Source organism: Streptosporangium sp. NPDC005286 (genome assembly GCF_040607515.1).
In the GTDB taxonomy this organism is placed as follows: Bacteria; Actinomycetota; Actinomycetes; order Streptosporangiales; family Streptosporangiaceae; genus Streptosporangium.
In genome coordinates this window covers 57,081-113,851 of record NZ_JBEXGU010000006.1, presented here as the reverse complement: position 1 = coordinate 113,851, position 56,771 = coordinate 57,081, and the positions used below count along the sequence as shown (strand labels likewise).

General features: G+C 71.0%; 53 protein-coding genes, 1 pseudogene and 2 riboswitches (2 of these 56 cut by a window edge). Of the genes and pseudogenes, 26 read left to right on the top strand and 28 right to left on the bottom strand.

Going from position 1 to position 56,771, the window contains the following annotated elements:
- On the bottom strand, window positions 1-1,050 hold the 5' portion of the coding sequence (locus ABZU75_RS04410) for an SPFH domain-containing protein (protein WP_355549392.1). The gene continues 516 nt to the left of window position 1, outside the view; the window shows 1,050 of its 1,566 coding nt (coding positions 1-1,050); its start codon is at window positions 1,048-1,050; the stop codon falls past the left edge of the window.
- 199 nt (window positions 1,051-1,249) lie between these two features.
- Here ABZU75_RS04410 and uvrB point away from each other — a divergent pair, with 199 nt between their 5' ends.
- Window positions 1,250-3,361, top strand: a complete 2,112-nt coding sequence (gene uvrB, locus ABZU75_RS04405; protein ID WP_355549389.1) for an excinuclease ABC subunit UvrB — start codon at window positions 1,250-1,252, stop codon at window positions 3,359-3,361.
- A gap of 131 nt (window positions 3,362-3,492) precedes the next feature.
- On the opposite strand, the gene ABZU75_RS04400 is transcribed toward uvrB, so the two are convergent.
- The 5 genes from ABZU75_RS04400 to ABZU75_RS04380 form a co-directional block, all read right to left on the bottom strand.
- Window positions 3,493-4,074 carry a Uma2 family endonuclease gene (locus ABZU75_RS04400; RefSeq protein ID WP_355549387.1) on the bottom strand — a complete coding sequence of 194 codons (582 nt, stop codon included), beginning with the start codon at window positions 4,072-4,074 and terminating at the stop codon, window positions 3,493-3,495.
- A gap of 113 nt (window positions 4,075-4,187) precedes the next feature.
- Window positions 4,188-4,802 (bottom strand): hypothetical protein, encoded by a 615-nt coding sequence (locus ABZU75_RS04395; RefSeq protein ID WP_355549385.1) that lies wholly within the window; start codon window positions 4,800-4,802, stop codon window positions 4,188-4,190.
- Window positions 4,803-4,854: 52 nt separating this feature from the next.
- Window positions 4,855-5,454 (bottom strand): DUF4126 domain-containing protein, encoded by a 600-nt coding sequence (locus ABZU75_RS04390; RefSeq protein ID WP_355549383.1) that lies wholly within the window; start codon window positions 5,452-5,454, stop codon window positions 4,855-4,857.
- Between the two features lie 276 nt (window positions 5,455-5,730).
- A complete protein-coding gene (locus ABZU75_RS04385) occupies window positions 5,731-6,864 on the bottom strand; it encodes a nitronate monooxygenase (RefSeq protein ID WP_355549381.1) in 1,134 nt (377 codons plus the stop codon).
- Window positions 6,865-6,956: 92 nt separating this feature from the next.
- Complete coding sequence (locus ABZU75_RS04380; RefSeq protein WP_355549379.1) at window positions 6,957-7,718, bottom strand: acyltransferase; 762 nt, start codon at window positions 7,716-7,718, stop codon at window positions 6,957-6,959.
- Between the two features lie 156 nt (window positions 7,719-7,874).
- Here ABZU75_RS04380 and ABZU75_RS04375 point away from each other — a divergent pair, with 156 nt between their 5' ends.
- The 6 genes from ABZU75_RS04375 (at window position 7,875) to scpB (ending at window position 13,601) form a co-directional block, all read left to right on the top strand.
- On the top strand, window positions 7,875-9,545 hold the full coding sequence (locus tag ABZU75_RS04375; protein WP_355549377.1) for a CTP synthase: 1,671 nt from the start codon (window positions 7,875-7,877) through the stop codon (window positions 9,543-9,545).
- Window positions 9,542-10,189: an NUDIX hydrolase gene (locus tag ABZU75_RS04370; RefSeq protein ID WP_350964022.1), complete on the top strand. Its 648-nt coding sequence runs from the start codon at window positions 9,542-9,544 to the stop codon at window positions 10,187-10,189. Before ABZU75_RS04375 ends, ABZU75_RS04370 begins: the two co-directional genes overlap by 4 nt.
- Before the next feature lie 12 nt (window positions 10,190-10,201).
- Window positions 10,202-11,128 (top strand): tyrosine recombinase, encoded by a 927-nt coding sequence (locus tag ABZU75_RS04365; protein WP_350922892.1) that lies wholly within the window; start codon window positions 10,202-10,204, stop codon window positions 11,126-11,128.
- A 99-nt stretch (window positions 11,129-11,227) separates the two neighbouring features.
- The gene (locus ABZU75_RS04360; RefSeq protein ID WP_326638505.1) at window positions 11,228-12,175 is read left to right on the top strand and encodes a ParA family protein; all 948 of its coding nucleotides are present in this window, start codon (window positions 11,228-11,230) and stop codon (window positions 12,173-12,175) included.
- Between the two features lie 30 nt (window positions 12,176-12,205).
- Window positions 12,206-13,030 carry a segregation/condensation protein A gene (locus ABZU75_RS04355; RefSeq protein WP_350964019.1) on the top strand — a complete coding sequence of 275 codons (825 nt, stop codon included), beginning with the start codon at window positions 12,206-12,208 and terminating at the stop codon, window positions 13,028-13,030.
- Window positions 13,023-13,601: an SMC-Scp complex subunit ScpB gene (gene scpB / locus ABZU75_RS04350; protein WP_355549373.1), complete on the top strand. Its 579-nt coding sequence runs from the start codon at window positions 13,023-13,025 to the stop codon at window positions 13,599-13,601. Before ABZU75_RS04355 ends, scpB begins: the two co-directional genes overlap by 8 nt.
- A 131-nt stretch (window positions 13,602-13,732) precedes the next feature.
- On the opposite strand, the gene ABZU75_RS04345 is transcribed toward scpB, so the two are convergent.
- Window positions 13,733-15,067 carry a hypothetical protein gene (locus tag ABZU75_RS04345; protein WP_355549371.1) on the bottom strand — a complete coding sequence of 445 codons (1,335 nt, stop codon included), beginning with the start codon at window positions 15,065-15,067 and terminating at the stop codon, window positions 13,733-13,735.
- Between ABZU75_RS04345 and ABZU75_RS04340 the strand changes: the two genes are divergently transcribed.
- The 8 genes from ABZU75_RS04340 (at window position 14,981) to ABZU75_RS04305 (ending at window position 21,673) form a co-directional block, all read left to right on the top strand.
- Window positions 14,981-15,637, top strand: coding sequence for a pseudouridine synthase (locus tag ABZU75_RS04340; RefSeq protein ID WP_355549369.1), 657 nt, complete (start codon window positions 14,981-14,983; stop codon window positions 15,635-15,637). The genes ABZU75_RS04345 and ABZU75_RS04340 overlap by 87 nt on opposite strands.
- A gap of 83 nt (window positions 15,638-15,720) precedes the next feature.
- Window positions 15,721-16,080 (top strand): chorismate mutase, encoded by a 360-nt coding sequence (aroH, locus tag ABZU75_RS04335; RefSeq protein WP_355549367.1) that lies wholly within the window; start codon window positions 15,721-15,723, stop codon window positions 16,078-16,080.
- A gap of 34 nt (window positions 16,081-16,114) precedes the next feature.
- Entirely contained in the window at window positions 16,115-17,188 is a 1,074-nt protein-coding gene (locus ABZU75_RS04330; protein ID WP_355549365.1) for a prephenate dehydrogenase, read from the top strand.
- Window positions 17,189-17,348: 160 nt separating this feature from the next.
- The gene (cmk, locus tag ABZU75_RS04325; protein ID WP_355549363.1) at window positions 17,349-18,005 is read left to right on the top strand and encodes a (d)CMP kinase; all 657 of its coding nucleotides are present in this window, start codon (window positions 17,349-17,351) and stop codon (window positions 18,003-18,005) included.
- Entirely contained in the window at window positions 18,002-19,432 is a 1,431-nt protein-coding gene (der, locus tag ABZU75_RS04320; protein ID WP_350922619.1) for a ribosome biogenesis GTPase Der, read from the top strand. The genes cmk and der overlap by 4 nt, the downstream gene beginning before the upstream one ends.
- 328 nt (window positions 19,433-19,760) lie before the next feature.
- Entirely contained in the window at window positions 19,761-20,303 is a 543-nt protein-coding gene (locus tag ABZU75_RS04315; RefSeq protein ID WP_355549360.1) for an RICIN domain-containing protein, read from the top strand.
- Between the two features lie 140 nt (window positions 20,304-20,443).
- Entirely contained in the window at window positions 20,444-20,983 is a 540-nt protein-coding gene (locus tag ABZU75_RS04310; RefSeq protein WP_355549358.1) for an RICIN domain-containing protein, read from the top strand.
- A gap of 141 nt (window positions 20,984-21,124) precedes the next feature.
- On the top strand, window positions 21,125-21,673 hold the full coding sequence (locus ABZU75_RS04305; RefSeq protein WP_355549356.1) for an RICIN domain-containing protein: 549 nt from the start codon (window positions 21,125-21,127) through the stop codon (window positions 21,671-21,673).
- Between the two features lie 21 nt (window positions 21,674-21,694).
- Here ABZU75_RS04305 and ABZU75_RS04300 read toward each other — a convergent pair whose 3' ends face one another.
- Entirely contained in the window at window positions 21,695-22,096 is a 402-nt protein-coding gene (locus ABZU75_RS04300; protein ID WP_355549354.1) for a DUF397 domain-containing protein, read from the bottom strand.
- A 165-nt stretch (window positions 22,097-22,261) separates the two neighbouring features.
- Between ABZU75_RS04300 and ABZU75_RS04295 the strand changes: the two genes are divergently transcribed.
- A complete protein-coding gene (locus ABZU75_RS04295) occupies window positions 22,262-22,744 on the top strand; it encodes an ATP-binding protein (protein WP_355549352.1) in 483 nt (160 codons plus the stop codon).
- A gap of 64 nt (window positions 22,745-22,808) precedes the next feature.
- On the opposite strand, the gene ABZU75_RS04290 is transcribed toward ABZU75_RS04295, so the two are convergent.
- Together ABZU75_RS04290 and ABZU75_RS04285 are read right to left on the bottom strand one after the other, a co-directional pair.
- Window positions 22,809-24,803 (bottom strand): multicopper oxidase family protein, encoded by a 1,995-nt coding sequence (locus ABZU75_RS04290; protein WP_355549350.1) that lies wholly within the window; start codon window positions 24,801-24,803, stop codon window positions 22,809-22,811.
- A gap of 119 nt (window positions 24,804-24,922) precedes the next feature.
- Window positions 24,923-25,390: a hypothetical protein gene (locus ABZU75_RS04285; protein ID WP_355549348.1), complete on the bottom strand. Its 468-nt coding sequence runs from the start codon at window positions 25,388-25,390 to the stop codon at window positions 24,923-24,925.
- A 284-nt stretch (window positions 25,391-25,674) separates the two neighbouring features.
- Here ABZU75_RS04285 and chrA point away from each other — a divergent pair, with 284 nt between their 5' ends.
- The 7 genes from chrA (at window position 25,675) to ABZU75_RS04250 (ending at window position 33,057) form a co-directional block, all read left to right on the top strand.
- Window positions 25,675-26,856, top strand: a complete 1,182-nt coding sequence (gene chrA, locus ABZU75_RS04280; protein WP_355549346.1) for a chromate efflux transporter — start codon at window positions 25,675-25,677, stop codon at window positions 26,854-26,856.
- Between the two features lie 66 nt (window positions 26,857-26,922).
- The gene (gene cobF, locus ABZU75_RS04275; protein WP_355549344.1) at window positions 26,923-27,687 is read left to right on the top strand and encodes a precorrin-6A synthase (deacetylating); all 765 of its coding nucleotides are present in this window, start codon (window positions 26,923-26,925) and stop codon (window positions 27,685-27,687) included.
- Window positions 27,688-27,894: 207 nt separating this feature from the next.
- A riboswitch (cobalamin riboswitch) is annotated at window positions 27,895-28,027 on the top strand.
- Window positions 28,028-28,057: 30 nt separating this feature from the next.
- Entirely contained in the window at window positions 28,058-28,246 is a 189-nt protein-coding gene (locus tag ABZU75_RS04270) for a CbtB domain-containing protein (RefSeq protein WP_326830249.1), read from the top strand.
- 10 nt (window positions 28,247-28,256) lie between these two features.
- Entirely contained in the window at window positions 28,257-28,982 is a 726-nt protein-coding gene (locus ABZU75_RS04265) for a CbtA family protein (protein WP_355549341.1), read from the top strand.
- A 49-nt stretch (window positions 28,983-29,031) separates the two neighbouring features.
- Window positions 29,032-31,113: a magnesium chelatase subunit D family protein gene (locus ABZU75_RS04260; RefSeq protein ID WP_355549339.1), complete on the top strand. Its 2,082-nt coding sequence runs from the start codon at window positions 29,032-29,034 to the stop codon at window positions 31,111-31,113.
- Window position 31,114: 1 nt separating this feature from the next.
- The gene (gene cobO / locus ABZU75_RS04255) at window positions 31,115-31,717 is read left to right on the top strand and encodes a cob(I)yrinic acid a,c-diamide adenosyltransferase (RefSeq protein ID WP_355549337.1); all 603 of its coding nucleotides are present in this window, start codon (window positions 31,115-31,117) and stop codon (window positions 31,715-31,717) included.
- Window positions 31,711-33,057, top strand: coding sequence for a cobyrinate a,c-diamide synthase (locus tag ABZU75_RS04250; protein WP_355549335.1), 1,347 nt, complete (start codon window positions 31,711-31,713; stop codon window positions 33,055-33,057). The genes cobO and ABZU75_RS04250 overlap by 7 nt, the downstream gene beginning before the upstream one ends.
- 183 nt (window positions 33,058-33,240) lie before the next feature.
- On the opposite strand, the gene cobN is transcribed toward ABZU75_RS04250, so the two are convergent.
- Window positions 33,241-36,897 (bottom strand): cobaltochelatase subunit CobN, encoded by a 3,657-nt coding sequence (gene cobN, locus ABZU75_RS04245; RefSeq protein ID WP_355549333.1) that lies wholly within the window; start codon window positions 36,895-36,897, stop codon window positions 33,241-33,243.
- Window positions 36,898-36,928: 31 nt separating this feature from the next.
- Window positions 36,929-37,133, bottom strand: a riboswitch (cobalamin riboswitch).
- 15 nt (window positions 37,134-37,148) lie between these two features.
- Here cobN and ABZU75_RS04240 point away from each other — a divergent pair.
- The 3 genes from ABZU75_RS04240 to ABZU75_RS04230 all read left to right on the top strand — a co-directional run bounded on the left by ABZU75_RS04240 (window position 37,149) and on the right by ABZU75_RS04230 (window position 40,811).
- Entirely contained in the window at window positions 37,149-38,567 is a 1,419-nt protein-coding gene (locus ABZU75_RS04240) for a precorrin-3B synthase (protein WP_355549331.1), read from the top strand.
- The gene (locus ABZU75_RS04235; protein WP_355549329.1) at window positions 38,564-39,190 is read left to right on the top strand and encodes a precorrin-8X methylmutase; all 627 of its coding nucleotides are present in this window, start codon (window positions 38,564-38,566) and stop codon (window positions 39,188-39,190) included. Before ABZU75_RS04240 ends, ABZU75_RS04235 begins: the two co-directional genes overlap by 4 nt.
- A 97-nt stretch (window positions 39,191-39,287) precedes the next feature.
- Window positions 39,288-40,811, top strand: coding sequence for a precorrin-2 C(20)-methyltransferase (locus tag ABZU75_RS04230; RefSeq protein ID WP_355549327.1), 1,524 nt, complete (start codon window positions 39,288-39,290; stop codon window positions 40,809-40,811).
- Here the strand turns inward: ABZU75_RS04230 and ABZU75_RS04225 are convergent.
- From ABZU75_RS04225 to ABZU75_RS04145, 17 genes and pseudogenes are all read right to left on the bottom strand, one after another.
- Complete coding sequence (locus ABZU75_RS04225) at window positions 40,799-41,539, bottom strand: cobalt-precorrin-6A reductase (RefSeq protein ID WP_355549325.1); 741 nt, start codon at window positions 41,537-41,539, stop codon at window positions 40,799-40,801. The two genes, ABZU75_RS04230 and ABZU75_RS04225, sit on opposite strands and share 13 nt — an antisense overlap.
- 14 nt (window positions 41,540-41,553) lie before the next feature.
- The gene (cobM, locus tag ABZU75_RS04220; protein WP_355549323.1) at window positions 41,554-42,303 is read right to left on the bottom strand and encodes a precorrin-4 C(11)-methyltransferase; all 750 of its coding nucleotides are present in this window, start codon (window positions 42,301-42,303) and stop codon (window positions 41,554-41,556) included.
- Window positions 42,300-42,869, bottom strand: a pseudogene (cbiT, locus tag ABZU75_RS04215) (precorrin-6Y C5,15-methyltransferase (decarboxylating) subunit CbiT); the annotation flags it as partial. The gene cobM and the pseudogene cbiT, both read right to left, overlap by 4 nt.
- Window positions 42,870-42,885: 16 nt before the next feature.
- Window positions 42,886-43,302 carry a pyridoxamine 5'-phosphate oxidase family protein gene (locus ABZU75_RS04210; protein WP_350922577.1) on the bottom strand — a complete coding sequence of 139 codons (417 nt, stop codon included), beginning with the start codon at window positions 43,300-43,302 and terminating at the stop codon, window positions 42,886-42,888.
- Between the two features lie 210 nt (window positions 43,303-43,512).
- Window positions 43,513-45,069 carry an MFS transporter gene (locus tag ABZU75_RS04205; protein WP_355549320.1) on the bottom strand — a complete coding sequence of 519 codons (1,557 nt, stop codon included), beginning with the start codon at window positions 45,067-45,069 and terminating at the stop codon, window positions 43,513-43,515.
- Window positions 45,069-45,749, bottom strand: a complete 681-nt coding sequence (locus ABZU75_RS04200) for an LppX_LprAFG lipoprotein (protein WP_350922572.1) — start codon at window positions 45,747-45,749, stop codon at window positions 45,069-45,071. Before ABZU75_RS04200 ends, ABZU75_RS04205 begins: the two co-directional genes overlap by 1 nt.
- A 59-nt stretch (window positions 45,750-45,808) precedes the next feature.
- Window positions 45,809-46,273, bottom strand: a complete 465-nt coding sequence (locus ABZU75_RS04195; RefSeq protein WP_355549417.1) for a MarR family transcriptional regulator — start codon at window positions 46,271-46,273, stop codon at window positions 45,809-45,811.
- A gap of 175 nt (window positions 46,274-46,448) precedes the next feature.
- Window positions 46,449-47,204 (bottom strand): hypothetical protein, encoded by a 756-nt coding sequence (locus ABZU75_RS04190; protein ID WP_355549317.1) that lies wholly within the window; start codon window positions 47,202-47,204, stop codon window positions 46,449-46,451.
- 4 nt (window positions 47,205-47,208) lie between these two features.
- The gene (locus ABZU75_RS04185) at window positions 47,209-48,555 is read right to left on the bottom strand and encodes an MCE family protein (RefSeq protein WP_355549315.1); all 1,347 of its coding nucleotides are present in this window, start codon (window positions 48,553-48,555) and stop codon (window positions 47,209-47,211) included.
- Window positions 48,552-49,658 carry an MCE family protein gene (locus ABZU75_RS04180; protein WP_355549313.1) on the bottom strand — a complete coding sequence of 369 codons (1,107 nt, stop codon included), beginning with the start codon at window positions 49,656-49,658 and terminating at the stop codon, window positions 48,552-48,554. Before ABZU75_RS04180 ends, ABZU75_RS04185 begins: the two co-directional genes overlap by 4 nt.
- Window positions 49,658-50,761 (bottom strand): MCE family protein, encoded by a 1,104-nt coding sequence (locus ABZU75_RS04175; protein ID WP_355549311.1) that lies wholly within the window; start codon window positions 50,759-50,761, stop codon window positions 49,658-49,660. Before ABZU75_RS04175 ends, ABZU75_RS04180 begins: the two co-directional genes overlap by 1 nt.
- A complete protein-coding gene (locus tag ABZU75_RS04170; protein WP_355549309.1) occupies window positions 50,758-51,783 on the bottom strand; it encodes an MlaD family protein in 1,026 nt (341 codons plus the stop codon). Before ABZU75_RS04170 ends, ABZU75_RS04175 begins: the two co-directional genes overlap by 4 nt.
- Entirely contained in the window at window positions 51,783-52,841 is a 1,059-nt protein-coding gene (locus ABZU75_RS04165) for an MlaD family protein (RefSeq protein ID WP_355549307.1), read from the bottom strand. Before ABZU75_RS04165 ends, ABZU75_RS04170 begins: the two co-directional genes overlap by 1 nt.
- Window positions 52,842-52,845: 4 nt before the next feature.
- Window positions 52,846-53,865: an MCE family protein gene (locus ABZU75_RS04160; RefSeq protein ID WP_355549415.1), complete on the bottom strand. Its 1,020-nt coding sequence runs from the start codon at window positions 53,863-53,865 to the stop codon at window positions 52,846-52,848.
- 5 nt (window positions 53,866-53,870) lie between these two features.
- Window positions 53,871-54,737: an ABC transporter permease gene (locus tag ABZU75_RS04155; RefSeq protein ID WP_355549305.1), complete on the bottom strand. Its 867-nt coding sequence runs from the start codon at window positions 54,735-54,737 to the stop codon at window positions 53,871-53,873.
- Window positions 54,737-55,546: an ABC transporter permease gene (locus tag ABZU75_RS04150; RefSeq protein WP_355549303.1), complete on the bottom strand. Its 810-nt coding sequence runs from the start codon at window positions 55,544-55,546 to the stop codon at window positions 54,737-54,739. Before ABZU75_RS04150 ends, ABZU75_RS04155 begins: the two co-directional genes overlap by 1 nt.
- Window positions 55,547-55,771: 225 nt before the next feature.
- Window positions 55,772-56,771, bottom strand: partial view of an aminopeptidase P family protein gene (locus tag ABZU75_RS04145; protein WP_355549301.1) — the 3' portion only. Its footprint extends 425 nt past the window's final position; the window shows 1,000 of its 1,425 coding nt (coding positions 426-1,425); the start codon falls outside the window, past its right edge — the gene reads right to left on this strand; the stop codon is at window positions 55,772-55,774.

Genomic DNA, 56,771 nt, shown 5'->3' with positions numbered 1-56,771 from the left:
GTCGCCCTCGTTCTGCTCCTTGCGGAGCTGGAGCTCGTACTCGTAGGTGTACGCCTCCTTGGCGACCCTGATCATCTCGGGGGCGGCCAGGTCCATCCGGTACTCCTGGCTGGACGGCTCGGCGTGCGTGATGTTGACGTCGGTGAGCCGCACGGCGGGCAGGAACTGCTGGTTGAGGTTGTCCAGCATGCCCATCGTGCTCTCGCCGACCAGGTCGTAGATCTCCTCGGCGCGCTGGGAGTAGATCAGCGAGCGGGTGACCTCGCTGATGGCGTTCTGCAGCTTGGCCTGGAAGCCGCTGACCGAGCCGAGCACGAAGATGAACTCGGCCGGGTCCTCGATCCGGAACTGCAGGAACAAATCGACGCTGGCCTTGACGCCCTGCTGGGTGGGAGCCTCGCGGATGGGCGCGTTGAAGGGGTACTCGCGGGTGGTGTTGACGATGTAGCTGACCCGCTTCCACGGGTTGAACAGCGTCACCCGGCCCGGCTCGGCGATCTGCACGAGCTTGCCGAACTTGGTGATCAGGGCCTTGCAGCCCTCGGGCACCATGACCACGCTCCTGCGCCACCACAGGAACACCGCGGCCAGCACCAGCACGGCCCAGTAGTGCGGGCCGAACAGCACCCGCGCCCCGTCCGGGAGGCCGGTGGCGACCAGCCCGACCAGGCCGAGGCCGGCCAGCACCACCAGCGGGATGATCACCTTGGCGGCGCCGCTCTTGGGGATGACCACGGGGGAGATGACGTGGACGGGCTCGCCGTGCTGGCCGTTGCCGCTGAAGCTCCGGTTGACGATCTCGCCGGCCTCGTTGAGCGGCGCGCTGCGGGCCTCGATGACCGTGCCCAGGGAGGCGCCCTGGTCACGGGCGGCGGCGAAGTCGGAGGGGTTGAGCGCGAAGCCCTCGCTCCCGGAGCCCCCGGGACTCCCGGTGGCCCCGGCGGCCTGCCCGGTCACCTGCCCGGCGAACTGTCCGACGGCCTGCCCGACCACCTGGCGCATGTCGCCGCCCTGCCCTATCGTCTGGGCCGCGGCCCTCGCGTACTGCATGGCTTCTCTTGGCCGGGACATCACACCTCCGAGGTAGTCATATGTCGAAAGCTCGATATATCACGCTTTGTAAGCGCAGGCACGCCGGCCAGTAAAGAGGACCCCGCTTGCGGTTCACTTGCTTTGCGGTTAAGCCGGTCGCCCCGGCGGGAGACCGTACGGAGAAGGATTGTCGGTCACGCCGCCTACAGTGGAACAGGTGAGGCCGGTAACAGATTTGCAGCGCAAGGTGGCCCCCTTCGAGGTCGTCACCGACATGACCCCTTCGGGCGACCAGCCCACCGCGATCGCCGAGCTCGAACGGCGCGTCAAGGCGGGTGACAAGGACAACGTCCTGCTGGGCGCCACGGGTACGGGGAAGACCGCCACGGTCGCCTGGCTGATCGAGCGCCTCCAGCGGCCCACCCTGGTCATCCAGCCCAACAAGACGCTCGCCGCGCAGTTCGCCAACGAGCTGCGCGAGATGATGCCCAACAACGCGGTCGAGTACTTCGTCTCCTACTACGACTACTACCAGCCCGAGGCATACGTCCCGCAGAGCGACACCTACATCGAGAAGGACTCCTCGATCAACGAGGAGGTCGAGCGGCTGCGCCACTCGGCGACCAACTCGCTGCTGACCCGCCGCGACACGATCGTGGTCGCCTCGGTCTCGTGCATCTACGGCCTGGGCACCCCGCAGGAGTACGTCGACCGCATGGTCAGGCTCAAGGTCGGCCAGGAGATCGAGCGCGACAGCCTGCTCCGCCGCCTCGTCGACATGCAGTACACCCGCAACGACATGGCCTTCACCCGGGGCACCTTCCGGGTGCGCGGCGACACCGTCGAGATCATTCCCAAGTACGAGGAGCTCGCCGTCCGCATCGAGATGTTCGGTGACGAGATCGAGAAGCTCTCGACCATGCATCCGCTGACCGGCGAGGTGATCACCGAGGACACCGAGCTCTACATCTTCCCGGCCTCCCACTACGTCGCGGGCGCCGAGCGGATGGAGAGCGCCGTCCGGGGCATCGAGGCCGAGCTGGCCGGGACGCTGGAGACCATGGAGCGCCAGGGCAAGCTCCTTGAGGCCCAGCGGCTGCGCATGCGCACCACCTACGACCTGGAGATGATGCGCCAGATCGGCACCTGCTCCGGCATCGAGAACTACTCGCGCCACATGGACGGCCGCGAGCCGGGCAGCGCGCCCAACACCCTGCTCGACTACTTCCCCGAGGACTTCCTGCTGGTCCTGGACGAGTCCCACCAGACCGTCCCGCAGATCGGCGCGATGTACGAGGGGGACGCCTCCCGCAAGCGCACGCTCGTCGACCACGGCTTCCGCCTGCCGTCCGCGATGGACAACCGCCCGCTGAGGTGGGAGGAGTTCCTGGAGCGGATCGGCCAGACGGTCTACCTGTCGGCCACCCCGGGCCCCTATGAGCTGGGCCGCTCCAAGGGCGACGTGGTCGAGCAGGTCATCCGGCCGACCGGCCTGATCGACCCCGAGGTGATCGTCAAGCCGACCAAGTCGCAGATCGACGACCTGATCCACGAGATCCGCACCCGCACCGAGAAGGACGAGCGGGTCCTGGTCACCACGCTGACCAAGAAGATGTCCGAGGACCTCACCGACTACCTGCTGGAGCTCGGCATCCGGGTCCGCTACCTGCACAGCGAGGTCGACACCCTGCGCCGCATCGAGCTCCTGCGCGAGCTGCGGATGGGGGAGTTCGACGTGCTGGTCGGCATCAACCTGCTCCGTGAGGGCCTCGACCTGCCCGAGGTGTCGCTGGTGGCCATCCTCGACGCCGACAAGGAGGGCTTCCTCCGTTCGGAGACCTCCCTGATCCAGACCATCGGCCGCGCGGCCAGAAACGTCTCCGGCCAGGTGCACATGTACGCCGACCGGATCACCCCCTCCATGGAGCGGGCGATCGACGAGACCAACCGCCGCCGGGCCAAGCAGACCGCCTACAACGAGGCCAACGGCATCGACCCGCAGCCGCTCCGCAAGAAGATCGCCGACATCCTCGACTCGCTCAACCGGGAGGACGCCGACACCGCCCAGCTCCTCGGCGGCAGCGGTCGCCAGCAGTCGCGCGGCAAGGCACCCGTCCCCGGTTTCGCGGTCAAGCAGGCGGGCCAGCATGCCAGGGCGATCGCCGGAGAGATGCCCAGGGCCCAGCTGGAGGCGCTGATGGAGTCGCTCACCGAGCAGATGCACCAGGCCGCCGCCGACCTGCAGTTCGAGGTCGCCGCCCGGCTCCGCGACGAGATCAAGGAGCTCAAGCGGGAGGTCCGCGACATGCGCGAGGCCGGCGTCTCCTGAACCGGTCCCCGGCCGTCCCTCGTGTGGTTCGCCGCGGGGACGGCCTGGGACGACCAGCATCGAGGACGATGGAAAAGGGGCATGCGGGGAGCGAAGCCTCCGAGGGGCGCGGCTCGGGATCTACGACGTCCTCACGGACCGGTGAACTTGCCAAGGTCGAGGTCGATGTCGACCTCGAAGCCGATGTCCGTCTTCAACCGCCTCCGGTGGATGCCCGTTGGGACGTACGCCTTGACGGAGGGTTCCAGTTCGAAGGTGTAGACGACGGGCCTGTCGTCCTCCTGCTCCACGCGCCAGAGATACCTGATCCCGGCATCGGAGTATTTGATCGGCTTGGTGGTGCGGTCTCGTTCCAGCGATTCGGGGGATACCACCTCGACCACCAGGTGCACGTCCTCCGGCTTGAACGAGGTGGTTCTCAGACTCGTCAACGCCGAACTCGCCACCAGCATGATGTCGGGTTCCGGCCGCTGCCGGAGTCCCAGGGTCACGGTCATCTCCCGAACGACAGCAAGATCGTCAGGGGGTGTCAGCTCTCTCTCGAAAAGCCTGAGCATGAGCATGTGGAAGGCGGTCTGCGGAGACATCATGATGAGCGACCCGTCGATCAGTTCGACATGCCGGGGCGCGTCGGGAGGGAGACGATCGAGCATATCGGCGGTCCATCCACCGGCGGGCCCAGGGTAGAACCACTCGGGGAAAGCGGCTGTCATCAGAGAACCTCCTTCGGCGACACCCCGAAACATTACCTGACGGAGTCATCCTGGCACTTTACGTGTCCGACCCGCAGGTCGTCCGGAGCCGCCGACTGGCTGTGAGCAGTCGGTCAGCGGAGGTCTTCGGGGAGGGAGCGGTTGATCGTGGTGCGTTTGTAGAGCTCGTCGATCTGGTCCAGCGGGTCGGGGGCCCGGCGGCGGGCCTCGATCTCCAGGTCGGTGCGGTCCTGGATCTGGTCGATGCCCCCGGCCGAGTGCGCCATCTGGTCGTTGCGCAGGTCGGCCCTGATCCGGGCGCAGGACGTGGTCAGCTTGGCGTGGTGCTCGCGCAGGCGGCCCAGCGCCGTGTGATCGATGTAGGGCGAGACCCGTCGCTCCTGGGCGTAGTGGGCGAGCTGGGCGTCGAGCTGCTCGGCGTGCGCCGCTATCTCTCCCACCAGCTGAGGCAGATCGCCCAGTCCCCAGCCGTCGCGCAGCGCGTGGTCCACCGCCTGACGGGTCAGGGAGATCTCGCGCCGCAGGTCAAGACGCATCCGCTCGGTCTCCGCGGCGTCACCGGTGCCCATCGCGGCCATGTGGGAGGCGACCCGGGTAGAGACGCTCTTGGCCTTCTTCGTGGCCTTCTTGCCGACCTTGACCAGCAGATAGATCCCGACTGCTCCCAGGAGAAGGAAGAACAGCAGGATCACCAGCAGGATCATGAGGAATTCGCCGATCGGAACCACCTCCCCACGGGGGTTGTACGAGATGTTTAGAGCATAGTCCGCGAGCGCGGCCTCATTGCAGGCTCGGGTCGGCCACCCGGCTCCGCCTCCGTCGCCGTATTCTGCGGGTCGCCCACCAGGCGAGCAGTGCCAGCCCCGCCACCACCAGAATGACCAGGACGGGCAGGAAGATCGCCACCAGGCTGATGCCCAGTGCCCCGGCGTCCTCGACGGTGCTGACCACGGGCGCGCCCACCCCGGCCGTGGTGGCGTTCACCACGGGCCTGGCGGTCGTCTTCATGATGTGCACGGCCAGCGCGATCCCGATGCCCAGCACCCAGCTGAGCCAGGGGTTGTGGCTCATCCAGGTCGAGCCGTCCAGCCGGGCCGCGGCCTCGGTGGCACTGAAGACGACGCCGCCGGAGGCCGGGCGGACGACGGTCTGGATCATGTCGTTGACGCTGTCGACCACCGGGACCTTGTCGAACACGAACTCCGCCAGGAGCAGCACGCCGATGATCCCGAGCACCCAGCCGTTGGAGAGCCAGGCGAACTCCTGCGGCAGCCGTATCTGGTCTGTGAAGTTGGCGAGCAGGCCGACCACCAGCAGCGGGATGTAGGCGTTGAGCCCGGCCGCGGTGGAGAGCCCAAGGCCCGTCAGTGCCGCGAGCATCGCACCTCCGTTGTCCTCTCTGCTTCCTCCAACGTTTCACGGTGGCTGATCGATCCCGCTCGGTTCCCTCTCCCGGTATCGCTCCGGTCTCGGTGGCCGCTCCGGTGAGCCGGGGAGAGGATACCGAAAGGGTCCATCGGGCGTCACCGAGGCCGAGGAATCCACCGAAACCGGGACGCGCTGAAACAGCTGAAACAGAGGAGCCCGAGAAGAGGGAGAGCAGGGGAGAGCGGAGGGGCCGAGGAAGGGGAGAGCAGGGGAGGCTGGGGGAGCCGGTCAGGTGCCGGTGAGGCGGTCGAGGCGCTCGACGGCGGCGGCGAACTCCTCGATCATGTCGTGGACCACCCGGCGGGCCGGTCTGATCTGGTTCATCTGCCCGACGACCTGCCCGACGAAGTAGGTGGCGAGCTCCGCGGCGCCGGGGGAGCCGCTCTCGGCGGCCCTGCCGATCCTGGCCATCGCGCCCTCGGCGAGGAGCATCTGCAGCGGCATCGGCAGCGCGCCCGGACTCTCCGGGGCCCCGTCCCACTCGTCGGTCCAGGCGGATCTCAGCTGCCGGGCGGGCTTGCCGGTCCGCGACCGGGACCGCACGGTGTCGGAGGAGGTGGCGGCCAGCATCTTCTGCTTGACCAGGGGCAGGGTCTCGGCCTCCTCGGTGGTCAGCCAGACCGAACCGCACCACACCCCCTCGGCGCCCAGCGCGAGCGCGGCGGCCATCTGGCGGCCTCCCGCGATGCCGCCGGCCGCCAGCACCGGGACGTCCACCGCGTCCACGACCTGGGGGACGAGCACCATCGTGGAGATCTCGCCGGTGTGGCCGCCCGCCTCGGAGCCCTGGGCCACGATCACGTCGGCTCCGGCGGCGACCTGGCGGCGGGCGTGCTCGACGGTACCGACCAGCGCCGCGACCGGCACCCCGGCCTGCCTGGCCTTGGCCGTCATCTCCGGCGGGGGCGGGCCGAGCGCGCTGGCGATGAGGCCGATCGGGTGCTTGAGCGCCACGTCGATCAGCCCGGTGGCGCCCTCACTGGTCACCCGGCGCCCCATCTCGTCGGCGCGGCCGGCCATCGCGCCGCTGAGCGTCTCCGCCCCGCTCACCCCGTACTTGCCGAGCAGGTGTGCCACGAAGTCTCGGTGCCGCTGGGGGATGTGGTCGGTGAGGCGGGTGCTCCGGTCGCCGGCCGAGGCGTCGATCCTGCCGGGCACGAGCACGTCCACCCCGTACGGGCGGCCGCCGACACGCTCGTCGATCCAGCCCAGCTCGGTGTCGAGTTGCTCGGGGGAGTAGGCGACGGCGCCGAGCACGCCGAACCCGCCCGCGTTGGTCACCGCGGCGACCACGTCGCGGCAGTGGCTGAAGGCGAAGAGCGGGAACTCGACGCCGAATCTCTCACAGATCGCGGTCCGCATGATGTGACCGTAAGTCGCAGAACCTTGTTCGGTCCAGTGTCGTGACCGAGCGTGGAACCGGGTGGTCGCGATCCCCGTGGCGGAGGGGAGCGTCAGGCGGTGTGGACGGGGTCGGCGGGGGGAGGCGGCACGGCCGGTCCGGCCAGGGCGCCGGGCGGCTTTGCGGTCTCGCCCCCCGGGCCGCCGGAGGTCTCCGGGCCGGAGGCCTCCGCGCCGCCGAGGTGAGGTGGCAGCCAGCCTTCGCCGGGGACGTAGTGGCGTACCACCTTGGCGGGGATGCCCGCGATCACGCTGTGGTCGGGGAACTCCCCGCGCACCACGGCCCCGCCCGCCACCACGCACTGCCTGCCGATCCGGGTGCCCGGCAGGATGATCGCGCCGGTGCCCAGCCACGATCCCGACCCGATGGAGACGGGGTTGTTGCGCGGCCACTGACGGCCGATCGGCATCTCGGGGTCGTCGTAGACGTGGTTCTGGTCGGTGATGTAGACGTACGGGCCGGTGAAGACGTGGTCGCCGATGTCTATCGACTGGTGGCCCACGATGTGGCTGCCCCGGCCGATGGAGCAGCTTCCGCCGATCCGTACGATCGAGTTCGGGCCCAGGTCCACCCCGGGGCCCATGCCCGCGGAGATGGAGACCCGCTCGCCGATCAGGGCGTGGTCGCCGATCTCGATCCAGGCCTCGCCGAAGATGGCCCCGACCGGGAACGACAGGCAGGCGCCCTCGCCGAGGCGCCGGAACCGGTATCCGGCAGGGCTGGCGGGGCTGACGGCGCCGGCCGCGCGGACCGCCGCCCAGAGTCGGTGGATCAGGCTGCCCACAGCACGCCGTACCACCCCACGAAGTGACATAACGGATCAAGTTACTGCTTGGTTAGGTTTGGTAGGAATGCGGGTGGGGGTTGTTCGGGCACTTCGCCGGTGCCGTTTGATATTCTGAGAGCCCGTGGACCTGTAGGCCATTCACAAGGGTGTGCCGACTGATCTTCAACGACCACGGGAGCCTTCTTGCGCAGCGCCGCACACACCAAGCATCTGTTCGTCACAGGCGGCGTCGCCTCCAGTCTGGGTAAGGGACTGACGGCGTCAAGCCTCGGGCGTCTTCTCAAACTGCGCGGCCTGCGGGTCACCATGCAGAAGCTCGACCCCTATCTCAATGTCGACCCCGGCACCATGAATCCGTTCCAGCACGGTGAGGTCTTCGTCACAGACGACGGCGCCGAGACCGACCTCGACGTCGGCCACTACGAGCGGTTCCTCGACACCGAACTGCACGGCTCGGCCAACGTGACCACCGGCCAGGTCTACTCCAACGTCATCGCCAAGGAGCGACGCGGCGAGTACCTCGGTGACACCGTGCAGGTCATCCCGCACATCACCAACGAGATCAAGGACCGTATCCGGTCGATGGCCGGCCCCGACGTGGACGTGGTCATCACCGAGGTCGGCGGCACCGTGGGCGACATCGAGTCGCTGCCCTTCCTGGAGGCCGTCCGCCAGGTCCGCCACGAGGTCGGCCGCGACAACGTGTTCTTCCTGCACGTCTCGCTGCTGCCGTACATCGGGCCGAGCGGAGAGCTGAAGACCAAGCCGACCCAGCACTCGGTCGCCGCGCTGCGCAGCATCGGCATCCAGCCCGACGCGATCGTCCTGCGCTCCGACCGCCCGGTCACGAACGCGATCAAGCGCAAGATCAGTCTCATGTGCGACGTCGACGAGGACGCGGTCGTCTCCGCCATCGACGCCGCCAGCATCTACGACATCCCCAAGGTGCTGCACGCGGAAGGCCTGGACGCCTACGTGGTGCGCCGCCTCGGCCTGCCCTTCAGGGACGTCGACTGGAAGGAGTGGGAGCAGCTCCTGCGCCGGGTGCACCGCCCGGCCAACGAGGTCACGATCGCGCTCGTCGGCAAGTACATCGACCTGCCCGACGCCTACCTGTCGGTCACCGAGGCGCTGCGCGCGGGCGGTTTCGCCAACGACGCCCGGGTCAACATCCGCTGGGTGAAGAGCGACGACTGCGAGACCCCCGAGGGGGCGGCCCGCGAGCTCGACGGCGTCGACGGCGTCCTGGTCCCGGGCGGCTTCGGGGTGCGCGGCATCGAGGGCAAGGTCGGCGCGATCCGGCACGTCAGGGGGAACAAGATCCCGCTGCTCGGCATCTGCCTGGGCATGCAGTGCATGGTCATCGAGGCGGCCCGCAACCTCGCGGACATCGAGGACGCCGGCAGCACCGAGTTCGACGCGGAGACCACCCACCCGGTCATCTCCACCATGGCCGACCAGCAGGACGTCGTCTCCGGCGAGCGCGACATGGGCGGCACCATGCGGCTGGGCCTCTACCCGGCCAGGCTCGGTGAGGGCACCCTCGCCCGCCAGCTGTACGGCATGGCGAAGGTCGACGAGCGCCACCGCCACCGCTACGAGGTCAACAACTCCTACCGCGAGCAGCTGGAGAAGGTCGGCATGGTCTTCTCGGGTCTCTCACCGGACGGCCGCCTGGTGGAGTACGCCGAGCTGCCCACCGATCTCCACCCCTTCTTCATCGGCACCCAGGCGCACCCGGAGTTCCGCTCCCGGCCGACCCGCGCGCATCCACTGTTCAAGGGCCTGATCGGCGCCGCCCTGACGTACGCGGAAACCCGTGGCACCGTCGCCAAGGCCGGGCGGGGCAAGTGAGCGACACGCGAGGAGGGCGGAGCGAGGACGTCCTGGAGGTCCTGGACGTTCCCGAGGAGTGGAAGGTCACCTCCTCCACCGAGCACTTCCGCGCCCGGGTCATCACCGCCGTCACCGACGCGGTGGTCATGCCGGAGGGCGATGTCGTCAACCGTGACTACGTGGTCCACCCCGGCTCCGTGGCCGTCGTCGCCCTCGACGACCGGGAGCGGGTCCTGATGATCCGCCAGTACCGCCACCCCGTCAGGCGGCTGCTGTGGGAGCTGCCCGCGGGGCTGCGCGACGTCCACGGAGAGTCCCTGCAGGCGGGGGCGGCCCGCGAGCTCGCCGAGGAGGCGGGCTACCGGGCGGGCACCTGGCACACCCTCGTCGACGCCTTCATCTCGCCGGGAATGACCGATGAGCGCACCCGGATCTTCCTCGCCAGGGACGTCGCTCCCATTCCCGAGGGGGAGCTGGACTTCGTCCACCGGCACGAGGAGGCCGACATGCCGGTGGTCTGGATTCCCCTGTCCGACGCGGTTCGGCGTGCCATGGCGGGAATGATCCACAATTCCCAAGCCGTGGCCGGTATTCTCGCCGCATACGCCGCTTCGGCGGATGGATTCGCCTCGCTGCGGCCCGCCGACGCACCGGAGGCATGACAGGAGGACACCCTGAGCGAGACGGAGGCCGTCCTCTTGCGCTACCTCGCCCACCTGGCGGGGGAGCGGGGCCTGGCAGCCAACACACTGGCCTCCTACCGCCGTGACCTCCTGCGATACGTGGAGCACCTCAAGCACCGCGGCCGCGTCACTTTCGCCGAGGTCGCCGAGGGCGACGTCGCCGCCTTCGTGGCGGCACTCAGGGAGGGCGACGGGGAGCACCAGGCCCTCGTCGCCGCCTCGGCGGCGCGGGCCGTCTCCGCGGTGCGCGGGCTGCACCGCTTCGCGCTGAGCCAGGGCCTCTGCCGCCATGACCCCGCCCGCGAGGTGCGCCCGCCGCGCCAGCTCAGGCGGCTACCCAGGGCGATCAGCGTCCGCGACGTGGAGCGACTGATCGCCGCCTCCGGGCCCGACGGCGCCCCTCTCACCCTGCGCAACCGGGCACTGCTCGAACTGCTGTACGGCACCGGCGCGCGTATCTCCGAGGCCGTCGGGCTCACCGTCGACGACGTCGAGTTGGGGGCGGAGGCCCAACGGGTGCGGCTGCGGGGTAAGGGCGGGCGCACCCGGCTGGTGCCCCTGGGCGACTTCGCGGGGGAGGCGCTGGGCGCCTACCTCACCCGTGCCCGCCCCCGCATCGCCTCCCACGGCCGCGGCACCTCGGGGCTCTTTCTCAACGCCAGGGGCGGCCGGCTCACCCGGCAGGGGGCCTGGGAGGTCCTCCAGGGCGCCGCCGAGCGCGGCGGGCTCGAAGGAGTGTCGCCACATATGTTGCGACATTCGTTCGCAACCCACCTCCTTGACGGCGGTGTGGACGTTAGGGTGGTTCAGGAACTACTCGGCCACGCCTCGGTGACCACCACCCAGGTGTACACGCAGGTCACGGTCGACAGGCTCCGGGAGGTCTATGCCGTGGCGCATCCGCGCACGCGGGATTGACCTTCCTTATGTCCGGGCGTGCCGCCTTGCCGCATACGTGTTGACGCCATAGTGTCCGTCCGGACGGTCCGGTTAGAGGCCGTCAGGGAGGTTCGACTGGTGACTGTGACCACCGACGGTTCTATCCGGGGAGCGGCCCCGGCAAACCCCGAGAATCCCTGGGGCGACACCAAGACCGCCGGGACCCCTCGCAGTGGGGGAGTCCTCGGCCCGACCGGGCGTCCCCGCCCTGTTTTCCCCGACCCGCCCCCTCGCACCGTGCACGGACCGGCGAGGGTCGTCGCCATGGTCAACCAGAAGGGCGGCGTCGGCAAGACGACCACCACGATCAACCTGGGCGCCGCGCTGGCGGAGGCCGGGCTCAAGGTTCTGCTGGTCGACTTCGACCCGCAGGGCGCCCTCTCGGTCGGTCTCGGGATCAACCCCCTCCAGCTCGACCTGACGGTCTACAACCTCCTCATGGAGCGGCAGATCACGGCCAGGGACGTGCTGCTGGAGACCGGCGTCGAGGGCATGGACCTGCTGCCCAGCAACATCGACCTGTCGGCCGCCGAGGTCCAGCTCGTCACGGAGGTCGCCCGCGAGCAGGTGCTCGGCCGGGTCATCAAGCCCCTCCTGCCCGAGTACGACGTCTGCCTGATCGACTGCCAGCCCTCCCTGGGACTGCTCACGATCAACGCGCTGGCCTGCGCGCACGGCGTCATGGTGCCGCTGGAGTGCGAGTTCTTCGCGCTGCGCGGTGTCGCGCTGCTCATGGACACCATCATCAAGGTCCAGGAGCGCATCAACGACGAGCTGGTCATCGAGGGCCTGCTCGCCACCATGTACGACGCGCGCACCCTGCACGGCCGCGAGGTGCTGGCCCGGGTCGTCGAGGCGTTCGACGACAAGGTCTACCACACAGTGATCAACCGGACGGTTCGCTTCCCCGACGCGACCGTGGCCGGTGAGCCCATCACCAGCTTCGACTCCTCCTCGCTCGGCGCCAGCGCGTACCGCGAGCTCGCCAGGGAAGTTCTTGCCAGGTGGGCCGCGCTGGAGCGATGATCCCACCTGCCGGTACGGGACAATGGAGGGATGACCGAGCAGCCGAAGACCGCCGATGACACCTTCAAGGTGCATCTGGAGGTCTTCGAAGGCCCTTTCGACCTCCTGCTCGGTCTGATCTCCAAGCACAAGCTGGACATCACCGAGGTCTCGCTCAGCCAGGTCACCGACGAGTTCATCTCCTATATCCGGGCCAGGGGCCCGGAGTGGGACCTGGACCAGACGAGCCATTTCCTGCTCGTCGCGGCGACCCTGCTCGACCTCAAGGCGGCCAGGCTGTTGCCCGCCGGCGAGGTGGACGACGAGGAGGACCTGGCCCTTCTGGAGGCCCGCGACCTGCTCTTCGCCCGCCTCCTGCAGTACCGGGCCTACAAGGAGGTCGTCAAGGTCTTCTCCGCCAGGATGGCCGAGGAGGCATTGCGCTTCCCGCGTACCGTGCCGATGGAGGCCGAGTTCGCGGGCCTGCTGCCCGAGCTGATCCTCGGCATCGGCCCCGACCGCCTCGCTGAGATCGCCCGGCGGGCCTTCGCCCCCAAGGTGCCGCCGTCGGTTTCCGTGGCCCACATCTACCAACCACTCGCCAATGTCCGCGATCAGGCGGTTATCCTTGTCGAGCGGCTGCGGCGGTTACGCCGGGCGACCTTCCGGGCACTCACCTCCGACTGCGCCGGCACCTTCGAGATCGTCGCCCGTTTCCTGGCGGTCCTGGAGCTCTACCGGGAGGCGGCCGTCTCCTTCGAGCAGATCGAGCCTCTCGGGGAGTTGCACGTGACCTGGACCGGCAGTGACGACGGTGACGTCGCCGTGGCCGACGACTACGACGAGACCCCGAAGAGAGAACCCGCCGATGACTGACGTGGCATCCGAGCCTGATCTGAGCGCCGGTCCTGACCTGCGCGCCGGGCTGGAGGCCATCCTGCTGGTGGTCGACGAGCCCGTCGCCGAGGTGACCCTCGCCCAGGTGCTGGAGCGGCCCGTCCACGAGGTCGGCAGGGTGCTCCGGGAACTCTCGGCGGAATACACCGAAGCCGGGCGGGGTTTCGACCTGAGAGAGGTCGCGGGCGGCTGGCGTTTCTACACGCGGGCCGAGTGCGCCTCACTCGTGGAGCGGTTCGTCCGCGACGGCCAGCAGACGCGTCTGACCCAGGCCGCGCTGGAGACCCTGGCCGTGGTCGCCTACCGGCAGCCGGTGAGCCGGGCCCGGGTGGCGGCCATCCGCGGTGTCAACAGCGACGGCGTCATGCGCACGCTGGTGACGAGGGGGCTGGTCGAGGAGGCCGGCACCGAACCGGAGAGCCAAGCCGTGCTCTACCGGACAAGTTCGTATTTTCTCGAGAGGATAGGCCTGCGGGGGCTCGACGAGCTTCCAGAACTGGCGCCTTTCCTGCCCGACGACATGGAATCCCTAGAGGAGCAGAAGCAGTGAACAACAGCCGTAGTACCCCGTCCGGTGATGGACGCGGTCAAGGCCGTGGCGGAGCCCCGCGCGGTGGCAATCCCCGTGGGGGCTCGCAGTCCGGTGGATTCCGGGGCGGTTCCTCCCGGGGCGGATCCTCGTCAGGCGGCTCCCGTGGTGGTTCGCAGGGCGGTTTCCGTGCGGACGGTCCGCGTCGGGATGACCGCGGTGGTTTCCGCGCCGAGCGTGATGGTTCGCGCAGCTCGTCCGGCAGGTCCTCGGGTGGTTTCCGGTCCGACGGCCCGCGTCGTGACGATCGTGGTGGTTCGCAGGGTGGTTTCCGTGCGGACGGCCCGCGTCGGGATGATCGCGGTGGTTCGCAGGGCGGTTACCGCGCCGATGGCCCGCGCCGTGACGACCGTGGCGGTTTCCGCGCCGATGGTCCGCGTCGCGATGATCGTGGTGGTTTCCGTGCCGAGCGTGACGGCTCGCGCGGTTCGTACGGGAGCAGGCCTTCGGGGGGTTCGCAGGGCGGTTTCCGCGCCGATGGTCCGCGTCGCGATGATCGTGGTGGTTTCCGTGCCGAGCGTGACGGCTCGCGCGGTTCGTACGGGAGCAGGCCTTCGGGGGGTTCGCAGGGCGGTTACCGTGCGGACGGTCCGCGTCGCGATGATCGTGGTGGTTTCCGTGCCGAGCGTGACGGCTCGCGCGGTTCGTACGGGAGCAGGCCCTCGGGGGGTTCGCAGGGCGGTTACCGTGCGGACGGTCCGCGCCGCGATGACCGTGGTGGTTTCCGCGCCGATGGTCCGCGTCGGGATGATCGCGGCGGTTCGTCGTTCGGCGGGTCCCGCGACGGCTCGCGGAGCCGGTACGGCAGGTCCTCCGAGGGCTCCCAGGGCGGCTACCGCTCCGACGCTCCGCGCCGTGAGGACCGTGGCGGTCCGTCGTTCGGCGGGTCCCGCGACGGTTCGAGGAGTGATTTCCGGTCCGATGCCCCGCGCCGTGACGACCGTGGTGGTTCGCAGGGTGGTTTCCGCGCGGACCGGGACGGCTCGCGTGGCAGGCCCGGCGCCGACCGAGGGCGCGGCGGCGCGCCCGCCGGTGGTTCCCGTGCCCGCTTCGGCAGGACCGGCCGCCGGGACGACGTCCAGACGATCGGCGGCGACCGCGCCGGGGCGTACGGCGAGCGTCGTGCCCCCGCCGGCCGCGCTCCGGAGGCGAAGGCCCCGCTGCGGCCCGGCACGATCGCGAACGACCGGTTCAAGACCGCTCGCCAGCCCAAGCGTGACTCCGACTTCTACGACCGTGACTACGTCGACGAGCGCGACACCACCGAGGTCCCTGACGGCGTCCGGCTGCAGAAGGTCCTCGCCCAGGCGGGCGTCGCCAGCCGCCGGGCCTGCGAGGACATGATCGGCGACGGCAGGGTGACCGTCGACGGCCAGGTGGTCCGCCGCTTCGGCGCCCGGGTCGACCCCGCCAAGCAGGTCATCCACGTCGACGGCAAGCGCCTGCCGACGATGCCCGACCTGGTCTACTTCGCGATCAACAAGCCGATCGGCGTCGTCAGCACCATGTCCGACCCGGACGGCCGCCCCTCGCTGGCCGACTTCGTGGCCGACCGCACCGAGCGCCTGTTCCACGTGGGCCGTCTCGACACCGAGACCGAGGGCCTGATCCTGCTCACCAACGACGGCGAGCTGGCCAACAGGCTCACCCACCCGAGCTACGGCGTGCAGAAGAAGTACTGGGCCAAGGTCCCCGGCCGGATCGAGCGCGATCTCGGCCGCCGGCTGAAGAAGGGCATCGAGCTGGAGGACGGCCTGGCCAAGGCCGACTCCTTCACCCTGGTCCAGGAGCACGGCCAGCAGGCCCTGGTCGAGATCGTCCTGCACGAGGGCCGCAAGCACATCGTCCGCCGCATGCTGGAGGAGGTCGGGCACCCGGTCATCGACCTGGCCCGTATCGAGTTCGGCCCGGTCAAGCTCGGCCGCCTCAAGCCGGGCACCCTCCGCGCGCTGACCCTCGCGGAGGTCGGGGAGCTCTACGCCGCGGTCGGGTTGTAGCCTTCCCTGACACGCACGTTCAGGACGCGCCGGATCACCCCCCTCGGGGGTGGTCCGGCGTGGGTGGATATGGAGGAACGACGATGGTGCGGGCGATCCGCGGTGCGATTCAGGTCGAGGCGAACGACCGGGACGCGATCCTGTCCGGAGTCACCGAACTGGTCACGGAGGTGATGGGACGCAACCGGCTCACCACCGAGGACGTGATCAGTGTGATCTTCACGGCCACGCCTGATCTCACCGCCGAGTTTCCCGCCTTGGCCGCCCGCAAGCTCGGTTTCCACGACGTCCCGTTGATCTGCGCCTCCGAGATCGACGTGCCGGGCGCCCTGCCCCGCGTGGTGCGGCTGATGGCCCATGTCGAGGTCGACCGGTCCCGCCAGGAGGTCCAGCACGTCTACCTGCGCGGCGCGGTCGCACTTCGGGTGGACATCGCGCAATGAGTCCTTTAGGCATCATGATCTCGGGGGAGTGGGTGTGAGCGGTCTGGAGAGCGTCCTGGTCGTCGGTACGGGGCTGATCGGCACCTCGATCGCCCTGGCGCTGCGCGAGCAGGGCGTCGCCGTTCACCTGGCCGACCGGGACGAGGGCTCCCTGCGGCTGGCACGCGAGCTGGGCGCCGGAGTGGAGTGGGCTGAGGGCGTGCGGGTGGACGTCGCGATCATCGCGGTCCCGCCCCATGCGGTCGCGGGGCGGCTCGCCGTCCTCCAGAAGGCCGGCGTGGCCCGTTTCTACACGGACGTGGCCAGCGTCAAGGCCCTTCCGCTCAGGGAGGCCGCGAGCCTCGGCTGCGACCTGACGAGCTACGTCGCCGGGCACCCGCTCGCCGGCCGTGAGCGCTCCGGGCCCGCCGCGGCGCGGGCCGACATCTTCCTCGGGCGCCCGTGGGCGCTCTGCCCGACCGAGGAGACCTCGCCCGACGCGGTGGAGGCCATGTACGGCCTCGTCAAGCTCTGCGGCGGCGAGGCGGTCAGGGTCGGCGCCGAGGAGCACGACAGGGCCGTCGCGGTCGTCTCGCACGCCCCCCACGTGACCGCCTCCGCGGTGGCCGCCCGTCTCGCGGACGCGCCGGCCACCGCGCTCGGCCTGGCCGGGCCGGGGGTACGCGACGTCACCCGCATCGCGGCGGGCGACCCGAGGCTGTGGACCGGGATCCTGTCGGGCAACGCGCTGCCGGTGGCCGAGGTGCTGGAGGCGGTGGCGGCCGACCTGGCCGCCGCGGCCGCCGCGCTCAGGGAGGCCGCCGATCCCGAGGCCATGGCCCGCGTCACCGAACTGCTGTACCGGGGCGTCACGGGCACCGGCAGGATCCCCGGCAAGCACGGAGGTCCCGCGCGCGCCTACGCGACGGTCCAGGTCATCATCGGTGACCGCCCCGGCGAGCTGGCCCGGCTGTTCCAGGTGGCCAAGGAGGCGGGTGTCAACATCGAGGACGTCCGGCTTGAGCACGCCCCCGGCCTGCCGCTGGGCGCCGCCGATCTCTCGGTGCAGCCGGAGGCGGTGCCGAGGCTGTCCGAGGCCCTGCGCGCGCACGGCTGGCACCTGCCGTAGGCGCCTGCCGCACTCCGTGCCCGGACCGTCATGATCGTCTGGGACGGTCTGCCGCAGGGTCCACCCCCTGCGGCGGCCCGTTCGCTCGATGCGCGGTTCCTGCCCGGCTCCCGGTAGCCTCGTACGGACAACTGAAGCGGGCTGCAAGGGAGAAGGCGTCGTGACCGGACTGGTCGTCGCCATGGACGGTCCTTCGGGATCGGGCAAGTCGAGCGCGTCACGAGGGGTGGCGCGGGCGCTGGGGCTGCGTTATCTCGATACCGGGGCGATGTACCGGGCGATCACCTGGTGGATGCTCCAGCGGGGCGTCGACCTCGCCGACCCCGGGGCGATCGCGGCCGGGGCGATCGACCCGATCCTCACCCTGGGCACCGACCCCGACGCCCCCACGGTGGCGGTCGACGGCGTCGACGCCGCCGGGCCGATCCGCACCGCCGAGGTCACCGCGGCCGTCTCGGCGGTCAGCGCGGTGCCCGAGGTACGGCGCCGCCTGGTGGCCGAGCAGCGTGAGATCATCGGCTCCGGCGGCATCGTCGTCGAGGGCCGTGACATCGGCACGGTTGTGGCGCCCGACGCGGTGGTCAAGATCTACCTGACCGCGAGCGCGGACGCCAGGGCGCTGCGTCGTACGGCGGAGCTCACCGGCACCACGGTGGAGGCACAGCGGGCCGCGATGGCCCGCCGGGACACCCTGGACTCGACCAGGAAGGCAGACCCGCTGGCGAAGGCGGCCGACGCCGTCGAGCTCGACACCACGGCGCTGAACCTCGAAGAGGTCATCGCCGAAATACTGCGTGTGATTAAGGAAAAGGCGTGACCGGGGAATACGACGACGACAACGGCTGGATCGACGCGGAGCTCGCCGATTCAGGGACCGATTACAGCTCTCAGGAGGCGGGGCCGGACACCGCCCCGCAGCCGGTTGTGGCCGTGGTGGGCCGCCCCAACGTGGGCAAGTCCACACTGGTCAACCGGATCATCGGCCGCCGCGAGGCGGTCGTGGAGGACGTGCCGGGGGTGACCCGCGACCGGGTCACCTACGACGCCACCTGGCGCGGGCGCCGGTTCACGGTGGTCGACACCGGCGGGTGGGACCCCGACGCGACCGGTATGGCGCTGAAGATCGCCGAGCAGGCCCAGGTGGCGGCCGAGCTGGCCGATGTGATCCTGTTCGTGGTCGACGCCGTGGTGGGCGTGACCGACGCGGACGAGATCGTCGGCCATGTGCTGCGCGGGTCGGGCAAGCCGGTCATCCTCGCCGCCAACAAGGTCGACAACCAGCAGATGGAGCTGGAGGCGGCCGGGCTCTGGTCTCTCGGCCTGGGTGAGCCGCAGCCGGTCTCCGCGCTACACGGCCGCTCCAGCGGTGACCTGCTGGACGTGATCCTCGAAAAGCTGCCGGACACGCCCGAGCAGCGGTTCGGCGCCGAGCGCGGGCCGCGCCGGGTCGCCCTGGTCGGCAAGCCCAACGTGGGCAAGTCCTCGCTGCTGAACCAGCTCGCCGGCCAGGAGCGGGTGCTCGTCGACCCGATGGCGGGCACCACCCGCGACCCGGTGGACGAACTGGTCGAGCTTGGCGGCAAGACCTGGCGCTTCGTCGACACCGCCGGCATCCGGCGGCGTGACCGCGAGCTCAAGGGCGCCGACTTCTACGCGAGCATGCGCACCAGGGCCGCGCTGGAGCGCTCGGAGATCGCGGTGGTGCTCATCGACGCCAGCGAGGTGCTGACCGAGCAGGACCTGCGGATCATCTCGCTGGTGATCGAGTCCGGCCGGTGCATGGTCGTGGCGTTCAACAAGTGGGACCTGCTGGACGAGGACCGCCGCTACTACCTGGAAAAGGAGATCGACCGCCAGCTCGTCCGCGTGCCGTGGGCGCTGCGGGCCAACATCTCCGCCAAGACCGGCTGGCACGTCGACCGGCTCGTCCCGGCGATCGAGAAGGCGCTCGACTCCTGGTCGACCCGGGTGCCCACCGCCCGCCTCAACGCCTTCCTGACCGACCTGGTCGCGGCCACCCCGCCGCCGGTCCGCAGCGGCAAGCAGCCCAAGATCCTCTTCGCCACCCAGGCGTCGACGGAGCCGCCGAAGTTCGTGCTGTTCACCTCGGGCTTCCTGGAGGAGACCTACCGCCGCTTCATCGAGCGCCGGATCCGCGAGGAGTTCGGCTTCGCCGGATCGCCCATCGAGGTCACCATGAAGATCCGCGAGAAGCGGCAGGGGCAGGGGCAGAAGAAGAAGTAAGGGACCCCATCACGAACGGCCCGGCTCACGCCGGGCCGTTCGTTGTTTCCGGGTCCCGCCGGGTGCGCGGCCGGGGTCCGGCACTCGCCGCGCCTCGCCCCCGCCCTGCTTTTGATCTTGAACCGGAAGCTGTTCCGCGCTCGTGGACAGACTCCCGACGCCCTCTGCCGGCCGTCGCGTGTCGTCCGGAGACGCCTGCCCCGCCATCGTCGGCGAGAGGCCGCCGGGGGGCGACACGAGTTGATTGCTCAGCGTAGTTGGTCGCTACGTTGGGTGATTCGTGTTATCAAGGGTTTGTTGATCTTTAGGGAGTATCTCGGGAGGCTCGATGGGACTCGTTGGCGCCGGTCAGGTCCTGGTTCTGGCCGCGACCCTGCTTGCCGTCCCGATCGGCGGCGTGTCGGAGGCGGATGTCGTGGCCGCCGGTGTGGCGGAGCGGGGTGGAGGCAGGTTCACGGCCAACCTGGTGGCCCGGCACAGCGGCAAGTGCCTGGAGGTGGCGGCCGATGGGATGGACGACGGGGCCTATGTGCAGCAGTGGGGCTGCGACGGGAAGGCGAGTCAGGAATGGAGCCTGACGGCGACGGGTGGTGGCTACTACACCGTCAAGGCCGCGCACAGCGGTAAGTGCCTGGACGTGCTGGACGACAGCAGGAGTATCGGGGCCGGCGTCCGGCAGTGGACCTGCCTGGTCGGGGCCCGCAATCAGGAGTGGGGGCTCAGTCAGCGGGACAACGGTTACTTCGTGCTGGTGGCCCGGCACAGTGGCAAGTGCCTGCAGGTGATGGATCGTGACATACGTGACGGTGCCCGCGTCCGGCAGTGGACCTGTGTCAGGGGATGGAAGAACCAGGAGTGGCGGCTTGCCTGAGTGGGGTTTCCGCCGGTGATGATGGCCGGTCATCCGGGGGCGCGGCACGATATCTATCACTTAGTGTAGCTATTCGCTACGTTGGGTGATTCGTGTTATCAAGGGTTTGTTGATCTTTAGGGAGTGCCTCGGGAGGCCCGATGAGACTTTTTCACGCCGGTCAGGTTTTTGTCCTGGCGGCGGCCCTGCTCGCGGCCCCGTCGGCTGTGCGGGCGTCGGCCGGCGGGACCGCCGGTGCGCGGGAGGGGCTCCGGGCCAAGTTCACCGCGATCCTGGTGGCCCGGCACAGTGGTAAGTGCCTGGATGTGCTGCACTCTGCGATGGAGGACGGAGCCGACGTCCAGCAGCGGACCTGCGATGGTGGCGCCAATCAGGAGTGGAACCTGACGACCACCAGTGGTGGTTACTACACCATTCAGGCCGTGCACAGTGGCAAGTGCCTGCATGTGATGGACGGTGACCTGCGCAGCGGGGCCAACATCCGGCAGTGGACCTGCGTGAGCGGGCGCTACAGCGAGGAGTGGGGGCTCAGTCAGCGGGACAACGGTTACTTCGTGCTGGTGGCCCGGCACAGTGGCAAGTGCCTGGACATGCAGGGGGGCGGGACGGGGGATGGGACCAATGCCCTGCAGTGGACCTGTGTCAGGGGACGGGCGAGCCAGGAGTGGCGGCTCGCCTGAGTGAGGTTTCCGCCGGTGGTGATGGTCGGTCATTCGGGGGCGCGACACGATATTGATTACTTGGTGTAGCTGTTCGCTACGTTGGGTGATTCGTGTTATCAAGGGTTTGTTGATCTTTAGGGAGTGCCTCGGGGAGGCTCGATGAGACTTTTTCACGCCGGCCAGGTGTTCGTCCTGGCGGCAGCCCTGCTCGCGGCCCCGTCGGCCGCGCGGGCGTCGGCCGACGGGGCCGCCGGTGTGCGAGAGGGGCTCCGGGCCAAGTTCACCGCGATCCTGGTGACCCGGCACAGTGACAAGTGCCTGGACATGTTCACGCTGAGTGATGAGCTGAAGTTGGGGACCGATGTCCAGCAGTGGCCCTGCAGCGCCGACCATGAGGGCCAGGAGTGGAACCTGACGGCGACCGGTGACGGCTACTACAACTTCAGGGACATGGCCAGCGGCCTGTGCATGGAGGTGGTGCAGGGCGACATGCACAACAATGCCGGCCTCCAGTTGTGGACCTGCATCCCCGGACGTCGCAACCAGGAGTGGAAGCTCGTCCAGCGGGACAACGGTTACTTCGCGGTCGTGGTCCGGCACACAGGTATGTGCCTGGACGTGCAGAACGGTCTGATCCTGGACGGGGCCAACGTCAAGCAGGTGAGGTGTGTCAGGGGGCGGAAGAACCAGGAGTGGCGGCTCGCCTGAGGTGCCCCATGTGGTCGCGGGTCAGGCGTTGGCCGGGGTGTCGAGGAGCCAGGAAAGGGTGAACTCGCCGTCGTGGCTAACTCCGTCGAGGAAGGCGTGCCATTCGTCGAGGGTGTAGCGGACGGCGGGGGTGTCGTTGTCCTGCAGGGTGATGTGTTCGCCGTCGAAGCCGATGAGCAGGCGGTCCGCGAGGAGGGTGGGGGAGTTCAGTTTCCGGGGGGTGAGATTGCCTGCTTGGACCTGGTCGAGGAGGGTGAGCCAGGTCTTCGGAGTGATGGCGATGCTGGGGCCTTGGGGGGAGGGGGTGTTGGAGTTGTGCAGCCAGATGGTGGTGCCGTCGAAGCGGGCTTCGACGCAGTTGCTCTGAACACCACTACGGGCGCTTTTACGCCAGATGCCGCAGGAATGCCGATCGCCAACCATCGTTGAGCGTCCTCCTGGATAAATCACGCTAATTAGAGCGTAACGGCTATCTCCCTGAGAAAGGAGTCTGACCTGTCAGGGCTCAGGGCAAGGTCACAGAGGTGATCGAAAGCCCGGAGATACTGTTCGACGCTGTGTTCGTCGATCGTCGGAGGGATCTCCGGGTTGTTCCGGGGCAGACGTCTCGGCGGTGCGGATCGGAGGTTCTCGGGCCTGGACTGGCAGCTGTTCGCGCTGGACGTGCTGTCCGCCTCCCCGAGTTTCTCCCGCCGGTTCGCGGCCACGGCCTCGCAGGTCAGACCCGCACGCACCTTCGTCGCGGACCTGCTGGGGGACGAACATCCGCGCAGGGACGACGCCGTCCTGCTCACCAGCGAGCTTGCCGGGAACGTGATCCGGCACGCGATCCAGCGGGAGTTCCTCGTCTCGCTGGCGTTCGTGACCGGCGGCGTGCTGGTCGCGGTCCGGGACTGCGGGTCTTCCAGGATTCCGTACCCGAGACAGGCGGAGGAGGAGGCCCAGAGCGGCCGGGGCCTCGCCTTGGTCGACACCCTGGCGGCCCGCTGGGGTTTCCACCGATCCCCCGGAAGCACGAGCGTCTGGTTCCAGCTCGCCACGCCCTCGCCCGGCCTGGGCGGAGACGGCTGATCATTCCGGGTTGTTCCCCTGGCTTTAGGCTGTCACCTTCTGTCCGGCCTGTGGGGGTGGCTGATCATTCCGGGTTGTTCCCGGAGGCGTGACCGGCGTCGTAGGGGGTGGTGACGCCCTCGTAGGCGAAGTGGAAGGTCATGCCGAGGGTCGCGTGGCCCAGGTCGTGGCAGTGCGACAGCCAGATGCCCGGGTTGTCGGCGCGCAACGCGACCTCCCAGACCTCGCCGGGGCCGACGTCGAAGGTGTCCATCCACAGCTCTCCGGTGGCGGGTACGCCGTTGCGGGACAGCACACGGACGTGGTGGCCGTGCGGGTGGATGGGATGGACGTCCCCGCTCCGGTTGGCCACCGTGATCTTCACCAGCTCGCCCTCGCGCAGCACGGGGGTGGTGATGCGCGGCCAGACCTCGCCGTTGACCGTGTGGGCCAGGGTGGGGATCCCGTCCAGCATGGCCAGACCCCGATCCAGAATCCAGGTGACCTCCCGGTCGAACCGGTCGAACCGGCCGGATCCGCCGGATCCGCCGGGCCTCGCCGGGCCGTCCGAGTCGTACGTCGCGATGTCCAGCAGGGGACCGGCGGCCGGTGCCGGGGCGGTGCCCGAGCCGGGGGTGAGCAGCAGGCCGAGGTCGGAGCGGCCGTCCACCGAGAGCAGGACGGGTGTGGCGGGCATCGTGAAGGTCAGGTCGTAGCGCCCGCCCGCGGCCAACTGGACCCGCCGGTCCCCGATCTCGCCGGGCCGTGACAGGTCCCGCCCGTCCACGGCGGCGATCCGGTACGGCGTGCCGCTCAGGCCCAGCGTCCGCCGGACGTTGTCGGTCGCCGTGACACGGAGCCGGACCGGCGTCCCCGGGATGACCCCGAGCCGAGCCAGGCCGTCCACCGGGCCTTCGTCGTCGACGGCCACCGTCTGTACACCGCCGAGCACATGGGTGGAGACGGTGTGATCCGACACCTTCGTCCCGCCGGTGGCCGTCGGGTCGACGACGAGCATGCCGTACAGGCCCATCCGGACCGCCGGGTCCGACAGGTCGTGGCTGTGGTACCAGTAGCTGCCCGGGTCCTCGGCCAGAAAGCGGTAGACGAACTCGCCTCCCGGCTTCACCGCGTCCTGGGTGACGCCCGCGACGCCGTCCTCGCCCACCGGGACGTCATAGCCGTGCCAGTGCAGGGTCACTCCGATGCCGGGCATCGCGTTGCGCAGCCGCACCTCGACCAGTTCCCCCTGGCGGACGCGGATGGTGGGACCGGGCACCGTGCCGTCGAACGTCCACGCCTCGACGCGCCGGCCGGAGGCCAGGGTCACGGTCGCGGGCTTGGCGGTGAGGGTGAAGCGTCGTACCTTCGCACCGGTGGCCGGACCGCGCAGGTCCGTCACCGCCCTGGTCGCGGTGGCGGGCTGGGCGGGGTCCTGGACGGTGGTTCCCCGGTGGTGCGCGCCGAGGTCCAGTGTCGCGGGTATCCGGCTCGACCATGCCGACAGGCCCGCCCAGACCAGGGCCGTGCACAGCACCGCGATCCCCGCCGTGGTGCTCCACCTCCCGCGCGCCACGGTTCCGGTCGCGGTCTCCACGCCTCCCGTACGGGAGACGGTGCCGAGCGAATGCCAGGTGATGGTGGCGCCGACGGCGACCAGGGCGATGAGGACGCCGGCCAGGACCGGAGGGACGGGGTGGGAGATCGTGAGTGCCGCGACGACACCGCCCAGGGCGCCGTACCCGGCGGTCAGCGTGGGCACGGCGGTGGCGGGGGACGGCGAAGGGCGGAGCAGCCGGGGGAGGGCGGCGACGGCGGCGACCAGCGCGGGAACGCCGACCAGCGGCAGCGCGAGGATCAGCTTGTCGGCGGCGAACCACCACCCCGAACGGCTCAGCGTGACCGCCAGCCCGACGCGCAGGCCGGTGGCGGCCAGCGCCGCCAGGGTCAGGCCGAGGGCGATCAGGCGGGTGCGGCGGTCGCGGCGGGCCATGACCGTGCTCACGCCGGCGCCGAGCCAGAGCGCGGCGACGAGAACGAGCACGATGTGGTCCAGGGCGAGGAGCTGCGCGGTGTTCATGATCTTTCAGGGAGGGTCGGAGAACTGTGAGAGGCGGCACGGGATGCCGAGGCGAGGGAGCGGAGAGGAGCGGCCCGACTGAGGAGGGAACGGCTCGGGACGCCGGGGCGCGGGTGAGATCAGAACGGGGAGGAGGCCATGTGGGGGGCCCGTCTCCTGGCGTGGGTGGCGTTCGAGGCCAGGGCCCTCGCCTCGCGGAAGATCACCACGGAGGCCCAGAGCAGCAACAGACCGAGGACCGCGTGGAAGCCGAACACGATGTGGGCGAAGGTGTTGGTCTGCTCCTTGGTGGCACCGGACAGCTCGACCAACGGGAAGATCACGAAGAGCTGGCCCAGCATGACCGCCAGCGGGACGAGGCTCAGCCAGATCATCTTGCCGCCCGCGCGGGCCAGCGCGGCGACGATCGCGGTGACCAGGGAGAGCACCGGGATCACCGCGATCCCGTTGATCGCGTGCGGGGTGATGGCGCTGGAGGCACCCGGGCTCGGGGTGGGACGCTCGAAGGCGCCGAAGGTGGAGAGGTAGAACTGGGCGATCACGGCGAGCAGCAGGAGTGCGGCGGAGCCGAGGAAGACCTTGCGCATGGAACGTTCCCTGGAGTGTCGGTCGGAGGAGGTTGACGTTCCAAGGATCACCTTCACCACTTGGCAGGCTCTTGCTGTTGTCTGCGCCACCACTTGGGGCCGGGAATCGGCAGGTCGGGCGGCTCGGGCTGGGACCATGGACGGCGCCGAGGTCAGGACCGGGAGCGTTCGCCGAGCGTCAAACGTTCACGGCCGCGGTCCCGGTGTTTCGCCGCCGTCGGCCTGGCGTTCAACGCGGTCGTGAACAATGCACGATTCGGTGCACCCCCAGCTGGAAGGCCACGATGAACGCTTCGCACGATGACACCGGCGGCGGATCCGGCGGACGGCCGGCACACGCGCTGGGCGAGGTCATCGGGGTCTTCCTGAAACTCGGCGTGATCGGATTCGGCGGCCCGGCCGCGCACACCGCGATGATGCGTGACGAACTGGTGCGCCGGCGCGGCTGGGTCTCCGATGAGCGCTTCGTCGACCTGATAGGCGCTGTCAACCTCATCCCCGGCCCCAACTCCACCGAGCTGGCCATCCACCTGGGCTATGACCGGGCTCGCTGGAAGGGGCTGATCGCCGCCGGGGTGTGCTTCATCCTGCCCGCCTTCGCCATCGTCCTCGCCCTGGCCTGGTCCTATGTCCGCTACGGCCGGACCCCTGCCGCGGAGGGGTTGCTGTACGGGATCAAACCGGTGGTGGTGGCCATCGTGGTGTGGGCCCTGGCCGGACTGCTCAGGACCGCGATCAAGGGCCGGCTGACCGCGCTCGTCGCCACGGTGGCACTGGCGCTGTACCTGCTCGGTGTCAACGAGCTGCTCGTGCTGGCCGCCGGCGGGCTGGTGGTGATGGCGGGCGGCACCAGGCACGTCTGGCTGCCGAGTCGCGGTTCTCCAGGCCTGGTGCTGGTGCCGCTGCTGGTCGGGCCGCGCTTTCCCGACCCCACCGGCGGCCGGCTCACCGAGCTGTTCCTGACGTTCCTGAAGATCGGTTCGGTGCTGTACGGCAGTGGCTACGTCCTACTGGCCTTCCTGGAGGGCGACTTCGTACGGCGGCTCGGCTGGATCACCCGCGACCAGTTGCTGGACGCGATCTCCATCGGCCAGCTCACCCCCGGGCCGGTGTTCACCACCGCCACCTTCATCGGCTACGTCATCGCCGCCCTGCCGGGGGCGGTGCTGGCCACCGTCGCCATCTTCACCCCGTCGTTCGTGCTGGTCGGCCTGCTGACCCGGCTCGTCGACCGGATCCGCGGCCGGGCCTGGTCATCGGCGTTCCTGGACGGTGTCAACGCCACCGCGCTGGCCCTGATGGCCGGTGTCACCCTGCAACTGGCCGGTGACGCGTTCGTCGACCCGCTCACCGTGGCACTGGCCGTGCTCGCGCTGCTGCTGCAGTGGCGCACCAGGCTCAACACCGCCTGGTTCATCGCCGCGGCCGCCGCCATCGGGCTGGCCCGTACGCTGCTCGTCGGTTGACCGGCAGGCGTCGCCGGGGCGGCCCCCCGTGCCGAATCTCGAAACGGTACGGGCAGACTCTGTCTGGTGAAGCGAATCCTCATCATCGGCATCGGTGCCGGTGATCCCGACCATCTCACCCTCCAGGCGGTCAAGGCCATCGCCCGTACCGACGTGTTCTTCGTCCTGGACAAGGGCGAGGTCAAGCACGACCTCGTCCAGCTGCGGCACGACCTCGTCGATGCGCACGCTCGCCCGCCGTACCGGATCGTCGAGGCCGGCGATCCCGAACGTGACCGGACCACTCCCGACTACGCGCCCGCGGTCGAGGACTGGCGCTCGCGCCGCGCCGACATCTGCGAGCGGTTCATCCGTGACGAGCTCGCCGAGGGGCAGACGGGTGCCTTCCTGGTGTGGGGCGATCCGGGCCTGTACGACAGCACCCTGGCCATCGTCGAGGAGATTCACCAGCGGGGCTCGGTCCGGTTCGAGCACGAGGTGATTCCCGGTGTCAGCAGCGTGTCCGCACTCACCGCCCGGCATCGGGTCAGCCTGACCCGGGTCGCCCGGCCGGTGCACGTCACCACCGGCCGGCGTCTCGCCGAGGAGGGGCCCTCGGCCGACGACGTCGTCGTCATGCTGGACGCGCACTGCGCCTTCGCCGATCTGGGCGCCGATCCGGGCGCCGACTTCGACATCTACTGGGGCGCCTACATCGGCACCCCCGACGAGATCCTGGTCGCCGGACCGGTGTCCGAGGTCGCCGACCGGATCCGCGAGCTGCGCGCCGAGGCACGGGCGCGCAAGGGCTGGATCATGGACACCTACCTGCTCCGCAGGGTGACTCGCTGAGCACCTGTCGCGGCGGCCTTCGGGGGCCGCCGCGCATCCGGTCGGTATCCGCTCGTCGCCGTCATGGCCGTATGGCCCGCGCAGCAGAGGCTCACCTCCAAAGCCCGATCCATCCCGGGCCGGGGAGCGGGCCGTGGCGGCCGGATCGACGGGCGGAACCGGGTCCGCCGCGCCGCGACGAATCATCTTGTGTTGACGGTCCGCCACGAAAAGAGTTACATTGCGGACGATTTCGCGGTGGTCCGAGGGAAGTCCGGTGAGAAGCCGGTGCGGTCGCGCCACTGTATCCGGAACGTGAGTTCCGGGAGCCAGGTTACTTGGCCGCCGCGTCCTCATCTGTCGGGACGCGTCATCCCCAAGGAGGCTACTCATGCGTGAGCTGTCCGTTTCTCAGCCCGTTCCCCTCTCCCACCTGGCCCGCTGGCTCGTGGCGGTTCCGCTGCTCCTGCTGGTGGCCTACCTGGTCACCTTCGACCAGGGGGTGGTGTCGCAGGCGGGCGACTATCTGCACGAACTCATGCACGACGGGCGCCACCTGCTCGGCGTTCCCTGCCACTAGACCGCGCGCCGTGATCCGTACCCTGTTGCTCCGCGGCCTGCTCGTCGGGCTGGTCGCCGGGCTGATCGCCGCCGTGTTCGCCTACCTGCTGGGCGAGCCGAACATCGACCAGGCCATCGCGCTCGAAGAGGCCGCCGCCCACGCCCAGACCGAGGTCGGGCACTCCCACGGGGAGGAGGCACTGGTCAGCCGGTCCGGCCAGCAGGCCGGGCTCTTCCTCGCCCTGGCCCTGTACGGCATGTCCGTGGGGGGTATCTTCTCCCTCGTCTTCGCCGGGCTGCGCGGCCGGATCGGTCCCCGCTCCGACGTTGTGCTGGCCGCGACGATGGCCGCCACGGCGTTCGTCGCGATCGTGCTGGTGCCGTTCGTCAAGTACCCGGCCAACCCGCCCGCCGTCGGTGACCCGGACACCATCGGCAGCCGGACCACGCTGTACCTGGTCCTGGTCGCCATTGGCCTGCTGTCCGTGGCGGTGGGAGTGGCCTGCGCCCGTAAGGTGCCGGCCAGGCCCTGGATCGCCGGCGCGGCCGGCTTCCTGGTCCCCGTCATCGTCACCCTGTTCGTGCTGCCGGCGGTCAACGAGGTGCCCGACGGCTTCCCCGCCCAGCTGCTGTGGGACTTCCGGCTGTCCTCCCTCGGCACGCAACTCGTGCTCTGGTCGGCCATCGGTGTCCTGTACGGCATCGCCGTCCAGCGCGCGGTCCGCCGCGACGCGCTCACGGCGGCCCCGAACTGAACGTTCGGCGGGTCGGACACGTCAGCAGGATCTCGCAGAAAGAAACCTCGTGATCGGTGCCTATCCGTTCAGTGCCGTCGTCGGTCTCGACGACCTCAAGCTCGCGCTGATACTCAACGCGGTCTCCCCACGGGTGGGCGGTGTGCTGGTCCGGGGGGAGAAGGGGACCGCCAAGTCCACGATCGTCCGCGCGCTCGCCGCACAACTCCCCGCGGTCAAGGTGATCGCCGCCTGCCGCTTCTCCTGCGACCCGGCCGAGCCGGATCCGGGCTGCCCCGACGGCCCGCACGACGCGGGCGAGAGCGGGCAGGAGCGTCCGGCCGCGCTGGTGGAGCTGCCCGTCGGCGCGTCGGAGGACCGGCTGGTCGGCGCGCTCGACATCGAGCGCGCGCTCACCGAGGGGGTCAGGGCGTTCGAGCCGGGCCTGCTCGCCGCCGCACATCGAGGTGTCCTCTACGTCGACGAGGTCAACCTGCTCCACGACCATCTCGTGGACCTGCTGCTCGACGCCGCCGCGCTCGGCACCTGCTTCGTCGAGCGAGAGTCGGTCTCGGTACGGCACGCGGCGCGGTTCCTGCTGGTCGGCACGATGAACCCGGAGGAGGGCGAGCTGCGGCCACAGCTCCTGGACCGTTTCGGGCTGACCGTCGAGGTGCGGGCGTCCAGGAATCCGGACGAGCGGGCCGAGGTGGTACGGCGCCGGCTGGCCTTCGACGCCGATCCCGCCTCCTTCGCCGCCGGGTGGGCGGGACAGGAGGCGGCCCTGGCGCGGCGGATCGCCGAGGCCAGGGAGCGGGTCAGGCAGGTCGTGCTGCCGGACGCCCGGCTGCGCCAGATCGCGGGGGTGTGCGCCGCCTTCGAGGTGGACGGGCTCCGGGCCGATCTGGTCACGGCTAACGCGGCCATCGCGCACGCGGCCTGGCGCGGCGGCGCCGAGGTCACGGCCGAGGACGTGCGTGAGGCGGCCCGTCTCTCGCTGCCGCACCGCCGCCGCCGAGACCCCTTCGACGCGCCGGGCCTTGACGAGTCACGCCTCGACGACCTCCTGGCGGAGCACGGTGGCGACGAGCCGGGCGAGCCGGGCGAGCCGGACGACCCGGACGGGGGGCCGGGTGGCTCCGGCGGTCCAGGTGATTCGGACGGTCCGGAAGGGCCCGTGAACTCCGGGGACGCTCCGGAGACCGGTTCCGCGGAGAGCTCCGCGCACGAGAGTGGCCCGCACCGCGACGCCGACGGCTCCGGAACCGGCGCCTCCGACGCTCCAGGTGCCTCCGACGGGACCGGCGCAGCACCGGACGCCCCTGCCACGGAGCGGGTGATCGCCGCAGCGGAACCGTACCGGGTGCGCCCCTTCCAGGTCCCCGGACTGGGCGACGGTGCCTCGGGACGGCGGTCGCGGGCCCGTACCCCCAACGGGCGGACCACCGGATCGCGGGTTCCCACCGGGAGGCTCCAGCGGCCGCATCTGTCGGCGACGCTCCGCGCCGCCGCGCCGTACCAGCGCGAGCGCGGCCGCAGTGGCCCCGGCCTGCTGGTACGTGACACCGACCTGCGCGAGGCCGTCCGCGAGGGCAAGGAGGGCAACCTCGTGCTCTTCGTGGTGGACGCGAGCGGTTCCATGGCGGCCCGGCAGCGCATGCGCGAGGTCAAGGCGGCCGTGCTCAGCCTGCTGCTCGACGCCTACCAGCGGCGGGACAAGGTCGGGCTGATCACCTTCAGGGGATCCACGGCGGACCTGGTGCTGCCCCCGACCTCCTCGGTCGAGGTCGGCGCGGCGCGGCTGCGGGAGCTGCCGACCGGCGGTCGCACCCCGCTGGCGGCCGGGCTGCGCCGGGCCGCCGAGGTGCTCAGGGTGGAGCGGCTGCGCGACCCCGCCAGAAGGCCGCTGCTCGTGGTGGTCACCGACGGCCGGGCCACCTCGGGGTCCGACGTGGCGGCCCCCGCCGCGCTGCTCGCCGGTACGGCGGGGGTCGTGGTCGACTGCGAGAGCGGTCCGGTGCGGCTCGCCCTGGCCCTCGACCTCGCGGCCAGGCTGGGCGCGCCCGCGGTACGGCTCGACGCGCTCGCGGCGGGCGGCGGGCTCGGCGGGCTCGTCCGTGACTACCGGACCGACTACCGGAAGGCGGTCTGAGATGCCGCAGGGCAAGCCGGACACGGTGCCCGAGGACGGGCTCACCACGCGCCAGCGCCGCAACCGGCCGCTGCTGATCGTGCACACCGGGCCGGGCAAGGGGAAGTCCACCGCCGCCTTCGGGATGGCGCTGCGCGCCTGGAACCAGGGCTGGCCGGTCGGGGTGTTCCAGTTCGTCAAGTCGGCCAAGTGGCGCATCGGCGAGGAACGGGCGCTCCTGGTGCTCGGCGAGTCCGCCGAGGGCGGCAGCGTGACCTGGCACAAGATGGGCGAGGGCTGGTCGTGGATCCAGCGGCCGGGCAGCGAGGAGGACCACGCCGCCGACGCCCGCGAGGGCTGGGAGCAGATCAGGCGTGACCTGGCCGCGGAGACCTACCGCTTCTACGTCCTCGACGAGTTCACCTACCCGCTGAAATGGGGCTGGCTGGACGTGGACGACGTGGTCGCCACCCTGGTCGCGCGGCCGGGCAACCAGCATGTCGTGATCACCGGCAGGGACGCCGACCCGAGGCTGGTCGAGGTCGCCGACCTGGTGACCGAGATGGGGAAGGTCAGGCACCCGATGGACGCCGGGCAGAAGGGCCAGAGGGGCATCGAATGGTAGTGCCGCGACTGGTGATCGCCGCGCCGTCCTCGGGCAGCGGGAAGACCACCGTCGCGACCGGCCTGATGGCGGCGCTGCGCGCGCGGGGTCTGCGGGTCTCCCCGCACAAGGTGGGACCCGACTACATCGACCCCGGCTACCACGCGCTCGCCACCGGGCGCCCCGGCCGCAACCTCGACCCCTGGCTGACCGGTGAGGACCGGGTCGCGCCGCTCTTCCTGCACGGTGCGCGGGACGCGGACATCGCCGTGGTCGAGGGGGTCATGGGCCTGTACGACGGTGCCGGGAGCGGGGACTTCGCCTCCACCGCGCACGTCGCCCGGCTGATCGGCGCGCCGGTGGTCCTCGTGGTGGACGCCGCGCGGCAGGGCAGGTCCGTGGCCGCGCTCGTGCAGGGCTTCGCCTCCTTCGACACCCGGGTCCGGCTGGCCGGGGTGATCCTCAACCGGGTCGGCTCGCCGCGGCACGAGGAGATCTGCCGCGCCGCGCTGGACGAGAGCGGCATCTCCGTACTGGGCGTGATCCCGCGGGTGGACGGGGTGGCGACCCCTTCCCGCCATCTCGGGCTGATCCCGGCGGCCGAGCGCAGCGGGGACGCGGTGGCGGCGGTGGAGCGGATGGGCGCCCTGGTCGCCGACTCCTGCGACCTCGAAGGACTGGTGGCCCTGGCGCGCTCGGCGCCGCCGCTGCCCGCGCATCCCTGGACTCCGGCCCTGCCCCCGTCCCCGTCCCCGTCTGTGACCGTGACTGCGTCCGGTGGGCGGCCGGTCGTGGCCGTGGCGGGCGGGGCGGCGTTCACCTTCGGGTACGCCGAGCAGGTCGAGCTGCTCGCGGCGGCGGGGGCCGAGGTGGCGACCTTCGACCCGCTCAGGGACGAGTGCCTCCCCGAGAACGCCGGGGCGGTCGTCATCGGCGGCGGCTTCCCCGAGATGTACGCGGCGGAGTTGTCCGCCAACGAGCCGCTCCGCCGCCGGGTGGCCGCCTTCGACGGCCCGATCGTCGCCGAGTGCGCCGGGCTGCTCTACCTGGCGCGCGAGCTGGACGGCCATCCCATGTGCGGAAGGCTCGACATCACCGCGACGATGACCGGCAGGCTCACGCTGGGCTACCGCGACGCGGTGGCGACCGCCAAGTCCGTGCTCACCCGCGAGGGCGAGCGCTACCGGGGCCACGAGTTCCACCGCACGGCCACCGATCCCGGGCACGCGACGCCGCCGCTGTTCCGCTGGAGGGGCGCGGCCGACGGCTTCGCCGAGCCCCTGCTGGCCGCCTCCTACCTGCACCTGCACTGGGCAGGCAGCCCCGAGCTGGCCGAACGCCTGGTCGCGGCCATCGGCTGAACCGCCCTCACTCCGGGATCGAACCGCCTTCACCTCAGGGCCCCGCACCGGTCCGATGACTCCGAGCCCGGCGGCATCCTGCACAAAGGTGGTCACATCACGCGCGTACATCTCCGCCCGCACCGATCCGATGGCTCCAAGTCCGGCGGCATCGGTTGAACCACCCTCACCCCGGGGGGCGGGTCAGCGGTCCTCCAGGTCGCCCTCGATGGTGAGGTACGCCTCCCGCAGGGCCGTCATGATCTCGAGGTCGGGGTGCTCCCACATCTTCCTGTCGGCCGCCTCAAGGAGCCGTTCGGCGATGCCGTGCAGCGCCCATGGGTTCGACGCGGCCATGAACGCCCGGTTCTCCGGGTCCAGGACGTAGGTGGCGGCCAGCCTGTCGTACATCCAGTCGGCCAGCACGCCCGTCGTGGCGTCGTAGCCGAACAGGTAGTCCACGGTGGCGGCCAGCTCGAACGCGCCCTTGTACCCGTGCCTGCGCATCGCCGCCAGCCAGTTGGGGTTGACCACCCGGGCGCGGAAGATCCGCGCGGTCTCCTCGTGCAGGGTCCTGGTCCGCACCGCGTCCGGACGGGTGCTGTCGCCCACGTACGCGGCGGGCGCCCGGCCGGTGAGCGCCCGCACGGTGGCGATCATCCCGCCGTGGTACTGGAAGTAGTCGTCGGAGTCGGCGATGTCGTGCTCGCGGGTGTCGACGTTCTTCGCGGCCACCGCGATCCGCCGGTAGGCGCTCTCCATGTCCTGCCGCGCCGGTGTTCCGTCGAGGTCGCGGCCGTAGGCGAAGCCGCCCCAGACCGCGTACACCTCGGCCAGGTCGGCGTCGTCGCGCCAGTTCCCGCTCTCCATCAGCGGCAGCAGGCCCGCGCCGTAGGCGCCCGGACGGGAGCCGAAGATTCGCAGGGTGGCCCGCCGCTCGTCGCCGTGCGCGGCCAGGTCGGCGTCGGCGTGTGCCCGCACGTAGTTCTCCCCGGCGGCCTCCGCGAGGCCCGCGACCAGCCGTACGGCGTCGTCCAGCATGGTGACGACGTGCGGGAAGGCGTCCCTGAAGAACCCGCTGATCCGGACGGTCACGTCGATTCTGGGCCGGCCGAGTTCGGCGAGCGGGATCGGTTCGAGGCCGCTGACCCGCCGGGACGCCTCGTCCCAGACCGGCCGCACGCCGAGCAGCGCGAGCACCTCCGCCACGTCGTCGCCCGCCGTGCGCATGGCACTGGTGCCCCAGACCGACAGCCCGACGGAGCGCGGCCACTCACCGGTGTCGGAGCGGTACCGCTCCAGCAGGGAGTCGGCCATGGCCTGCCCGGTCTCCCACGCCAGCCTGCTGGGCACCGCCCGGGGATCGACGGAGTAGAAGTTCCGCCCGGTCGGCAGCACGTTGATCAGCCCGCGCAGCGGCGACCCGCTCGGCCCGGCGGGGACGTAACCGCCGTCGAGCGCGTGCAGCACCGCGCCGATCTCGTCCGTGGTCCTGGCGAGCCGGGGCACGATCTCCCTGGCCGCGAACCCGAGCACCTTCTCCACGGCGGCCAGGACTCCGGAGTCGCGGTCACTTCCGTCGGCGAGGACGGACGCGGTGACGGGGGAGACGGCGAACGGGTCCCAGCCGTGCTCCTCCATGCCCTCGACGAGGGCGCGGGCCAGCGACTCGGCCTCGTCCACGCTCACCCTCGCGGCGCCGCCGTCTTCGGCCAGGCCGAGGGCCTCACGCAGGCCGGGGAGTGCCTCCTGACCGGCCCAGATCTGGCGGGCGCGGAGCATGGCCAGCACGAGGTCGACGCGGGCCTTCCCCTCGGGGGCGCTGCCGAGCACGTGCAGGCCGTCGCGGATCTGGACGTCCTTGACCTCGCAGAGCCATCCGTCGACGTGCAGCAGGAAGTCGTCGAACCCGCTGTCCTGCGGCCGGTCGTCGACGCCCAGGTCGTGGTCGAGCCTGGCGGCCTGGATCAGCGTCCAGATCTGCGCCCGGATGGCGGGCAGCTTGGCCGGGTCCATGGCCGCGATCGAGGCGTGCTCGTCCAGCAGCTGCTCCAGCCGGGCGATGTCGCCGTAGGTCTCCGCGCGGGCCATCGGCGGCACCAGATGATCGACCAGTACGGCGTGCGCCCGCCGCTTGGCCTGCGTGCCCTCACCGGGGTCGTTCACCAGGAACGGGTAGACCAGCGGCAGGTCGCCGAGCGCCGCGTCGGGGCCGCAGGAGGCCGACATCCCCGCCGACTTGCCGGGCAGCCACTCCAGGTTGCCGTGCTTGCCGACGTGCACGATCGCGTGCGCGCCGAAGTCGTCGGCCAGCCACCGGTAGGCGGCCAGATAGTGGTGGCTCGGCGGCAGGTCGGGGTCGTGGTAGATGGCGACCGGGTTCTCCCCGAAGCCGCGCGGCGGCTGGACCATCACCACGAGGTTGCCCGCGCGCAGCGCGGCCAGCACGATCTCGCCGTCGGGATCGCGGCTCCGGTCGACGAACAACTCGCCCGGCGGCGGCCCCCAGTGCGCCTCGATGCCGTGCCGCAGGTCCTCGGGCAGCGTCTCGAACCACGCCCGGTAGCGCGCGGCCGGGATCCGCACCGGGTTCGCGGCCAGTTGCTCCTCGGTGAGCCAGTTCCGGTCCTGGCCGCCTGCCGCGATCAGCGCGTGGATCAGCGCGTCGCCGTCCCGCTCCGCCACGCCGGGGAAACCGTCTCCGAGGTCGTACCCGGCCTCCGTCATGGCCGTGAGCAGCCTGACCACGCTGGCGGGGGTGTCCAGGCCGACCGCGTTGCCGATCCTGGAGTGCTTGGTCGGGTACGCCGACAGCATCACCGCGATCCGCCGTTCCGGTGCCCGGACATGCCGGAGCAGGCCGTGCCGTACCGCGATGCCGGCCACCCGCGAGGCCCGCTCGGGATCGGCCACGTACACGGTCAGGCCCTCGTCGTCGACCTCCTTGAAGGAGAACGGCACGGTGATGATCCGCCCGTCGAACTCGGGGATCGCCACCTGGGAGGCCGCGTCGAGCGGGGACAGGCCGTCGTCGTTCTCCCGCCAGGCGTCCCTTCCCGTGGTCAGGCAGAGGCCCTGCAGGATCGGCACGTCCAGCTCGGCGAGCGCGCCGACGTCCCACGCGGAGTCGTCCCCGCCCGCCGAGGCGGTCGCCGGGCGGGTGCCCCCGGCGGCGAGCACGGTGACCACCAGGGCGTCCGCGGCCCGGAGCGTGTCGAACAGGTCGGGCTCGGCGCTGCGCAGGGAACCGCAGTAGACGGGCAGGGCCTGGCCGCCCGCCTCCTCGATGGCCAGGCAGAGCGTCTCGACGAAGGCGGTGTTGCCCGCGACGTGGTGCGCGCGGTAGTAGAGCACGCCGATGACGGGGCCCTCGGTGCGTCGCGCGACACGTTCGAGGGGGCCCCAGCTCGGGGTGGGCGCGGGCGGGGCGAAGCCGTACCCGGTGAGCAGCACCGTGTCGGAGAGGAAGGCGTGCAGCTGGGCCAGGTTCGCCGGACCGCCGTGCGCGAGGTAGGCGTGCGCCTCGGCGCAGACCCCGCCGGGCACCGTGGACAGCTCCATCAGCTCGGCGTCGGGGGCCTGCTCGCCACCGAGGATCACGACGGGCCGCCGGTCGGCGAGCAGCGCGTCCAGCCCGTCCTGCCATGCCCTGCGTCCGCCGAGCAGTCGCACGACCACGAGGTCCGTGCCCTCGGTCAGCGCGGGCAGGTCCTCGGCGGACAGCCTCGCCGGGTTGCCGAGCCGGTAGTTCGCACCGCTCGTCCGCGCGCTGAGCAGGTCGGTGTCGGAGGTCGACAGCAGCAGGACGGCAGGCGGCGCGGGTGGCACGGCCGATCGCGGGGTGGGCGGCACGGAACGCATGCAGAAGTCCTCCCTCGGGGTCCTCGCCCCGGGTCGTCGTCATCGCGACGGCAGGAGTCTCCTGGCTCCCGGATCAACGCTCACCCCGGCCTTCCCGTCCGTTGCCGGACCGTGGCCTTCGGTGGGGTTCGCTCCCCGGTTACAGTGGCGGGACCGCGCCGGTTTCACACCGGCTTCCTCCCTGCGCCGTCGCCTAGGTCACACTATGCCAGGCGGACATCCGTAAAGAAATGGGAGCTACCATCCACTGCGTGTCAATAACCGACCCTCCCGGAAGAACCCGGGCCGACGCGTGTCCCGGAGCGCTCCAGGTGCACGCCGCGGCCGACGGCGGCCTGGCGCGGATCCGGGTTCCCGGCGGGGCGCTCACGGCGCGTCAGCTCCGCGTGGTCGCCGCCGCCGCCCGGGAGCTCGGATCCGGCGTGATCGAGCTGACCTCCCGGGCGAACCTCCAGGTACGCGGCCTCCCGCCGCAGGACGGCGAGCCCCTTCCCGTCGTGCACCCGGCACGCGACGACACGCGCGTTCCGGACGACGGCCGGCGGCTTTCCCCGGCATCCGACTTCGCCGTGCGGCTGGCCGCCGCCGGGCTGCTACCGTCGGCCACGCATGAGCGGGTACGCAACATCGTGGCCTCACCCCTGGCCGGGCGGGCACCCGCGAGCCTGCTCGACGTCCGTCCGCTCGTGTCCGAGCTGGACGGGGAACTCTGCGCCCGGCCCGTGCTCGCCGACCTGCCCGGCCGGTTCCTCTTCGCGCTCGACGACGGCTCGGGCGACATGGCGGCTCTCGGCGCGGACGTCACGCTGCTGCCGGTCGATCCGGTGGACGCCTCGGCGGACGTCTCCGAGGTGGCGCTGCTGCTCGCCGGTGCCGACCTGGGGCTGCGCGCACCCGTCTCCTCCGCCGTCACCGGCATGCTCGCGGTCGCCGAGGCGTTCCTGGCCGAGCGCGCCGAGCAGGGGTCGGGCGCGTGGCGGCTCGCCGAGCTGACCGACGGCCCAGTACGGGTCTCGGTCCGCGGGCTCGGGACGGAGCCGGCTCTCCGGCTGTCCGCCCCCGCCGTACGACGGGCGCGAACGGTGGACAGCGGCACAATCGGGGTCGCCGCGCAGCGTGACGAATGGTCGGCCCTCACCGTTCTCGCCGCGCTCGGACGGCTCACGGCGGCCCAGCTGGAGGCGCTCGCCCAGGCGGCCGAGCACGGCGGGGGAGAGGTCCGGGTGACGCCGTGGCGGACGATCGTCGTCCCCGACCTGCCGCCGCCGGAGGCCGACGGCCTGCGGGCGACGCTCACGGCCGCGGGCCTGGTCGGCGACCCGGCGTCGCCGTGGCTGGGCCTGACCGCCTGCGCCGGCCGGCCCGGATGCGCCAAGGCCCTCGCCGACGTCCACGCCGACGTCCATGCGGGTGTGCGCGCGAACGGCGGCACCGGTTCCGAGTCCGGTGCGGACGGTCCTGACGACGTCCACCCCTCGCGGGGCCGCACCCGTGCGCTCCCCGTGCACTGGTCGGGCTGCGAGCGGCGGTGCGGACGCCCGCGTGGCCGGGTCGTGGACGTGGTCGCGACCGGAGACGGATACCGCGTCGAGGCGGACGGCGTGAGCCGTACGTTCGCCGACGCCGAGCAGACGAGCGCCGCGGTGGCGGCGACCAGAGAGGGAAAGTGATCGACTACATCAGGGACGGGGCGGAGATCTACCGCCGCTCCTTCGCCACCATCCGCGCGGAGACGGACCTCGGCGGCATGCCGCCGGGCGTCGCCCAGGTCGCGGTCCGCATGGTGCACGCCTGCGGCATGATCGACCTCGTCGACGACCTCGCGTGGTCGCCGGGAGTCGTCACGGCGGCGCGCGAGGCGCTGCGCGACGGCGCGCCCGTGCTGTGCGACGCCATGATGGTCGCCTCCGGCGTCACCAGGCGACGGCTTCCGAAGGCGAACGAGGTGGTCTGCACACTCGGCGACCCGCGGGTCCCGGAGCTGGCGCTGCGGCTGGGCACCACCCGCAGCGCCGCGGCGCTGGAACTGTGGCGCGACCGGCTCGACGGCGCGGTGGTCGCGATCGGCAACGCGCCGACCGCGCTGTTCCGCCTGCTCGAACTGGTCGAGGAGGGTGCCGGACGCCCGGCCGCAGTGCTGGGCGTGCCGGTCGGCTTCATCGGGGCCGCGGAGTCGAAGCTGGCCCTGGCCGAGCACCCGGCCGGACTCGACCACCTGGTGGTGCACGGACGCAGGGGCGGCAGCGCGATGGCGGCGGCCGCCGTCAACGCGATCGCGAGCGAGGAGGAGTGAGCGGGTTGAGCGGGGATCTCGGGTGCCTGTACGGGGTCGGACTCGCGGTGGCGGCGGCTGCCGTCAACGTGATCGCGGGTGAGGAGGAGTGAGCGGGTTGAGCGGGGATCTCGGGTGCCTGTACGGGGTCGGACTGGGGCCGGGAGACCCGGAGCTGGTGACGGTGAAGGCGGCCAGGCTGCTCGGCGCGGCCGACGTGATCGCCTACCACAGCGCCCGGCACGGGCGGAGCATCGCCAGGTCGGTGGCCCTGCCCTACCTGCGGGGAGACCAGGTCGAGGAGGCGCTGATCTATCCGGTGACCACCGAGACCACCGACCACCCCGGCGGATACCAGGGCGCGCTCGACGACTTCTACGCCGACTGCGCCGTGCGGCTGGCCGCGCACCTGGACGCCGGGCGCGACGTGGTGGTTCTCTGCGAGGGCGACCCGCTTTTCTACGGCTCCTACATGCACATGCACAAGCGGCTCGCGCACCGGTACCCGACCGAGGTGGTGCCGGGGGTGACCTCGATCAGCGGGGCCGCCGCGGTGCTCGGCCGCCCACTGGTCGAGCGGGACGAGACGCTGACCGTGCTGCCCGGCACGCTCCCGGCGGACGTGCTGGCCGAGCGGCTGGCCGCCGCCGACTCGGCCGCGGTGCTGAAACTCGGCAGGACCTTCGAGAAGGTCCGCGCCGCCTTCGCCGAGGCCGGTCGCCTCGACGACGCCTGGTACGTCGAGCGGGCCACCACCGGTAAACAGCGCATCGAGCCGCTGGCGGACGTCGACCCCGAGTCGGTCCCCTACTTCTCCCTCGCGCTGCTGCCCAGCCCGCTCACGCCGTTCTCCGCGAAGGCCGTGGCCGACCGCGAGGAACAGGCCGGGGACGGGCGGCGCGGCGAGGTCGTCGTGGTGGGGCTCGGCCCCGCCGGGCGGCCGTGGCTGACCCCCGAGGTGCAGGAGGCCCTCGCCCGGGCCGACGAACTGATCGGCTACGGCCCCTACCTCGACCGGGTGCCGCCCAACCCGCGCCAGCGCCGCCACCCCACGGACAATCGGGTCGAGGCCGAGCGCGCCGCGCACGCGCTGGAGCTGGCCGCCGCCGGATCACGGGTGGTCGTGGTCTCCTCGGGCGATCCGGGGGTGTTCGCCATGGCAAGCGCGGTGCTCGAGGTCGCGTCCGAGCCGAGGTTCGCCGACGTCGAGGTACGCGTGCTGCCCGGCCTGACCGCCGCTCAGGCGGTGGCCAGTCGCGCCGGGGCTCCGCTGGGTCACGACTTCTGCGTGCTGTCGCTGTCCGACCTGCTCAAGCCGTGGGAGGTCGTCGCGGACCGGATCACCGCCGCGGCGCGGGCCGACCTGGTACTGGCGATCTACAATCCGGCCTCGCGGAGCCGGACCTGGCAGGTGGCCGCCATGCGCGACCTGCTGCTCGAACACCGCTCCCCGCACACGCCCGTCGTCATCGGGCGGGATGTCGGCGGCCCGGCGGAGAGCGTGCGCGTCGTGGAGCTGGCCGACCTCGACCCCGCCGAGATCGACATGCGCTGCCTGCTGATCGTGGGCTCGTCCACCACCCGGCTCACCGAACGCGGCGGACGGCCCGTCGTCTACACCCCGCGCCGCTACCCGGCCTGAGCCTCCACCCAGGCCGCGGCGGCCTCGGCGGTGTCCGCCAGCTGGACACCGCCGGGGATCGGCGGCCGCCGTACGATGACCACCGGAATCCCCAGCTCCCGCGCGGCGGCCAGCTTGGCGGTGGTCATCTCGCCGCCGCTGTCCTTGGTCACCAGCACCTCGACGCGGTGCTCGCGCATCAGCTCCAGCTCTCCGCGCAGGGTGTACGGCCCCCGGGAGAGCACGACCACCGTCCGGCCGGGCAGCGGCGGGGTGGGCGGATCGACGGACCTGGCCAGGAACCACAGGTCAAGGCCGGTGAACGCGGCCAGGCTGCGGCGGCCGGTGGTGAGGAAGACCCGTCTGCCCAGCTCCGGCAGCAGGCGGGCGGCGGCCTCAAGCGTGGGCACCCAGCGCCAGTCGTCGTCCGGACCCTGGCGCCAGCCGGGACGGCGCAGCACCAGCAGCGGCACCCCGGTGCCGGCGGAGGCCGCGACGGCCGATGCGGTCATCCGCCGGGCGAACGGGTGGGTGGCGTCGACGACCAGGTCGATCGCGTGCTCCCGCAGCCAGTCGGCGAGCCCCTCGGGGCCGCCGAATCCACCCTCGCGCACCTCGCCGACCGGGAGCCTGGGGTTGGCGACCCGTCCCGCCAGCGAGGACACCACGTGCAGATCCGCCCGCCCGTCCAGCCGGGCGGCCAGCGCCCTGGCCTCCGCGGTCCCTCCCAGGATCAGCAGGCGTCTCATCTCGGTCCCGCCGGTCAATTCCGGCACCTGTCCGCCGAGTAGAGGTGGCTGTCGGGGAACGCCGAGGCCGTCAGCACCCGCCCGACCACGATCACCGCCGTCCGCAGCACCCTGGCGGCCCTGACCCGCTCGGCGATGTCGGCCAGGGTGCCCCGCAGGATCACCTCGTCGTCCCTGCTCGCCCGGGCCACCACCGCGACCGGGCAGTCGGCGCCGTAGGCGGGGAGCAGTTCCGTGACGACCGCCTCGATCCGCTGCACGGCCAGGTGCAGCACCATGGTCGCCCGGCTCGCGCCGAGCGTGGCCAGGTCCTCGCCCTCCGGCATCGGCGTGGCACGCGCGGACGTACGGGTGAGGATGATGGACTGCCCGACTCCCGGCACGGTGAGCTCCCGCTTCAGCGAGGCCGCCGCGGCGGCGAAGGCCGGGACGCCCGGCACCACGTCGTACGGGATGCCGAGCGCGTCCAGCCGCCGCATCTGCTCGGCCATCGCGCTGAAGACGGAGGGGTCGCCCGAGTGCAGCCGGGCGACGTCCAGCCCGGCCGCGTGCGCGCCGGCCATCTCGGCGACGATCTCATCGAGGGTGAGCCCGGCGGTGTCCACCAGCCGTGCCCCGGGCGGGCAGTCGTCCAGCAGTTCGCGCGGCACCAGCGACCCGGCGTACAGGCACACCGGGGACGAGGCGATCACCCGCAGGCCGCGCACCGTGACGAGGTCGGCGGCTCCGGGGCCCGCTCCGACGAAACACACCCTGGCCGTCAAGACTCCTCCTTGACCGATGACCAGACGGTCACCGGCATCATCGTCCGCCAGCCGGTGAAGCCGCCGACCGGGGCGGCGCGGCCGACCGCGAGGCGCACCAGGTCTCCGCCGTGCCTGCCGTACCAGTCGGCCACGACCGCCTCGGACTCCAGGGTCACCGCGTTGACCACCAGCCTGCCGCCCGGCCTGAGCGCCGCCCAGCAGGTGCTCAGCACGCCGGGGACCGTCGCGCCGCCGCCGACGAAGACGGCGTCGGGCACGGCCAGCCCGGCGAGCGCGCCGGGGGCCGCGCCGACGACGACCTCCAGCTCGGGCACTCCCAGCGCGGCCGCGTTGCGCGCGGCCCGCTCCGCCCGGTCCCGGCGGCTCTCCACCGCGACGGCCCGGCACGCGGGATGGCAGCGCATCCACTCGATCGCGATGCTTCCCGCACCCGCGCCGACGTCCCACAGCAGCTCGCCGGGGACGGGCGCGAGGCGGGACATGGTGACCGCCCGCACCTCGCGCTTGGTCAGCTGCCCGTCGTGCTCGAACGCCTCGTCCGGCAGCCCGGGGACGCGGGGGAGCGGGACGTGTCCCGGGTCAGACATTGCCGAGCACCCGGGTCACCTGGATCTCGATCACGACACGGTCGGGGTTCACCCGGGGGGCGCGGTAGCGCAGCGCGTACCGGCGCTCGGCGTCGGCGACCTCCTCGGGGGTGTCCCGGAGCACCGCACGCCCCTCCAGGGTGGACCAGCGCCGCCCGTCGACCTGGCAGACGGCGGCCGGCGCGCCCGCCGGACCCGCGGCGGCCACCAACCGGCCCTTGTACGACCCGCGCGAGGTGATGACCCGGGCGATCGCCGTGCCGACGTCGAGCGTCACCCCGACGGGCACCACGTGCGGCGTCCCGTCGGATCGGACGGTGGTCAGCGTGCACAGGTGCCGCTCATGCCAGAACGCGTCGAACCCCTCGCCGAGCCCGGCCAGGTCCGGCCGCGTGGCCCCCACAAGCATCACGTCACCCCAATGGTCGTCGGTACGTTCACCCGATGACGAACCCCCGTGGCGTACCGTCGCGGGGTGCCGCCCTCTCCCGGTGCCGGGCAGGGCGCGCCGCACGTCACCCGTGGCGGGGCCAGAGTGTACTCGGAGACGGGGGTGACGGCCGAGGCCAGGGTCCTTCACACCGGGCCGGGCACGGCGTGGGTGAAGCCACCGTCCGGGTCAGACCGGGTCAGACGACCCGGACCCGCTCGGCAGCAGCAGCGCGACCAGCACGCCCACCCCGCACAGGGCGGCGGTGATCAGGAAGATCTCGCTGTACTCGGTGTGCAGCGCCGCCCTGACCTTCTCCTCGTACTCGGCCAGCCGGGTGGCGTACACGGCCGGGTCCACGCCGAAGGGCAGCGGGGTATCCAGGTCCGCGGTGAGAGACTGGAAGCGGTGGAAGCCCCAGGCGGACAGTGCGGCGACGCCGAGCAGCATGCCCATCATCCGGGCCACGACCACCGCCGCCGAGGCCACCCCGTGCTGGACGGCGGGGACGGCACGCAGCACCGCGGAGGAGACCGGTGCGATCACCAGACCCAGACCGAGACCGGCGACGATCAGGTCGGCGTCCATCCGGTACCCGGCCGAGGCGAGGTCCAGTGGCCACTGGCCGATGCGCACGTAGCCGACGCCTGCCAGCGCCAGCCCGATCACCGTCACCACGCGCTCACCGTACCGGCGGGACGCCAGGCCGCCCACCAGAGCGGCCACGGAGAGCGCGACCAGGAAGCGCGACAGCACCAGGGCGCCGTCCAGGGTGTCCAGGCGCAGCAGGGTCTGGGCCGACAACTGCACGTCGACCAGGGTGACCAGCAGCGCGGCGCCGGTCAGGAAGCTCACCCCGAGCGTGGCGAAGAACGGGCCGCGCAGCACCCCGGCCATGTCGATCAACCGGGTTCTGGCGCGCATCTCCCACACGACGAACACGGCGCCGGACACGACCCCGCCGACGATCGCCGGCAGGCCCCAGGGCGGGAGGACCGCCCCGCTCGGGTCGGGGTTGTAGAGACCGGCCACGAGCAGGCCGAGCGCGAGCGCCAGCAGCAGTCCGCCGACCACGTCGACGCGGTTGCCGCCGGTGCCGGTCCGGTCACGGCCGGGGGGCGGCACCGACCGCTGTACGGCGACCGCGGCCAGGACCACCAGCGGGATGTTCAGCCAGAAGATCGACCGCCAGCCGCCGAGTTGCACGCCGCCGAGCTGGAGGGTGGACGGGACCAGGGCGGCGAGGGCCGCGCCGTACAGGGGGCCCAGCACGCTGCCGAGCTCCTGGGCCGACCCCACGGCGCCGAGCGCCACCGGACGCTCGTCCTCATCCCACAGATCCCCGATCAGAGCCATGGTGATGGGCAGCAGCGCGCCGCCCGCGACCCCCTGCAGGGCCCGTCCGGCGACCAGCCAGGGCACCGTCTCACCCAGCGCGGTGATCACCGAGCCCGCCGCGAAGCCCGCCAGGCAGAGCTGGATGAGCGGGCGCCTGCCGTACCGGTCGGAGAGCTGGCCGAGCAGCGGCATGGCCGCGATGTAGCCGAGCAGGAAGCCGGTGACGATCGGGGTGGCCCGCTCCATGTGGTTGAGCGGGACGTCGACGTCCTTGGCGATGTCGATGAGGACCGTGACCACGACGTACGCGTCCAGCGCCGCCAGCAGCACCGCGGTGCCGCCGACGCCGAGGGCGGCCCGTCGCCGGGCCAGCCGGCCGCCGTCCTCCGGGACGGCGCGGGTCACCATCACTGGGCCGGAGCGGTGACCTGGACCGGCACGTCGTAGTCGCTGAAGACCACGATCACCTTGCCGCCGGTCAGTGGCAGATCCGCCTTGAGCAGGCGGCTGGTGGCCTTGTCGATCCAGAGCGTGCCGTCGACGCTCTGCGCGAGGCCGGGCACCATCGTGGCGAGCACCTGCTGGGAGAGCGTCGCCGAGACCCGGTAGGAGTCGACGCCGTTCACCTTCTCGGCCGCCTGGGTCTTCGGGTCCAGCGCGTTGCTCAGCAACTGTACGACGCCCTTCTCGGGGTTGAGGATGGCGGACGGGTCGTAGATCGCCGCCAGCTGGCTCCGCGACATCTTCTGGAAGCCTCCGGTCACCCCTTTGAAGTGGACGGTCTCCCCGATCAGCACGAAGCTGATCTCCTGAAGACTGCCCGCCACGTCGATCTGGATGGTGCCGTCCGCGTCGCCGGTTCCGCTGAGGCGGCCGGAGGCCTTCTTGACCGGCACCGCGGGAGCGCCCTCGGTCTCCATTGAGAAGGTCGCCGACTTCACGGCACGTGTCGCCTCCGCGGACTTCTTGACCAGTTCGGCTCCGCTGGGAAGGGCTGCCGTGGCGTCGGAGGCGTCGCCGCCGCTGCAGGCGGTGACCAGGGAGCACACGGTGAGCACCGCGGCGATGAAGATCCGGCGAGCAGACATGGGCGGATCGTAACGACAGCGCGGTCTACTAAGGGAGTACGGGCGGTATCGGTTTCGCGTCAGCGAATGTTTTTGAGGTGCTCCACCACCGGAGCGTAGGCGATTTCCAGCTCGATCAGCTGATCGTCGGTGAGCAGGTCGATGAAGTGCCGGCGCACGCCGGCCACGTGGTGCGGCGCGACCCTGTTAATGGTGTCCCAGCCGTGCGCGGTGAGGACGGCGAAGGTGCCGCGCCGGTCGTCGGCGCAGGTCTCCCTGGCGACCAGGCCGGCCTTCTCCATCCGGGAGATCTGGTGCGACAGCCGGCTGCGGGACTGGATCGTGGCGTCCGCCAGGTCGCTCATCCGCATGCGGTGACCGGAGATCTCCGACAGGTTCACCAGGATCTCGTAGTCGTTCACCGAGAGCCCGAAGGGCTGGAGTTCGCGGTCGAGGCGGTGTTCGAGGAGTTTGTGCGCGGCGAGGTGGGCACGCCACGCCCGCTGCTCGACTGACGACAGCCAGCGAGGCGTCTCGTCGTTCACCGGTCGCTCACCACTCTCGTGCCCCGCGCCGGTGACTCCGGTGACTTCGGCGGGTCCGCCCCCCGACCGACCACTCCGTTCGCCGGGCGAGGCCTGCTGCAGGGTCATGAATCAGAACCTACCTCAGAAGGCACCGATCACTCGTGGTAGGCGGTGTCAGCGCGGCCGGAGGGGGTTACCTCTCCGTCTTGCTCGGCGACGGTGCCGGGGATGATGTCGGGGACGGCTCGACGGTCTCGCCGTTCGGGTCGGTGACCAGTTCCTCGGCGGCGCCCATGACCGTGGCCGCGTTCACCTTCCACCGGCCTCCCGTCTTGATCAGGCTCAGCTCCATGTACGTGCCGAGCATGCGCCGGGTCCCCGCCGTGCTCGTGACCTGGGAGTCGACCACCGTGATCGCCTTCGCCCTGCCCTCGCCGACCGCTGAGACGTAGACGCCGCGGATCGAGGCCGAAGAGCTCGCCCGCATCGTGGTGATCACACCTTCGAGCGGGCTGAACGCCTCGTTGTAGGTCTTCTCGAAGTCCTCGCCGGAGATGGCGAAGACCCGGTCGCGGTAGGCCTGCAGGTCGGTGTGGTCGTAGGTCTGCAGGGCCACGGCGAACTCGCCCGCCCGGGTGGACACCGCCTCGCGGTCGGCCTTCTCCTGCGCCAGCCGGTCGGCGGCCATCCACTGGAGCACCGCGGTGGTCGCGGTCGCCGCGAACAGCATGGCCGCGACGGCACCGGCCAGCCTGCCCCGCCACGTGCTGAATCCGCTCTTCCCGCTACCCGCGGCCCCGTGCTCCCGCTCGGTCTCCGTGCTCGCCCCGGCGGGCGGTCCGGCCTCAGGTTCCTCATCGGCCTCCTGATCCTGGTCCGGAGCCGGGGGCGGGGCGTCCTCGGCGGGGTCGCGCCGGTGCTGTTCCGACGTGCGGGGGGTGGGGGTCAAGGGCTTACTCCTGTTCACGGCGGCGGGAGGCTCGGCCGACGGCGATCCAGCCGAGCACACCGCCGGAGATGGCGACCGCGGCGAAGATCGCAACGATGAGGGGGGTCATGTCCTGGGAGGATTCCGAGGTCCGGCCGGTGTCCGCGGCCGGTACCGGCTCCCGGCTCTCCTCAGGCGCCGGTGTCGCGTCGCCGGGTTCGGCGGTCGCTCCGTCCGCGGACTCGTCGTCGGCGTCTCCGCCGGCGTTCTCGTCGCCGGGGGCCTCCTCGTCCTTTCCGACCGCCACCTTGCTCGCGGGTCCCTTCGGGCAGGTGCGGAGCTTGGGGACCGTCGGGGGAGCCAGCGGATTGCGATACTCCCGCGCGGCCTTGGGGCCGCCGGGGACGCTGAAGATGAAGGCGGTCCTGCCGTACAGGCCGTCGGCCTGCCTGTCGCTCACGTCGGCGATCAGTGCCTGCGCGGTGGGTACGTTGCGGAGCAGGTGGTTGACGTTGTCGGGAGTACGGCCGCCGAACACCTTGCCGGGCTTGACGCCTCCGGCGGTCAGCAGACAGGACAGGCCGGGGCGTGCGGTGGTGAGCAGGGTGTTGACCTGCCGGAAGAAGCTCGGCCCGTGGTCGAGGGCGGCGTTCAGCTGCCTGCGGGACTCGCGGACCGCCCGGGTCACCGCGGCCAGGTCGTCCACCCCCTCGGACAGTTTCCCGCGCCTGTCCGCCAGGGTCCCGGTGAGCCGGGTGAGCTGCACCGACAACTCGTCCAGCACGTCGGTGTTCTCGGCGAGGGTCGCGGTGAGGTCGTGCGCGTTGTCGACGATCTCCCGGATCGAGGTCGTCCGCCCGTCCAGGCCGGTCGCCAGCTCCCCCACGATGGTCCGGGCGTCCTCGGCCGGCACCGCGTCGAGCAGCTTGCCGACACCGTCGAACAGCTTCCGGTAGTCGAGCGGCACCGAGGTGCTGGCCAGCGGGATGGTGGCGCCCGCGGCCAGGGTGGCGCCCTCGCCGCCGCCGGTTCCGCTCCTGGGCGGGGAGATCTCCACGTACGGCTCGCCGATGGCGGACTTGCGGCGCACCTCGGCGGTGACGTCCCGGGGCAGACGCACCCCGCGATCGATGCTCAGCGCGACAACGATCTTGCCGGGTGCCAGCTCCACGCCGCTGATCCGGCCGATCCGCACGCCGAGGTAGGCCACGTCGAAGCCCTCCACCAGGCCGGGGGAGGAGAGGAACTCGGCGTTGATCCGGTACGGCCGCTCGACGAGGTCCAGCTTGATGATGGTGGTGAACGCCCACACGGTCATCACGACGCCGAGCGCCGCGAAGAAGCCGAGGTTGATCCAGATGCGGTTCCTCATCGCGGCGGCCCCAGCAGCAGGCGGAAGTCGTCCACCGAGTTGGGCAGGCGGGGCCTGTCGCTCTTCTTCGGCTCGGGCAGCAGCAGCCCCTTGAGCCACACGGAGATCAGCAACTGGCCGTTCACCACGAGTGGTGGCTGGTCGAGGAAGCTCTGCACCCGGCTCACCAGCACCTTCAGGTCCTCCTTGCCGCGTACCGCCGAGGTGGAGACCGCGTCGAGCTCGCGCAGCAGGGTGCGCAGCCGGGCCTCGTGCCTGGGATAGATCGTGTCGTTGACCTCACGGGCCAGCGCGGTGAGCTCCCTGAGGGTCTTCTTGATGTGCCTGCGGCCGTGGTTCAGGCGGGCGGTGGCGTCGGCGAGCGTGCCGGGCAGCCGGTCCAGCTCCGCGGTGCCCTTGGCGAGTTCGTCGCCGAGCCTGGCCAGACCGTCGATGGTACGGGCCAGGTCCTCGCGGGACTCCGCGTAGGCGGTGGTGACCTCGGTGGTCTGCCGCAGGAGCCGGTTGAGGTCCTCGCCCTTGCCGCCGATCCCGGTCGCCGCCGCGTCCAGGACGGCGTTCACATCCTGGGCGCCGAGCGCGTCGATGAGCGGCCCGGCCCGCTCGGTGACCTGCTCGATGTCGGGTTTGACGGAGGTCACGGCGATGGTCGAGCCGCTTCGCATGAACGGCCCCGTCGTCATGTCCCGCCCTTCGGGAAGGTCCAGCTCGATGTAGTTCTCGCCGAGGATCGAGGTCTTGGCGACGATGGCGCTCGTCCCCTCGGGCACCTGGTTGCCGTCCTCGATGGACATGGTGACCTTCGCCCGGTAGCCCTCCAGCCGGATGTCGGTCACGCTGCCCACCCGTACGTCGGACACCTGAACGCTGTGTCCGGCCACCAGGCTCTGCACGTCGTCGAAGGTCGCGGTCAGGGTGAGCTCGCCGGTCGGCGCGCCCAGGGTCTGCAGGCTGCACGCCGCGCTCAGCCAGAGCACGGCCAGCCCGGCGACCGGGCGGGTCCACCGCCGCCACCGGCCCGCGATCTTTTGGCCCGCGCCCGCCGGTGTCCCCGGTCGTGTCCCCGAGGGCGTCTCCGTCCGCTCCCGTACTCCCGTGCCCATCAGCGGCCCCTCCCGCTGCCCTGCCAGGGGCAGTTGCTCAGCTCTCCCGGCAGGCAGGGCACCTTGCCCAGGCCCATGGCCTCGAAGAGCGGGGTCAGCCAGGCCCGCGTCAGCGCGTTGAGCACCACACGGATCTTGAGCACGTGGTTCTTCCTGTCCCACGACAGGATCATGTTGTCCAGGAACTTCCTGGTGCCCTCGATGCCCTCGGCCACCGACTCGCTGTTGACCTTGAGGGTCAGCACCAGCTCGGCGAGGTTGGCCACCCCCTTGGGCAGCCGCTCCTGGTACGCCTCGATCAGCACGTCACCGCGCTGCACGAACTCCGCCAGGCCGGTGATGAAGCGTTTCATCCGCTGCCGCTCGTCGGCGAGGGTGGCGCCCGCCTCGGCGAAGGCGTCGATGGTGGTCTTCACCTGCTTCTCGCGCCTGTTGAGGTTGGTGGCGATCCGGTTGAGGCCCCTGGCCAGCTCGATCAGCTGCTCGTCCTGCCCGGCGAGGGTGCGGGTCAGCGAGGCGGCGTCGGCGAGCGCGCCGTTGATCTGCTTGCCCCGGCCTCTGACGGTGTCGGCCAGGTTGCCGGCCACATCGCCCATCTTGTCGGTGTCGAGGGCGTCGGTGAGCTTGGTGAACGCCTCCAGGGCGTCGTCGATCTCCACCGGCAGGTCGGTCCGCTCCAGCGGGATCACCGCATCGGGTGCGATCTTCGGCTTGCCGGGTGTCCAGGGCGGGTGGAGCACCACGTTCCGCTCGCCCAGCGTGTTCTGCGCGGCCACGATGGCGTTGACATCGGCGGGCAGCGGTATCCCCCCGTCGATCAGCAGATCCGCCCGGACCCTGTCGCCCTCGACCGTGAGCTTCTCCACGGTCCCCGCGTCCAGGCCCAGCACCTTGACCTTCGCCTGCTCGTACAGCGAGGGGGCCGCGCTGAAGTAGGCGGTCAGCCGGTAGGGGCCGGCCCCGCCCGGCAGCAGCGAACACCCCCCGGTGGAGGCCAGCAGCACTCCCGCGAGCAGCGCCGCGATCACCCTGCGCGCCGGGGACCGCGCCGCGGTGCGGGCGCGGTGCGGGCGGCTCGCTCCTTGCTGTCCCTGTGCTGTCAACGGCTGTTCCTGTCCTTGCGGATGGCAGCCAGCACCTCGGGGTTGATCGGCCCCAGCCCGGTGGCGATGGCTTCTATCCACGGCCCGTGGCCGCCGGTCGTGGCGAGCCCGGAGAAGGTGGGGCCGACCCAGGCGAGCACCGAGTTGAGGTTCCTGCCGCTGGTGGAGTCGAGGCGGTTGCCGATGGCGGTCACGTCGTCGATCACCGTGATCAGGTCCTTCTCGTGCCGGGTGACCAGGGTGGTGATGCTGTTGACCAGGTCGCTGCCGTCGCCGAGCAGCGACTTCAGCTCGTCGCGGCGGAGCCGCAGCTCGTTGAGCATGATCTCGATCGAGTCGATCAGGCGGCCGATCTGCGCGTCCTTCTTCTCCAGCACGTCCATGATCTTGTTGCCGTTGTCCAGCAGCCGCCGCAACTGAGGCTCGCTCTCGCTGATGATCTCCGACAGCTCGCCGATGTTGTCCAGCAGCTTGCTGACTCTGCCCTGGCGGGCGGGCTTGAGCTCCGCCAGCTCGGCCAGGAGCCTGTCGACGGAGTCGGTGTCGAGCCGCTGCACCAGCCGGGTGGCGTCCTTGAGCGCGTCGGTGACCAGCACGGGGGTGCTCGTCCGGGACATGGGGATCCGCCGCTGCTCCTCGGGCAGCTCGTCCATGTACGGGCGGGTGACCGGCCCGGTGAGCCTGACGTAGCGCCCGCCCAGCAGGTTGGACAGGGCGATCTCGGCCCGGGTCTGCGGGCCTAGTCTGATCCCGTCGTCCACCCTCCAGGTCACCACGACGTGCCCCTGGGAGTAGTCGGCGCGGACCTCGGTGACCTTGCCGACCGTCACTCCCGCCACCCGGACGTCGTTGCCGGAACGCAGCCCGGCCGAGTCGGGCAGCACCGCCGACATCGGGTATCCCCCCTCCAGCAGCCCCAGGTTGCCGATGAGGAAGGTGACGACCAGCACGACGGTGAGGACCGTCATCGACACCAGGCCGACGACGGTCCTGTTGCGGTCGCGGAACGACTTGAGCGCCATCAGGACCCCACCAGAACCCGCCGCAGGTCACCGGTGTCGGACAGCTTGAAGGAGCCGCGCAGCGGCGGAGGGCTCTTCATCGGGTACGGGCAGGGCAGCGGGCCGAGCGCGAAGCAGGGCACGTACGCGGTGACGAAGTTGCCCTGGCCGGTCACCTGGAACGAGCGCCGCAGCGGCGGGGTGAGCGTGCCGAGGAGCCTTTCCACGCTGCCGATGTTGCGCCGGATGCCGCCGGTGAGCCGGGTCAGGTGGTCCACCACCCGGCCGAACTCCTGGGAGTTCGCGCCGAGCACCCGGTCGTTGACCCTGACCGTGGTGGACAGCTCCACCAGGGCGTCGTCGACCAGCTCGCGGTTGCGGGCGAACGCGCCGGTCAGCGTGACCAGGTTGTCGACCAGCTGGGCTATCTGCCGGTCCCTGCGGGCGACGACGTCGGTCACCGTGGCGTAGTCCTCCAGCAGCCCCTGGATGACCTTCCTACGTTCGGCGATCGTGCCGGTCAGGTCGTCGAGGTTGTCGACCAGTTTGGGGATGTTCTCCTGGTTGCCGTCCAGCGCCTCGCCCGCCGCGGTGAGCAACTGGTTGATCTGCTCGGGGTCGAGGCTGCGGGTGAGCGGGCCCAGGTCGCTCACGAGCTCGCCGATGTCGACCACCGAACTCGTCCGCTCCACGCGGGCGCCGTCGCCGAGCATCTCCCCGGCGGTGCCCGGCTCCAGATAGACCACTCGCTGCCCGATCGTGTTGCGCCAGCGGATCGCGGCCGAGCTGTCGGAGGGAACCCGTACATCCGTCCGTACGCTGAGCGTGACCTCGGCCCGGCCCGCGACCACCTCGATCGTGTCGACCTGCCCGACGGGCGCACCCGCGATCTTCACCTGGTCTCCCTCGTGCAGCCCGGAGACGTCGTCGAAGGTGGCGACGAGGCTGTAGGAGTCGCCCACGTCGACCCTGGCGATCTGGCCGCCGATCAGGACGATCAGCGTGCCCGTCACCAGGAGGAAGAGCACGAACTTGCCCAGCGTCCAGCGGCGCCGAACCTGCTCCGCGGATCCGGCCACGCGCTCACCCGCCCTTCGTGGAGCCGCACGCGCCGACGAAGAGCTCGCACACGTCCGTCGAGATGAAGGTCTCCATCTTGATCTGGGCGGTGCCGTTCGGGCCCTGTCCCGAGGACAGGTCGTTGAGTACGGCGAGCATCCGGTTCAGCCCTCGCACACCGTCTCCGGCGATGCCGAGCTGCGCGTACAGCAGGGAGGCGACGCGTTCCCCGGAGTTGACCGCGGCTTTGAGGTCGCGGCGGTGCTTGCGCAGGCCGTGCGCGGTCAGGTGGGAGACGTCGTCGAGTTCCTTGAGCAGGGCGCGTACCTTGTCGGCCCGCTTCAGCAGGTCGGGAGTGATCACATTGGCGTCCGCGGAGATGGCCACCAGCTCGTCGCCCTTGTCGGCCAGGGTCGCGCTGAGGTCCCCGGCGTCGCCGATGAACCGCTGGAAGTCGGCGCGGTGCCGGTGGGCCACCTCGATGACCCTTCCGGCGTCGCCGATGATCGCCCGCAGCTGCGGGCCCTTGCCGTCCAGGCCCCGGCCCAGGGTGTGCACGATGGTCGTGACGTCCTGCGGGTCGATCGCCTTCAGCCCCTCGTACGCGTCGGTGAGGGAGTCCGACAGGTCGGAGGGGGCCTCGGTCCTGGTGATGACCGCGCCGCTGAGCAGGTAGGGGCCGGAGGTCTCGCCGGAGCCGGGGACGAGGTTGACGAACTTGGGGCCGAAGACCGAGCTCGGCTCGATCGTGGCGGTGACGCTCTGGGGCACCCTGACTCCGAGGTCCACGTAGATGGCGACCACGGCCCGGCCCTGCCGGTCCAGGGTGACCGAACCGACCCCGCCCACCGTGATGCCGCGGATCTTGACGGGGGAGTTGGGGTCCAGGCCCTGGCCCGAACGGGTGAACACCGCGGTCAGCCGGGTGCCGCTCACCTCGGACGCACCCCGCACCACCGCGGCGACGGACACGGCCAGGACCAGCAGCACGACGATCGAGATCGCCAGCCTGATCGGCAGCGCCACCTCGCCCCTGGCCGCCATCCGGCTCACCCCGTCAGCTTCAGGCTGCTGCCGCCACCCCAGAACAGGTAGGACAGCAGCAGGTTGAGGAGGATGACCGTGACGATCGACTGCCGGATCGCCCGCCCGGCCGCGATGCCCACGCCGACCGGGCCGCCGGTGGCGTTGAACCCGTGGTAGCAGTGGATGCTGACCACGGCGAACGCGAAGACGATCACCTTGACCACGCTGTAGAAGATGTCGATCACCGGCAGGCCGAGGTAGAAGTAGTAGTCGTAGACGCCCGGCGACATGCCGAACAGGACGGTGCACATCAGCCGGGTGGCGAAGAAGCTGGCGAACAGCGCGATCAGGTAGACCGGGATCAGCGCGATCAGCGCGGCCACCACGCGGGTGCAGATGAGGTAGGTGAACGCGTTGATGGCCATCACCTCCAGCGCGTCGATCTCCTCGGAGATCCGCATGGCGCCGAGCTCGGCGGTGAAGGACGAGCCGACCTGGGCAGCGAGCGCGACCGCCGCGATGATCGGGGTGATCTCCCGCACGTTGGCGAAGCTGCCCACCAGCCCGATGAAGGACTCGGCTCCGATCGACTGCAGGCCCTGGTAGCCCTGGAGGCCGACGGTGGCACCGACCGCGAAGGCCATGGTGAACACCACGAAGACCATGCCGCCGCCGATGACCGTCGCACCGACGCCCACCACCACGTCGCTGACCTGGCGCAGGACGACCTTGGAGAACTTCAGCCGCAGGACGATGTCCCTGACCGAGTAGAAGACGACCTTCCACAGGAAGAGCGGCCAGTCCGACAGCGAGGCCAGCCGGTCCGCGCCGTCGCGGATCAGCCCGTACGCGCGAACCCCCGCGGTACGCACCTCCGGTACGACGGCCATCACATCGCCCTCGGCGGATAGGCGAGAAAGTAGATCATGGTGATCACGTAGTTGACCGCGAAGACCAGTATGAACGTGACGACCGTCGACTGGTTCACCGCGCGGCCCACGCCGACCGGGCTGGTCTGGCAGGTCATGCCGAAGTAGCACGACATGATGGCCGCGATGAAGCCGAAGATCCAGGCTTTGAGCAGCGTCACCAGCAGGTCGCTGGTGACCAGCAGCGAGACCGCGCCGTCGAAGTACGCGCCGGGCGTGACGCCCTGGACGATGACGTTGAAGAAGTAGCCGCCGCCCGCCCCGGCCACGATGACCAGCGGTACCAGCAGCACCGCCACCGTACTCGCCGCCCAGAGCCGGGGGGTGACCAGGCGGTGGATCGGGTTGACCGCCATCACCTCCATGGCGGCCAGCTCGTCGCGGATGTTGCGGGCGCCGATGTCGGAGGTCATGGCCGAGCCCCCGGCTCCGGCGATCAGCAGGGCGGAGGCCATCGGGGCGACCTCGCGGACCAGGCCGACGACCACCGCGCCGCCGGTGGCGGAGGAGGCGCCCAGCTGCCAGGCCAGCTGGCCCACCTGCAGGGCGACGGTCGCGCCCAGCGGGAGCGAGACCAGCAGCACGGGCAGGCTCGTGACGCGGGCCAGGAACCAGCACTGCTGGACGAACTCCCAGAACCAGGTCCTGACGTCCCAGGTGCGGCGGAAGCCCTCAAGGGCGATCACTGACATGTCGCCGACCCGGTCCAGCACGCCGGTCGTCCGGCGGACCAGGTAACCGGTGACCCTCGTCCGCCCGCCGACCGCCATCAACCCGCCGTCCGTTGAGCCATGACCACCTCGGAACTAGCGACTCCGACCATGGACCAGCCACGCTACTGACGGGTATTCCAGTAAGTCGATGCTTCCCAAGTAATTTGATGAAAAGGTATGACCCCCACCTTTTAACTTGTCAGCCCCTCACATTTTCCTCCCGCCTTCCCGTGCGGACGCGCCCCTCCGCGCCCCACGAGAACCGCTTCACCTACGAGCCCATCAGGCCGCGCCGGCACACCCTCCCATCCACTTCTCGATCTCGTCCGGGTGGCGGGGCAGACCGCCTGACATGAGGCGGGCGCCGTCGGCCGTGATGACGAGGTCGTCCTCGATGCGCACCCCGATGCCGCGCAGCTCCGGCGGCAGCGTCAGGTCGTCAGGCTGCAGGTAGAGGCCGGGTTCGACGGTCAGCACCTGGCCCTCCTCCAGCACACCGTCCAGATAGACCTCCGCGCGGGCACTGGCGCAGTCGTGCACGTCCATGCCGAGCATGTGGCCGCTGCTGCACAGCGTGTAGCGGCGGTACAGGCCGCTGTCCGGCTCCATCGCCTCGTCCGCGCTGATCTTCAGCACGCCCCAGTCACGCAGTCCCTCCGCGATGACCCGCATGGCCGCACCGTGGAAGTCGCGGAAGCTCGCACCGGGCCGCAGGACGGCGATCGCCGCCTCCTGGGCCTCGTACACCAGCTCGTAGACCTGGCGCTGGACCGGGTCGAAGCGCCCGGAGAGCGGCAGGGTCCTGGTGATGTCGGCGGTGTAGAGGTGGTCGGTCTCCACGCCCGCGTCGAGGAGGAGCAACTCGCTCTCGTTCAGCCGCCCGTCGTTGCGGATCCAGTGCAGCACACACGCGTTCGCGCCGGAGGCCGCGATGCTGTCGTAGCCGACCGCGTTGCCCTCCAGCCGGGAGCGGAGGCCGAAGACCCCCTCCAGGTAGCGCTCGCCGCGCCGGTGTCCCAGGGCGGCGGGCAGGGCCCGCACCACGTCCTCGAACCCGCGCGTGGTCGCGTCCACCGCGAACTGCAGCTCCGCGATCTCCCAGTCGTCCTTGATCAGCCGCATCTCGGACAGGAACGCCTCCAGCTCCTCGTCCCCGTCGCCGGGCGCGACTCGCCCGTCCACCGACGCGTCCACCCCGCGCAGCACCCGCGCGGGCCCGCCGAGCACGTCGTCGAGCCTGTCGATCGGCGCGCAGGCGATCTGGTACAGCGCCTCCGCCTCG

Excerpts from the sequence above, each read along its gene's own strand:
- ABZU75_RS04400 (WP_355549387.1), bottom strand. The coding sequence starts at position 4,074 with ATGACAGCCGCTTTCCCCGAGTGGTTCTACCCTGGGCCCGCCGGTGGA.
- ABZU75_RS04390 (WP_355549383.1), bottom strand. The coding sequence starts at position 5,454 with ATGCTCGCGGCACTGACGGGCCTTGGGCTCTCCACCGCGGCCGGGCTC.
- ABZU75_RS04385 (WP_355549381.1), bottom strand. The coding sequence starts at position 6,864 with ATGCGGACCGCGATCTGTGAGAGATTCGGCGTCGAGTTCCCGCTCTTC.
- ABZU75_RS04380 (WP_355549379.1), bottom strand. The coding sequence starts at position 7,718 with ATGTCACTTCGTGGGGTGGTACGGCGTGCTGTGGGCAGCCTGATCCAC.
- ABZU75_RS04355 (WP_350964019.1), top strand. The coding sequence starts at position 12,206 with ATGACCGAGCAGCCGAAGACCGCCGATGACACCTTCAAGGTGCATCTG.
- scpB (WP_355549373.1), top strand. The coding sequence starts at position 13,023 with ATGACTGACGTGGCATCCGAGCCTGATCTGAGCGCCGGTCCTGACCTG.
- ABZU75_RS04340 (WP_355549369.1), top strand. The coding sequence starts at position 14,981 with ATGATCGGCGACGGCAGGGTGACCGTCGACGGCCAGGTGGTCCGCCGC.
- aroH (WP_355549367.1), top strand. The coding sequence starts at position 15,721 with ATGGTGCGGGCGATCCGCGGTGCGATTCAGGTCGAGGCGAACGACCGG.
- ABZU75_RS04315 (WP_355549360.1), top strand. The coding sequence starts at position 19,761 with ATGGGACTCGTTGGCGCCGGTCAGGTCCTGGTTCTGGCCGCGACCCTG.
- ABZU75_RS04310 (WP_355549358.1), top strand. The coding sequence starts at position 20,444 with ATGAGACTTTTTCACGCCGGTCAGGTTTTTGTCCTGGCGGCGGCCCTG.
- ABZU75_RS04305 (WP_355549356.1), top strand. The coding sequence starts at position 21,125 with ATGAGACTTTTTCACGCCGGCCAGGTGTTCGTCCTGGCGGCAGCCCTG.
- ABZU75_RS04300 (WP_355549354.1), bottom strand. The coding sequence starts at position 22,096 with ATGGTTGGCGATCGGCATTCCTGCGGCATCTGGCGTAAAAGCGCCCGT.
- ABZU75_RS04290 (WP_355549350.1), bottom strand. The coding sequence starts at position 24,803 with ATGAACACCGCGCAGCTCCTCGCCCTGGACCACATCGTGCTCGTTCTC.
- ABZU75_RS04285 (WP_355549348.1), bottom strand. The coding sequence starts at position 25,390 with ATGCGCAAGGTCTTCCTCGGCTCCGCCGCACTCCTGCTGCTCGCCGTG.
- chrA (WP_355549346.1), top strand. The coding sequence starts at position 25,675 with ATGAACGCTTCGCACGATGACACCGGCGGCGGATCCGGCGGACGGCCG.
- ABZU75_RS04270 (WP_326830249.1), top strand. The coding sequence starts at position 28,058 with ATGCGTGAGCTGTCCGTTTCTCAGCCCGTTCCCCTCTCCCACCTGGCC.
- cobO (WP_355549337.1), top strand. The coding sequence starts at position 31,115 with ATGCCGCAGGGCAAGCCGGACACGGTGCCCGAGGACGGGCTCACCACG.
- ABZU75_RS04250 (WP_355549335.1), top strand. The coding sequence starts at position 31,711 with ATGGTAGTGCCGCGACTGGTGATCGCCGCGCCGTCCTCGGGCAGCGGG.
- cobN (WP_355549333.1), bottom strand. The coding sequence starts at position 36,897 with ATGCGTTCCGTGCCGCCCACCCCGCGATCGGCCGTGCCACCCGCGCCG.
- ABZU75_RS04225 (WP_355549325.1), bottom strand. The coding sequence starts at position 41,539 with ATGAGACGCCTGCTGATCCTGGGAGGGACCGCGGAGGCCAGGGCGCTG.
- ABZU75_RS04210 (WP_350922577.1), bottom strand. The coding sequence starts at position 43,302 with ATGCTTGTGGGGGCCACGCGGCCGGACCTGGCCGGGCTCGGCGAGGGG.
- ABZU75_RS04205 (WP_355549320.1), bottom strand. The coding sequence starts at position 45,069 with ATGGTGACCCGCGCCGTCCCGGAGGACGGCGGCCGGCTGGCCCGGCGA.
- ABZU75_RS04200 (WP_350922572.1), bottom strand. The coding sequence starts at position 45,749 with ATGTCTGCTCGCCGGATCTTCATCGCCGCGGTGCTCACCGTGTGCTCC.
- ABZU75_RS04185 (WP_355549315.1), bottom strand. The coding sequence starts at position 48,555 with ATGAGGAACCGCATCTGGATCAACCTCGGCTTCTTCGCGGCGCTCGGC.
- ABZU75_RS04180 (WP_355549313.1), bottom strand. The coding sequence starts at position 49,658 with ATGGGCACGGGAGTACGGGAGCGGACGGAGACGCCCTCGGGGACACGA.
- ABZU75_RS04170 (WP_355549309.1), bottom strand. The coding sequence starts at position 51,783 with ATGGCGCTCAAGTCGTTCCGCGACCGCAACAGGACCGTCGTCGGCCTG.
- ABZU75_RS04160 (WP_355549415.1), bottom strand. The coding sequence starts at position 53,865 with ATGGCGGCCAGGGGCGAGGTGGCGCTGCCGATCAGGCTGGCGATCTCG.
- ABZU75_RS04155 (WP_355549305.1), bottom strand. The coding sequence starts at position 54,737 with ATGGCCGTCGTACCGGAGGTGCGTACCGCGGGGGTTCGCGCGTACGGG.
- ABZU75_RS04150 (WP_355549303.1), bottom strand. The coding sequence starts at position 55,546 with ATGGCGGTCGGCGGGCGGACGAGGGTCACCGGTTACCTGGTCCGCCGG.